This window comes from Cupriavidus sp. 01L45, assembly GCF_056399885.1.
This window is the reverse complement of the sequence record NZ_JBFTSG010000054.1, coordinates 1-56,808: the sequence shown is the minus strand read 5'-3', so window position 1 is coordinate 56,808 and position 56,808 is coordinate 1. Positions and strand designations below refer to the sequence as shown.

The following is a 56,808-nucleotide window of genomic DNA, read 5'->3' as shown; positions in this document are numbered from 1 at the left end:
GATGCCATGGCAAGCTGCGTGGAGACTGCGCCAGCCTGAGCGGTTGCCATCGTGTCATCGGCCTGTGGCGATGCAGGAATCGGGCGGAGACTGCGAGTCTCCGCCCCTTTTTACGATTAGGCTTTTACTTTCAGGCTGCCACGGGCTGCGGCTGGACGTGCAAGGCGCGGGCGACGGTCGTCACCCTGCGGCCCTGGAACCGAGCAACCGCCAGGTGATCGTCGTCGGGCTTCACGGCGTCACGGTGCGAGACGTGAGTCGCGCCGTACGGGGTGCCGGCCTTGAACATCGCCGCGTCGGCATAGCCCAGCGGCACGATGATCAGGCCCAGGTGCGCCATGGGCGCGTAGGTCGCCAGCAGCGTGGCTTCATTGCCGCCGTGGCGCGAGGACGTCGAGCCGAAGACCGAGCCCACCTTGCCATTCAGTTTTCCCGCGAACCAGAGGCCGCCGAGCCCGTCGATATACGCCTTGAGTTCGGCCGAGATCGACCCGAACCGCGTCGGCGTGCCGAACACGATGGCGTCAGCCCACTCAGCATCGGCTTCGGTCGGCGCCTCGTATTTCGCGTTCATCTCCGTGGCGTTCTCGAGCCAGCCCGGCGCCTGTCGCATGACGTCGGGGCCGACAACCTCCCGCACACGCCGCATGCGGACTTCTGCGCCAGCCTCGAGGGCCCCCTCGGCGACAGCCTTGGCCAGCATCTCGGTGGAACTGTTTCGTGAGTAGAAAACAATCAGTACTTTCGGTTTTTGCATGGTGATCCCCGGCAACGTCATACAGAGATGGGCTCGAGCCGGCCCAGCAGCTCGTCCTTGCGATCCGCCAGCCAGGGCGGGAGCTGAAATTCCTCGCCAAAATGGCCTGGCTCTTCATCGATCGCGAAGCCGATGTCGGTGGTGGTCGCCTCGAACATCACGCCGCCGGGCATCTTGAAGTACATCGAGCGGAAGTAGTTGCGGTGCACCGATTCGGACGTATCGATGTAACCCAGGGCAAACATTCTCTCCTTCAGGATCGCCTGCTGCTCCACGTTGTCCACCGCGAAGGCCACATGGTGGACCGTGCCTTCGCCGTAGATCGACGAACCCTGGTGCCGGTCCGGCTCATGCAGGAACTCGACGATCATGCCCGGGCCGCCGTTGTACGTCTCGAAGCGGTAGTAGGATCCCGCCTGGCCTGCGTACCGGAAACCGATCGCTTCGCTCATGAAGCGGATCGATTCGGCGACTTCCCGCAGCGACAGCGTGATGCTGTGGACGCCGCGGATGGCATGGGCTTCGGGGATATCGCTGGCCACGCAAGCCGGACGCGAATCGAGATCCGTTTCGACGAGATCGAACTCGATGCCGCACGGATGTTGGAACCGCTGGCGGCGCTCTCCGAAGCGCTCGACGATCTCGCTGTCATATGGCACATCCATGGCATCGAAGCGGCGGCGCCAGAATTCGAGCGAGCCCTTGGGAACCGAGTAGTTGATGACCCGCACCTGGCCCGATCCCGGACGCGCCATGACGCCCCGCTGCCGGAACGGGAACGACGTCACAAGGGTCCCTGGATCGCCATTCGCGTTGCCATAGTAAAGGTGGTAGATGGGATCCTCGCCGTCGAGAAGCACGGTCTTCTTCACGAGGCTCTGCCCGAGCAGCTTGACGTAGAAGTCCACATCCTCCTGTGCGTGCCTCACGCCGAGGGTCAGATGATGAAATCCCTTGAGCATTAACATTGTCCTCTCCAGTTTGAAATAGGCATGTAGAAACAGCGCATAGCCGCTCCTGTGCAACAGCTTATGACGGCAGATACCGATTGGGCAGCCGTCACGGGTTGTACGCAGGGTTCTGCAAACTTGGACAATGCCGCCCTGTGAGGCGCGGTGCTCGAGGTGGCGCGGGATGCAATTCCCGACGCTGTCGGGACGCAGACGCGGCAGGGCACCAAGGTTTGCCCGAGTGTCGGTGTGCGCCAGCGTTGGAGTACGATCGGGCGTCACCCGCTTACCCCCGCAAAAGTCGCCGGCACCGGAATGGCCGGCGAGTCCCCATGCCATGCTCGATCTGAAGGATCTAGTGAGCCCGTCAAGATCCCTCCTAGCTTGCTTGAGTAGCGTCGCGGTCGCACGGTTGCATGAAGCTGGTGGCCTTCTGCGCAGCCTAGCTGAACAGCACGCCATTGTTGGCGAGGATGCCAATCTTGTAGCCCCACAGATAAGCGTAGCCGCATACCAGCGTGGTGCCGTAGTCGGGCTTGTATTCATGGAACAAACTTCCGTCGACCAGGCGCGCGATCACCTCACGCATGTCGAACTGCTTCTTGATGTCGTCGGGAATGATCCCTTATAGCTCCTCTGATTTCGCGTGCCAGCGCGATGCGGTTTCTGAGTCAACGGCGTAGTCGGCCGTACCCGAGATGCGCGTGTGCACATCCGCGCCGCCCAGTTCGGCCGCGCTGATGTATTCGCCGGTGGCGGCCTTTACCAGCGGCGGGCCATCCAGTGCGATCTTGAGCGCGCGGATGGATTTTTTTGCGCCGAGCAGATAGACAGCACCACCCTTGATGGTGCTGTCGTTGGCCAGCACCATGACTTCGCGGCCGTTGACCACGCCGATGCCGGAGACCACGCCGGTGCCCTTGATGTGCGCGTCATACTTGGCATGATTGGCAGCGAGCGGTGACAACTCCAGGAACGGGGTGCCGGGATCCAGCAGCAAGTCCAAGCGCTCGCGCACCAGCAGCTTGCCCTGGTCGCGTAGGCGCTTGATGTCGCGCTCCGGCCGGTGATGGCGGACGTCCTGCATCATCCCCAGGAATTCCGCGCGCACGCGCAGGTTGTGCGCACGGTTGGCCTGGAAACTCTCTGAACGCGTGTTGATACGGGATTCGATGCGGCGCATGCTTACTCCTTCCCTGCTTCGAGCCGCACCAGCAACGCGTCCGGTCGAACAAGTCACCCTTTGCACAGGGAATTTCCGCGACCATGCCATCGCCGGCCGCTTCCAGCGGTGAGTTGCATTTTCATACTCTCGATCACGATCATGGTTTGCCCCGCGCTCACGCGCTCGCCGACGGCTTTGCGTTCCGGGAACTGGGCCGCGTCATCCGCACGCTGTTCTTGCTGAAGTACCTGAACGAGCCGGAGCTCCGGCGTACCATTCATGCCACGACGAACAAGAGTGAGCAGTTCAATGACTTCGCGCAGTGGTTGATGTTTGGTGGCGACGGGATCATCGCCGAAAATCTGCGGCACGAACAGCGCAAGGTGATCAAGTACAACCAACTGGTCGCCAACATGGTCATCCTCCACAACGTTCAGTGCCTCCATGCTCACCGCGGCCTACCATATGCTCCACGATGGCGTTGAGTACGCCGCCTTGGTTCCGTTACTTCGACCGCCATCATGTCGACAAGACCACCCGTCGCCTGCTCAAACGCCTCGCCGATCTCGGCTGTCAAGTGGATCCGATGCCTCATGCTGTTTAGCGCTTCTTACTAGTGAGATTCACTCGTTGAGCCAACCGCGCGCGGCGCTGCTGGCCTTCGGCGTGGCGGCGCTCGCGTATAACGTACTGAGCGTGATTGCGAGTGCGGTGAGAATCCGGCATGAACTGGATACCAGCGACATCGAGCTCTCACCGTATTACCTAGCCAGCGAAATCCGGGCAACTTTTGCTGGCATGATGATCGCGGTGCCGCCCGAGGTGTGGCAGGCGTATGACCTCCTCACCCCAGCTCAGGTCGGTCGCGAGTTGATCAAGATCGCGGCGCACGTTGATCCCCGCGCGATGCGCAAACATACGCGGGGACCGAAAGCACCGAAGAAGAAAGGCTATATGGCCGGATGCGTAGCACTGCGGCATGTTTCTACCGCCCGTGTCATCAAGACTGGACGTGTCGTTTAATCACCTTGAGAGGGGTGGCTCCAAGAGGGCGGCAACGCGGAAGAACCGCCGTTGTAGCCGCCACGACCGCCTTGCAGCGCACGGCCCCGGGCGCTCAGCGTTGCGCCATCAGCATGTAGTCTACCGTCAGGTTGGACAGCGCGCGCACGCCGTTGATCAGGGCCGGCTCATCCACATGGAACTCGGGTGAGTGGTTGGAGGCCGCCTTGCTCACATCCTGGCCCTTGGGCGTCACGCCGAGGTAGAAGAACAGCCCCGGCACCTTCTCCTGGTAGAACGAGAAGTCCTCCGATTCGCTCCGCTTGGGCGCGATCATCCAATTGCCTTCGCCAGCCACCCGCTGCAAAGTGGCCGCCATCTTCTCGGTGAGGGCCGGCTGGTTGATGGTGGCGTTGTACAGCTCCACCACGCGGAAGTTGGCCTCGGCGCCAGCGCTGGTTGCCATGGCCTCGGTGGTGCGCTTCATGCGGGCATGGATGTCTTTCTTCATGCCTTCGTCATAGGTGCGGATGGTGCCCATCATCTCGACCTTCTCCGGCACGATATTCATGCGGTTGCCGCCGTGGATGGTACCCACGGTGATCACCGACGGCTCCAGCATGGCATCGACCTGGCGGCTCTGGATGGTCTGCAGGCCCATCACGATCTGCGACGCCACCACGATCGGGTCGATTCCGCCCCACGGACGCCCACCGTGCGCCTGACGGCCCTTGACGTCGATCCAGAACTGGTCGGCCGCCGCCATCGACGCACCGCTGCGCCAGCCGAGCTTGCCGGATTCCATGCCGCTGGTAACGTGCAGGCCGAAGATGGCATCGACCTTCGGGTTATCCAGCACGCCTTCGGACACCATTTGCTTGGCGCCCCACATATTGGAGCCGTTGGGTTCGAAGTCTGCCGGACTTTCCTCGGCCGGCTGGAAGATGAATTTGACCGTGCCCGGGAGCTGATCCTTCATGCCGGCGAGCACCTCGGCTGCCGCCATCAGTATCGCCACGTGGGTGTCATGGCCGCAGGCGTGCATCACGTCGACTTCCTTGCCCAAGTACAGACCCTTGGCCTTGGACGCGAACGACACATCGCCCCGTTCCTTGATCGGCAGTGCATCCATGTCGGCGCGCAGCGCCACCACCGGGCCAGGCTTGCCGCCCTTGAGCACGCCCACCACACCGGTCTTGGCTACGCCCGTCTCCACTTCCATGCCCAGCTTGCGCAGGTGGTCGGCGACAAGCTCCGCGGTGCGGGTCTCGTAGTTGCCGAGTTCCGGATGCTGGTGGATGTCGCGGCGCCAGGCGATGAGCTGGGTTTCGACGGCCTTGGCGCGCGTTTCGATCTGTACGTGCAGGGTGTCGGCGCTGGCAGGGGCCGGCGCGGTCTGCGCCAGCGCGGCGTTGCAGAGCAGGCCGGCGGCGAGTGCGACGCTGGCGAGAGCAATGAGGGTGGTGGAACGGGATGCGGTGTGACGGACAGCCATGCGGGATCTCCTTCGTTGTTGTTGGGTTGATGCAGGCAGTGTTGCGGGATGCAGGTGCAGTCTGCCGCGAGAAAAGCTGCTGGCTTTCTTCCCTCCTTGCTGCGTTTTCATGCGAATACCTCCATATCGTTATCTGAGCCTTTTCTGTCGTGTGCCGTCCATTCCTCCTCCTGTGCACTACCTTGGCCAATCCGAATCAGCGCCCTCGACAGGCCCGCGCCGGCGGGAAGTGGCACCCGGGTCCCGCAAAATGATGATCGTCATATCGCGAAGCGAAGAAACAGCGATATCGCAAGAAGATGCCGCCATGTCCATGCCGCAGTTCCATGACGATCCCTCTATCTCGACCACTAATGTATCCGCTGTCTACATGCTAGACAGGGTAACCGGCAGGGTCAAGGAAGATCACGCCACCCTCCCCTCGATGCTATCCCTAAGGGCAAGATTGGGAGTGCGGGATACGCGTCACTGCGCGTTGACATCCAGAAAGAATTGGATGCCATGATAATCATAATGCTATATATTGCAGAGGCAAATAGGCTCTTGAACTCTTCCCACCCTGACCATGCGTTATTCACACGACCAAAAAGCCGAAACCCACAAGCACATCGTCAAGGCGGCTTCGACGCAATTCCGCAAGCACGGTGTCAATGGCATCGGCGTGGCGCAGTTGATGAAGAGCGCCGGTATGACGCACGGCGGCTTCTACGCTCACTTCGAGTCGAAGGACGCCTTGATTGCCGAGGCAATCGATGCCGCCTTCGACCAGACCATGGGGTTGCTCGATCAGGCAGCGCGAGCCGCGCCGCCCCCTGAGCGCAAGGGCGCCATCGTTCGCGCCTATGTAAACAAGAAGCACCGCGACAACCCTGGATCGGGTTGCGCGATCGCGGCGCTCGGCACGGATGTTTCCCGCCTTGACGCCAAGACGCGGCTGCGCTTCGAGGCGCGGGTCGCGTCGCTGATCGAACTGGTCGCGGGGGGGGATGATGAGGCTTCGCGCAAGGATGCGATCGTCACGCTCGCTTCGATGGTTGGCGGCCTCGTGCTGGCCCGCGCCGTCCGCTCGGAAGCGCTGTCCGCGGAGATCGTGGACGCTCTCCAGTCATCGCTGTAGCGCAGCGGCCTGCGGCCAAGCCAAGGCGAAATGCGTCGCGTCCGTTGCACGCGCCGCGGCGAGTCAGGGGACTGGGATGGGTTGGCGCTAATATGGAGGCCTGACGACACCGCGAACCGCACTGATGACCACTTCCACGACCCGCCCAACCCGCCCGGCTCGCCCGGCTCGCCAAAGCTATCACCATGGCAATCTGCGGGAAGAAATGATCCGCTGCGGCAGGGAGATCCTGGCCGACAAGGGCGTCCACGGACTGACGCTGCGCTCCGCGGCCAAGCTCGCGGGGGTTTCCCACGGCGCGCCGCGCAACCAGTTTGCCGACAAGGAGGGCCTGCTGGCCGCCATCGCCGCCGAAGGATTCCGTGAACTGGTTGCCGTGCGCCGGGCCCGGCTGTCGCCTGAGATGACTGCCGAGGCGCGGCTGCTCACCGTCATGGACGGCTACATCGAGTTCGCCGTCAGGAATCCGGCCCTCTTCTACCTGATGTTCGGGCCGCAGATCGAAGATAAGGAAAAGTATCCCGAGCTGCTCGAARCAGGCAATGCGTCTTACCAGCTCTTGTCCGGCGCGGTCCAGGACTACTTCCGGGAGAACCACCTGGCTGAGCAGTTCGATGACATGATGGTGCGCTCCGCATGGTCGGCCATGCACGGCGTCAGCATGTTCTTCAGTGCCAAGCCGACCGGACCGAGCCCACGTCCGAAAGTCGCGCTCGCGCAATGGCGGCAGAGCGTCCAGCAGTTCGTGCTGACCGGTCTGCTGGCGGCAGGGAAGAAGAAGGCGGCGGCAGTCGCTTCGGATACGGCCGCAAGCAAGCCAAGGGCAAGGCCACGCAGCGCCGTGCAGTCGTAGCCCTCCCGGCGTTGCAACACTTCAGCCCCGTGGTTCGAGGGCTTCGAGAAGCGCCCGCTTCAGCATGACCCTGCCCAGCTGAAGCCGGTATGGGCCATCCGCAAAGTTGTCTTCCAGCGGGGTCACGTTGGCGAATGCCGCCTCGACGATGGCGTCGGCCTTATCCCTAATGTCGGTGAAGTTGCCTTCCAGCAATGTCTCCGCCGCCGTTGCGCGGAATGCCGTGTCGGCGACGCCGGTGATACCGATCCGCCCCCAGGCGTAGCTATCGTTGACCACGCCGATCGCGACCGCTGCAGCGGCCACCGCGTAACCTGACGAAGGATGCCTGAACTTGCGGTATGCGACCCGCGTTGCGGCCGGCAATAACACATGGATACGCGTCAGGACTTCGTCTGGCTGCACGACCGAAGACATGAAGTCGACAAAGAACTCATGCGCGGGGATGCGCCTCGTGCCTTGTGCGCCCGCTATCTCCATCTCGGCTCCGGCCGCAAGCACTACAGCCGGCCAGTCGGCCGAAGGGTCGGCGTGCACGAGCGCTCCGCCGATCGTCCCGCGGTTCCTGACCGTCGGATCGGCAATCACGCTCGCGGCGAGCGGAAACAGCGGTGCCAGCTGCTTAAGTTCCGAGCTCGCTTCCAGTTCGGCGTGCGTCGTCGCGCTGCCGATCGAGATGCCATCCTGATGTACCGCGATGCCACGGAGTTCAGGCAGGCGGCCGATATCGACCAGTAAGGCCGGCCTGGCCAGTCTCAGTTTCATCATCGGCAGCAGCGTATGGCCGCCGGCAAGGATCTTGGCGTCGGGGTTCTGCGCCAGCACGGAGATCGCCTGTTGCACACTGCCCACCCTGAGGTACTCGACTTCGTAGGGAATCATGTCGCACTCCGGCTCGTCTCGTGAATCGCACGCCAGATCTTTGGCGGCGTTAGGGGCATATCGAGATGGGATATGCCGAATGGCTTCAATGCATCGCATACCGCCGCGACGATCGCGGGCGGCGCCCCTACGCAACCGGCCTCACCGATCCCCTTCGCGCCCAGCGGGTTGGACGGCGCCGGAGAAACGTGGAAACCGGTGCGCATGCGAGGTATCTGCTCGATGCGCGGGAATCCATAGTCGAGCAGCGAACCCGAAAGCAGTTGCCCGGCCTCGTCATATTTGGCCTCTTCGAACAAGGCCTGGCCGATGCCTTGCGCGATCCCGCCGTGCATCTGGCCGTGGCAGAGCATGGGATTGATCATGACGCCAACGTCATCCACCGCCACATAGTCGAGAATCGTCACCGTGCCGGTCTCCGCATCGACCTCCACGACAACTGCATGGCAACCGTTCGGCGCTCCCAGGGCGGCCGGCTCATAGAAAACGCGTTCATCCAGGCCGGCTTCAACGTCCCTCGGCAGCTTGTGCGCAAGATATGCCATTCTTGCGACCCGCGCAAAGGGAATAACGGTGGGGTTGGCTGCGCTTGTGAACTGGCCATCCGCATAGTGAACCTCCTCTTCAGGAACCTCCAGCATGAGACCGGCAATCCGGCGTGCTTTTGCCAGGATTTTGCTCGCCGCCATATAGGCAGCGCTTCCCCCTACGGGCATTGACCGCGAATTGAAGGTGCCATGGCCCGCCAGCACGCGGTCGGTGTCGCCCTGAACGACATCGATATCGTCCATCGGCAGTTGCAGGACCTCCGCGACGATCTGCGCAAAGCTCGTGGCGTGGCCGTGGCCTTGCGGCATCGATCCGCTGAAAAGCGTGACCTTGCCATCGGAATRCACGCGGACATGCGCGCTCTCCCAGCCGCCCCGGTCGAAGCCGACCTTCTCCAGCATCGGCGAAATGCCCATTCCTACGAGCTCGAGATAGCAGATCACCCCGATGCCGATGTATTTACCCTGCTTACGCAGCGTCGCTTGCTCTTCCCGCCAACGCTGGTAGCCGATCAGCTTGGTCGCCTTGGTCAGGCAGGCCTCGTAGTCGCCGGAGTCCCATTTGCCGCGCGCGCCGTCGTGTGGCTGGTAAGGGAACTGATCCGCCCGCACCAGGTTGCGGCGTCGCAGTTCGACCGGATCGATGTCGAGTTCCCCGGCCACCGCATCCATCAGCCGCTCGATGATATAGGCGGCTTCCGGCCGTCCGGCGCCCCGATAAGCGTCGACCGGCGTGGTGTTGGTCGTCACCAGATGGACCTCCGTGTCGACCGACGATATCTGGTAGTTTCCCGTGATGTAGTTGGCCGTGTTGATGGTAGGGATGCCGGTCGCCATATTGGAGAGATAGGCGCCGAGATTGGCGAACGATCGCAACCTGATTCCCAGCACCTTGCCGTCCCTGGTGACAGGTGCTTCCACGTATTCCGTATGCGCACGGCCGTGCGTGGTCGCAACATGGTTCTCGCTGCGCGTCTCGGTCCAGCTGACCGGAAGGCCGAAGTGCCGGGATGCGAACGCCACCAGCACCTCTTCCGCATAGAAGTGCATTTTCGCGCCGAAGCCGCCGCCGATATCCGGCGCCACCAGCCGGATCCGGTGTTCCGGCCACCTGAGCGTTTCCGCCAGCCAACGCCGCGACATATGCGGGACCTGCGTGGGGACGATAAACGTCAGGCGCTCTTCAATGGGATCGAAGTTCGCACAAAGGGCCCGAGGCTCAAGGGGACTGGGTATCAGCCGCTGGTTGACCAGCCGGATCGACACGACCCGGTCAGCTTGCTTCACCGCCTCCTCGTAGTTGCCACCCTTTTGCCGGAAGACGCCAATGCGATTGCCGGGGACATTGTCGTGGAGCTGGGGCGCCGACGCAGTCAGCGCAGCTTCCGCGTCGACGACTGTCGGAAGCTCCTCGTAGTCGACCGTGACAAGCTCGGCGGCATCCGCCGCGATCTCGCGCGTCTGTGCCACCACCAACGCCACGGCCTCTCCGGCGTATCGCACGCGGTCGGCGGCAAGGGGAGGATGCGGCGGCACCTTCGAGTTGCCCACGACCCAGTTCGGCCGGATGTCGCCGACCTTGCCCCGGAGGTCGGCGTAGGTCAGTACGCCGATCACGCCAGGCAGTGCCCGCGCGTCCGCCGTATCGATGCCGCGTACGTTGGCGTGAGCAAAGGGCGACCTGACGAAGGCCGCGAAGACCATTCCCGGGAACTGATGGTCATCGGTGAACTTGCCCCGACCGCTCATCAACCGCTTGTCTTCACGGCGCCTGACGGACTTGCCGATGTACTTGGTCGCACTACCGTTCTGTGCTTCGCTCATCTCAATCCTCCTCACGGGAAGCGGACTGCAGCCTCGTCGCGGCGAGCAGCACTGCGTCGACAATGTTTTGGTACCCGGTGCAGCGGCACAGGTTGCCGTGCAGCGCTTCCCTGACTTCGTGTTCGGAAGGCGCTGCCTGATGTGCAAGGAGCGCGCGTGCCGCAAGCAGCATTCCCGGGGTACAGAATCCACACTGGAGACCATGCAGCTCGTTGAAGGCTTCCTTCAGGACGGTCGTCGTGTGATCGTTGTCCATCCCTTCGATAGTATGGAGCTCGCAGCCATCGGTCTGGGCAGCAAGTACGGTGCACGACTTCACGGTCGTTCCGTCGATCAGCACCGTGCAGGCGCCGCACTGCGAGGTGTCACAACCGATGTGGACGCCGGTCAGGCGTTTCTGGTCCCGCAGCAAATGCACCAGGAGCCGCCTCGGCTCGATCTCTGTTGTGCCGCTCACGCCATTGATAGTGTTCTCTATTTTCACTGTCGCCTCTGTGTCTCCGTTTGCCCCGCCGGCATCAGCGCCGGGCTTCACAGTCATAGTATTATGATTATCATACTATGGAAGAAAAAAAAGAGCTGATCTTCCCTGGCCGGCCGAGCCTAGTCAGGGGACGACGCAAGGGAGCTGCCCCCACCTTCCTCAAGACTCACCAGCTTTTCAAAGCGGGAAAAGAACTCCGCTAGGAACTTGTTCGCCACGGCGCCGACCAGGCGGGATCCGATCTGTGCCAGTTTCCCTCCCATCTGCGCTGCGGCAACGTAATGCAGGGCCGTGCCGCCTTCGACGACTTCCAGCCGGACGTCGGCGCCCAGCTTGCCGAAGCCCGCGATGCCACCACTGCCGCTGCCCTCGATGTGATAACCAATGCCCTCCCTGTGGTCGGAGAAGCGGGCCGTGCCCTTGAAACGCGCCTTGATCGGCCCGACAGCGGCGACGATTACCGCGTCATAGCCGCCGTCATCGCCCTGCAGGTATTGCTCGCATCCCGGCAAGCATTGCTGGAACGTAGCCGGATCATTCAACCGCTTCCAGACCTCTTCCCTGGACGCCTTGATGACTGTTTCACCAGTGAATTCCAATTTCTACCCCTCCGTTTTGTATCGCCCCTTTCGGCCCAACGTCAATATAGTCAGTGTCTATATCCTAGAGAGCGTGTTGGGGACCGTCAAGAGATGGGGAGGCAGGTAAACCCGAACAATGCTCACGAATTCTTGACGTTGCCAAGTTCGCCCGCCTACGATGTAGACAGTGGATACACTGAGCGGGCGCAAAGAGAATTTTGGACAAAGCGGCGCGGCAAGGTACCTGAAACGTTCATCGCTGCCGTCTGTTCGTTCGTTCCAATGAATGATGCACCGTTTAATGTATCCACCGTCTATATTTGACCTGGCAGACTGAGGGTGTCTGCATCCATCCACACCAAAGGAGAATCCATGTCTCGCGCAGTAATCGTTTCGTATGCCCGCACCCCGATCGGCAAAGCCAGCCGAGGCGCATTCAACATGACCCATGGGGCGACCATGGCAGGCCACGTCATCCACCATGCCGTCGAGCGCGCGGGAATCGACGGCGGGGAAGTCGAAGACATCATCTTTGGCTGCGGCCAACCCATCGCCGCCACCGGTGGCAACGTTGCCCGCGCAGGCGGCATCCGCGCTGGACTGCCCGTGTCCGTGAGCGGCACCACGCTGACTCGCTTCTGTGCGTCCGGCCTGCAGGCGGTCGCCTTTGCCGCGCAGCGCGTCTTGATCGACAAGGTGCCGGTGATGGTGGCGGGCGGCGTCGAGTCCATCAGCCTGTCGCAGCCGGTCACGCTCAAGGTCGCCCAGCAAGAGGCCTGGCTCGCACAGAATCGCCCCGATGTCTATCTACACATGATCGATACCGCGGAGATCCTAGCCAAGCGCTATGGCATGTCGCGAGAGCGCGCCGACGAGTTCTCGGTGCGTAGCCAGCAGTTGACCGTCGAAGCACAGAAGGCAGGCCGTTTCGCTGAAGAGATTGTTTCCCTCGCATCAATCAAGTCAGTGACAAACAAGGAGACCGGCGAGACCTCCATGGTGGATTTCCTGCTCGAGGCTGACGAAGGTGCCCGCGCCGACACCACGCTGGAAAAGCTGCGCGTGCTGCCCGCCGTGAAGGGCGAGGGTTACCAGGTCACGGCCGGAAATTCCAGCCAGTTGTCGGACGGCGCCGCGGCGCTGGTCGTGATGTCTGAGCGCGAAGCGGAACGGCGCGGCCTCGAACCCCTGGGGTATTTCGTGAGCCTGGCCACCGCGGGCGTCGAGCCGGACGAAATGGGTGTCGGCCCGGTCCGTGCGGTCCCGCGCCTGCTGGAGCGCAACGAGCTCTCCATCGACGACATCGACCTGTGGGAACTCAACGAGGCGTTCGGTTGCCAGGCGCTGTATTGCATCGACCAACTGGGCTTGCCGCTGGAGCGCGTCAACGTCAACGGCGGCGCCATCGCCATCGGTCATCCGTATGGCATGACTGGCGCACGCCAGGTCGGCCATATCCTGCTCGAAGGGCGTCGCCGCAAGGCCAAGTATGGCGTCGTGACCATGTGCGCAGCCGGCGGCATGGGCGCAGCCGGGCTCTTCGAGTTCATTCACTGAACGAACCCCAAAAAACAGGAGACACCAGATGAGCAATATCACCGAGTACGAAACCGTCTTCGTGGACCGGGACGGCCCCTGTGCCGTCGTCACCATGAATCGGCTGGAGAAGTACAACGCCCTCAACACAACACTTCGCACTGACCTATACGCGGCGCTGTCCTCGCTGATGGCCGACCGGACCGTTCGCGGCATCGTCCTCTGGGGCGGTACCAAGGCGTTCGTCGCCGGGGGCGACATTCCCGAGATGCTCGCACGCCGCCCGATCGAGGCCTTCGTCCCGACCAGCGGTGCGCCCGACCTGTGGGCGCTGATTCACCACAGCACCATCCCCGTGATCGCAGCCATTGCAGGACCGTGCTTTGGGGGCGGCCTGGAGCTGGCCATGGCGTGCGACCTGCGCGTGGCCGCGGACAATGCCCTGCTCGGCCAGACCGAAACGAACGTAGGCCTGATTCCGGGGCGTGGCGGCACCCAACGGCTGACCCGGCTGGTCGGGGCAACACGCGCCAAGGAAATGATCTTTACCGGCGAAATCATCAAGGCGGACGAGGCTTACCGCATCGGACTCGTCAACAAGGTGGTGCCCGCCAGCCAGGTGCTGGAGGAAGCGAAGACCTATGTGCAACGCATCGCCGAGAAATCGCCGCACTCCATTGCCATGGCCAAGCTGATGATCAACAACGGCCAGGACGCGAATCTCGAAACGGCGCTGATGCTGGAGCAGCTTGCCTTTGCCACGCTGTTCAGCACTGACGATATGCACGAAGGCGGCGAGGCGTTCCTGAACAAGCGCCGTCCAGTCTACCAGGGAACCTGACCATGACCCAGTTCAACACACGAATGCAGGCCAGCCCTGGTCAGGTCGATCCCTACCAGCCGCGTCTGCAAGTGACGTCGCTCGCCGATATCAGGCATTTCGAGCAGACGCCCCTTGCCGACCGTCAGCTGCCTCACAGCACCTACGAGTTGCTGCGCCTGGCGCGCGACCGTGCGCCGGAAGCTCCCGCCCTGCACTACTTCGCCTCCGGAGACGAGCTGGGCAAGGCAATCTCCATTACCCATGCGCAGCTGTTCGGGCGCATCACGCAGACCGCCAACCTGCTGCACTCGCTGGGCCTGGGCCCCGATGATGTCATCGGGGTGCTGATGCCGGTGACACCGGAGTCGCAGCACGCGCTCTGGGGCAGCGAGGCGACGGGCATTGCCTGCCCGGTCAACTGGATGCTGGAGCCGGAGATTATCGCGGCACTGCTGCGCAATGCTGGCGCTAAGGCGGTGATCGCCTATGGTCCCGACGCGGATATTGAGGCCTGGAACAAGGCCATGTTGGTGCGGCGCGATCTGCCCGACGTACGGCACTGGATCAAGGCCGGCGGGGGCACGGCGAGCGAGGAAGGGATTGTCGATCTCGACACCGAGATCTCCCGCTTCCAGGGCGATGCGCTCGACAGCAAGCGGGTCTTCTCGCCGCAGGATACCGCCTCGATGTTCCATACCGGTGGCACCACCGGCACGCCCAAGCTTGCGCTCCACACCCATGGCAACGAGGTGGCGATGGCCTGGGTAAGCGCGATGCAGATCGACGTCCAGCCAGACGACGTGCGCGTCTGCGGCGTGCCGATGTTCCATGTTACGGGCGTGCTCACCAATTGCCTGATGCCGCTCGCCCGTGGCGCATCGGTCGTGCTGCTGACGTCCAGCGGTTGGCGCGATCCTTCCGTCATCCGCAATCTCTGGCAGATCGTCGATCACTTCGGGGTCACCGCGCTGGGCATGGTGCCGAGCGTGGTGAACATGGCCCTGAACATTCCGATCGGCGACGCTGACATCAGCTCTCTCAAGGCGGCGAGCTGCGGTACGGCGCCGCTGTCGGTGGCCGTCGCCGAGGCGTTCGAGCAGAAGACCGGGGCGATGATCTTCGAAGGCTATGGTCTGACCGAAGGCACAGCGCTGAGCGCAACCAACCCGCGCTATGGCGAGCGGCGCATCGGCTCCATCGGCCTTCCCATGGCCTACCAGGAGATGAGGGTCGTCAAGGCTGCCGGTGGACGGATCCAGCGCGAGTGCGAACCGGGCGAGCCTGGCATTGTGGTGGTGCGCGGACCCAACATCTTCGCCGGCTACCTGAACCCGGAGCAGAACCAGAGCATCTGGTTCGAGGGCGGCTGGTTCAATACCGGTGACCTGGGCTATGTGGACGAGGATGGCTACTTCTGGCTGACCGGCCGGGCCAAGGACCTGATCATCCGCGGCGGCAACAATATCGATCCGCGCATGATCGAAGAAGCGTTGTATCGGCACCCCGAGGTATTCGATGCCGCCGCCGTCGGCCTGCCGGACGCGCATGCCGGCGAACTGCCGGTCGCGTATATCGCGCTCAAGCCGGGCAGCACCTTCCCGATCGGCCGCATCAAGCACTACGCCTATGAGGTGATCCCGGAGCGCGYCGCCGTGCCCAAGCAGTTCTACGTGGTCGATGCCGTCCCAAAGACTGCTGTCGGCAAGATCCAGAAGAACACACTGCGCACTGACGCGGTACTGCGAGCGCAGCGGCAGATGCTTGCCGAGGTCAAGGCGGACACACCAGTTCCGCTTGTCGATATCCGCATCGAGGATCGCGGGGACCAGGGCATCTTGTCCACGCTGGTGCTGCCCGCCACCCTGGGCCACGAAGAAAGGGAGGTCGCGGTAGCCACCATCGGCAAAGCGTTCACGACGCTGACGATCAAGTACGCGGTGGTGTACGAGTAGCCCATTCCTATAAAACAGGGCCTCGCCAGAGGCAGTGCGAGTGGCATGCCGGCAGCGCCTCGTGCCCGGCATGCCGGCTCGCCGAATCCATCAAGGAGACAACTATGACAATCCAGCTTTCGCGCCGGCGCCTGCTGCAGGCTGCCTGCGGCGCCGCGCCGGCGCTGCTTGCCCCATCCTGGCTGCGAGCGCAAGCGCCCTTTCCGAGCAAGCCGATTGTCGTCAAGGTCGCATTTCCCGCTGGAGGTCCGGCGGACGAATCGATTCGCGCAGCAGCCGTCGTGATGAAGCGGAGCCTGGGCCAGAGCGTCATTGCCGACAACCTTCCGGGCGCAAGCGGCTCGATCTGCGCGATGAACGTACTGCGCAGCGCCAGCGATGGCTACACGTTGCTGGGCACGACCGGCATTGACTTCCTGGTCGCGCCGCTCACCATTGCGTCGGCTAGGTATTCGCCGGAGAAGTTCAGGCTGGCGGGCTTAAGCGGGATCTCGGATTTCATCCTGGTCTCGAATCCCTCGTTGTCGTTCAAGAACGTCGACGAGGTCATTGTCTACGCGAAGAACCCGAAGAACCGTCCCCTGTCGCTGGCACACTGGGGCCCCGGCTCGGCGCCCCACCTGGTCGGCGCCGACTTCCAGGCCCGCACCGGCGTGCGCTTCCTGGAGGTGCCATACAAAGGCGCGGCGCCGGTCAGCAGCGACATCGCCGGTTCACAGGTAGACCTGACCTTCATTCCCATGGGGGGTCCGACTTACGGCATGATCAAGGCCGGCCGCTTCAAGCCGATCGGGGTCGCCAGCAAGGCCCGGCATCCGTCATTGCCCGATGTGCCCGCGCTGGCTGAAAACAAGGCCCTGGCCGATTTCGAATACAGCCAGTGGGCAGGCGTGCTGGCCGCGCCGGAGACAACAGACGCTGTGACGGCACGCGTGGTGGAGGCCATGAATGCTTGGGTGGCGAGCCCCGAGAACCGTACCCGCCGCACTGTCAACCTTCAGCGCGCGATTGAGCCAATGACCATGGCCCAGGCGCAAGCCTTCCTGAACAGCGAACACGCCAAACTGACCCGCATTGCCAAAAGCCTGAAGCTTGCGGGGCAATAAGGCCTAGTTGGGGCCTGGTTGGGGCCTGGTGGAGGCCCCGGTAGCAATGCGGTCAGCCAGCGGTGGCACGGCTACGCCGCATCGCCGCGGCGCAGGCTGGCAAAATCGGCGGGCCGCTTCCCAAGAAATGCAGCAATGCCTTCGGCGGCTTCGGCGCCGCCCTGGGCCACGGCCATCGCGATCCGTTCGGCTTCCAGCTGATCGTCGAGCGTGCGCTCATGGGCATGCCGGCACAGCGTCTTGATCGATGCCATGGCCTGCTGTGGCCCTTGCGCAAGCCTGTCCGCCAGCGCGATCGCCGCCGCGCCGGCCTGTCCCGCTTCAACCAGTTGGTTGACGACCCCGAAGTGCTGCAGTTGCTCCGCCGTGATGCGATCGCCGGTCAACGCCAGCTGCGTCAGCACCTGCCGCGACAGGCTTTGCGCCAGCAGGCCCGTAATGCCGCCATCCGGCGTCAGCCCCACCTTCACATAGGCAATCGAGAAGGCTGCGCTGGCGGATGCCACAAGCAGGTCGCAGGCCAATGCCAGCGAGAAGCCCGCACCCGCCGCGCCGCCTTCGACCGCTGCCACGATCGGCTTGGGAAAGTCGCGCAGCTTGCACACCACGTCGTGCAAGTGCCCCAGGCGCTCGATGCGCTCCTCATAGGTCAGTTCCCGCCGCTTGCTGATCAGTTCCAGGTCGCCGCCTGCACAGAAGTAGTTGTCGGCGCCAGTTAGTACGATCGCGCCAATCTCCGGATTTTCCGCAGCAGCGGCCAGCGCGGCGCGGATGTTGTCATAGAGATCGGCCGCGATGGCGTTGCGCTTGCCGGGATTGTTGATGGTGAGCACCAGCACGCGGCCTTCCGTGCGCTGCAGCAAAGAGGAAAATGTGGTCATGTCGTGAAGTCTGTCAGTGGAGAGAGGCCCGATCAGCCGGCAGTCTGTTGCGCAGCGCACTGACTCTCATAGACCTGCAGGTGGCAATAGGCGTGCGGCTCAACGGGAGTTCGCGCCCGCGATCGGCTGCACGAGCGATCAGATCGCCGACGATGGCCTCGGCTTTGATGCGTGCGGCGCCCTGGGCAATATCCCGCATCATCGAGGCCTCCCAGGTCGATGAACTGTCCAGCGGGCGGGTCGTACCAGAATGGTGACGTCCGCGCCCGCCTCGATCAGTCGCGCGCCGTAGTAGCCTCCCATGGCGCCGGCACCGAGTACCAATATCTTCATGGCGCCCCCGTCTACGCGTTACCGGCGGGACGGCACTGCACGACCAGATTGACGACGCCGGCCTGCACTGGTTCGTCATGCTGGTTGAAGGTTGTGATGCGCACCTTCACGATGCCTTGATCGGCACGCGACTTGGACGTCCGCACCTCCAGGATCTCGCTCTCGACATGCAACGCATCTCCAGGCCGCACCGGTTTGGGCCAACGCAGCTCCTCGAAGCCCGCCCCGATGATGCCGCCCGCGGGCCGGAGCTCGCCGTCGACCAGCAACCGCATGGTCAGCGCCGCCGTGTGCCAGCCACTCGCGGCCAAGCCGCGGAACAGCGTGTCGCGGGCGGCCGCTTCGTCAAGATGGAAAGGCTGCGGGTCGAACTCGGCAGCGAAGGATTTGATCCTGTCCAGCTCGACGGGCAGCCGCCCTGAACCGTATTTCTGGCCCGGCGCCAGATCCTCGATGTATTGGATGTTCATATTTGCTCCTCCAGATTTCTTTACTCTGCTTTCACGGACCAGCGCGCACCCGTTGCGAGGCGCCCAAAGGCGGATCGGGCCAGCGCCTCGAGCCCCAGCGCAATCCCTTGTCCGCCGCCGATGCACAGCGTGACGATGCCGCGCCGGATGTCATCCGCGCGCATGGCATGCAGCAGGCGCGTCGTCCCTTGGCCTGTGCCAGCGCGAGATTCCGCTGCAACGTTCGGCCCAGCGATCCTGCGCCTCGCGGCTGAGCGCATAGCGAGCGGCAAGATCCTCGGTATGCCAGCCCGAGTAATCGCCGGAGAATGCGTCGTGCAGTCCGTCGTACAGCATGCTGTCATGCAGCACTGAATCGCCCATGGGAGCCGTTGTAGGCGCCAACAGCGATCCGCACGGGCTGGCACAGCACGACATCTCTTGCATTCATCGCATTCTCCCTGGCAAAAACTTAGCATCCTGCGGGTCCCTCTCGCGCGGCCAACGCTGGCGGCCAGGCCGAGTTTGGTCACTTTCGCCGCCCGCGCGACTCGTTCTTGCGGACGCCGTCAAGTTACTTTCAACATGAAAGTATATACCGCCCAGACGCACTTGCAAGTTGCAATTTTCCCTTCTGTTCTTTCGTGTTCCTCTGGCGGGCAAGGCCCGCAACCTGCCATGCAACGTGGCTGCTTCGACGGCATGTTCCTGCTGCAGGCGGCCAAGGGCATCCGCCTGCCGTTCGCCGACGGCAAGACTCTCCGATCGCCGCCGCCGACGTGGGGGCTGCCGCCGCTGCTGTGCTGGCCAACCCAGAGCCGCATATCGGCAAGATCTACGAATTGACCGGCCCCCAGTCGCTGACGATGGCCGAGCTCGCGCAGGAGTTCCGCGTTGCTCTGGATCGCCGCCCGCGCTTGAGGACTAGCTGGCACACGACGCGCTTTCCTCTCTTGCCACGCCGTTCCGGGCTTCAATGGCTCTGATGCTGTTTGCAAAGGCTTTTCCCAAAACATGTCTGCCGATGCTTCCGAGCACGAGCCCCAGCACCCGTCCTTTGATGTTCTTGCCTTCCCGCACCACGACTGCGTCCAGCGCGGTCGTCCCGTCAGGCAGACGCGTGAACGTATAGGTATGGCCTGACCGGCCTCCCCATACGTTGGAGTCGATTGTCGTCATGACGACGCGATCGGGATTGGACCAGTTGTAATGCAGGCGTTCCCAGATGCCGCCCGAGCCCTCCGTGACGTCTGCCTCAGAGGGGCCTCGGTGATGCACCTTCAGGTATTCGTCGGTGCTGTTGCCAAAGAGCCTCGAGCGACCAGGCCCGAAGTCCGTAAGCCCGGCGACGAACCGCTCGGGCGTCGAAGTGGTCTTGTAGTGCAAGTGAATCGTCGGCATGGAAAGTTTCTTTGTTGGCTAGTGCTGGTCGTCCAAAGGAATACTTGGCGTGAAAACGGCCGCTTTACACCGAGATTCCCGCACGCAAGGGCCGGAAACCCGCGCGCAACTCCTCGGAGAAAGCCTTTGGCTGTTCCCATGCCGCGAAATGACCGCCCTTTTCGAGGCGGTTGTAGTGAATGAGCTTTGAATAGGCTCGCTCGGCCCAGCTTCGTGGCGCCGCATAGATTTCGTCTGGGAAGACGCTTACGGCGACCGGGATGGTGACGTGCTTGACATCGAAGAACGCCAGCTTGTTTTCCCAATAGAGTCGCGCTGAAGAGATGGCGGTTTTCGTCAGCCAGTACAGCGTAATGTTGTCGAGGATGTCGTCACGCGTGAGACCCTCAGCTTGACCATCGAACACCCGTGCAATGAGCGACAGACTGGCAGCATCGTGGTCAAGGATCCAGCCAGCCAGGCCGATTGGAGAGTCTTCGATGCCATAGAGCGTTTGCGGGCGGTTCGCCATCTCGATCGCGTACCCGAGGCCATGCTTGAAGAAGGTGTCCAACTGCCCGTATGCATGCTGCTCGTCCGCGGACAGGCCGGTGGGCGCGGGCTCACCATACTTGAGCGCCCTTGATACATCGGGGGGCACGGTCGCGGGCATATTGACGTGAATGCCGAGCAGCTCCGGCGGGGCGATCAGCGCCAACTGCTCCGACACGGCGTCGCCCCAGTCGCCGCCCTGCGCCACGAATTCCTTGTAGCCGAGGCGGCGCATCAGCACTGTCCATGCGTGTGCGATGCGCACCGGGTCCCAGCCGGTCGTCGTCGGCTTTCCGGAGAACCCGTAGCCGGGGATCGACGGAATCACGACGTCGAACGCATCGGCTGCCTGGCCGCCATGGGCGGTCGGATCCGTAAGCGGGCCGATTACCTTCAACTGCTCGATCACCGATCCGGGCCAACCGTGGGTGATGATGACGGGCAGCGCGTTGGCGTGTTTCGACCGTACGTGGATGAAGTGGATGTCTACGCCATCGATGGTGGTCATGAATTGCGGCAAGGCATTCAGCCGGGCTTCAACTTTGCGCCAGTCGTGCTGGGTCGCCCAGTAGCGGGCGAGTTGCTGCATGGTCGCCAATCTAACGCCCTGCGATTCATCCGTGACGGTTTCGCGCGTGGGCCAGCGTGTTGCGGCGATTCGTCGGCGCAGACCCACCAGCGCCTCTTGCGGAACGGATACGCGGTATGGGCGGATGGCATCTGTGGCACCGACCGTCCCAGCGGACGCCTGTGCGGCCGATGCCTCGCTGGCAAGCACGGCCAGGCCGATGCCATAGCCTGCTGCCGCGGCGGAGACGCCAAGAAAATCGCGACGGGTCAGCCGTTTCGCTTCCGGGACGGGGTTATCAAACGTTTTCATTCAGAATCCATCATCTCGTGTCAAATTTCCGTCGCTCCCGGGCGCCCCTATGCGGCAGAGCCGGGTTTTCAGCTAGGGACTGATTGCGCCGTTGACCCCTTCTGGCCTCGCGCTTGCCATGTCGTACATGACGTATATGGTCGTAATTCATGCCATGACGTGGAATGCGCAGAGCATGTCCTGGACGGGCAGCCAACACTCCTGTGTTTGCGTTGGCTTCACCACCGCGGCGCGATGCCTGCCAACTGGGCGACCCCTCGGCCAAAGGAGAAGTTTTCATTCGGCACCGGAATCAGTGCAATGAAGATGTCGTCCGGAGAGATCTCCGCGGCGTCACCGAGTTGGCGGCAGATTTCCGCCATCAGTGCAGCCTTGTCGCTAGCCGGCCGGTGCGCGCCGAGTTGGACCTCGATGATCATCGCGTCGGCCGAGCGCTCCATCTCCATAAAGGTTGGATCGATGAACAATTCGTCGTCGCCGTGCTCGCTGACCACAATGAACCGATCTCCAGCGGGAATGCCCAGCGCGACGACCAGCGAACGATTCAGTGCATTGCCAATTGCGATCTTCTGCTCGCGTGAAAACCGGCCTTTCGGGATGTGTGCGTGAAATACAGGCATGGGATATCTCCAGTGCTCAAGGGGATGATCGATGTATTGCGCCATCGTTCGGCCGGCAGCCCCGAGGCGAATCACGCACGTGCGCGATGGGCGTGCGCGATTCGCCTGGGCGACGCCAGGCGGGGCTGGTCGTCGACCGAACTGTGCGTGCCGTCAGAGGTTCATCCTGAACCAGTTGACGGCCTCGCGCGAGGCGCTCGGAAGCTCCGCAAGGTAGGGATCGAAGTGGCCGCCCTTGAGCATGACCATCCGCTTCGGTTCCGGTGCCAGTTCGTACGCCTTGAGCGCCAGGTCGGTGACGGCGATGTGGTCGCGTTCGGCGACCAGCATCAGCAGCGGGGTCGGGGATACGCGATCGATGAAGTCTCCTGGCGAATACATGCGTGCCCAGCACGTTGAGCGCAGCGTGATCCTGTTTTCCCAGACACCGTCCGGCACCGGGCGAAGGTAGAAGCTCACGGCATCCGCTGCCCTGTAGGCGGCCGGCCTGGTGGAATCGTTGCTGACGATCTGCTGCATCGCCGGCGGTTCGCCATTGAGTTGTGCCCGCTCGTCGGCCGCGAACCTGGCCTCGAGATCGGCGACGGCCTCCGGCGGAATCCGCCGCAGACCCGCGGCATGGCCGTCGATGGTGGGCGCTTGCGCCACCACCACCTTCAGACGCCGGTCCGTCGCGCCCAGCACGATGGCATGCCCGCCGGCAAAGCTCGTGCCCCAGATGCCGATGCGGTTCTCGTCGACTTCCGGCCGCGCTTGCAGATAGGAGATTGCGCGGCGCCAATCAGCGATCTGTTGCCAGGGATTGATGTCTTGCCTTGGCGCGCCGCCACTGTCTCCAAAGTTGCGGTGATCGTGTAGCAGTACGACAAAGCCGGCCTTTGCGAAGGCCTCGGCAAACGACTCGATGCCATGGTATTTCGTACCCGCGAAGCCGTGCGCCATGGTGATGGCCGGCAGCGGCGCGGTGTGGTGCTCCGGCACAAACAGCCATGCCGACAGGTCGATACCACCCTCGACGGGGAAACGTACGTCTTGCTTCTGAAACATCAATGCGCTCCTGCTTGTCATTCGCCAAGTTCGCCCAGCATCCGGGCGAGGTCCAGTTCCGCCTCGCGGGTCTGGAAGCCGCGCGCCATGGCGGCTTCCATTCGGCGTTGCGCTGGCAGGGACCGCACGTTCTCCCCGAAGAGATCAGAATCGCGGCGAAAATCTTCGACGGAAGCCAGCGCGATGGCATTGACGCGCTCCTTGACCATCACGTGCCCGGCCGCCGGAAAACGTGCAATGCGCCGCGCCAGCGATGCGACGAAGTCGCCGAGCGACTCGGCGGGCAGCGCCCGGTTGATCCATCCATACCGTTCCGCAGTGTCCGCATCGTAGTCCAACGCGCTCAGCATCACTTCGAGCGCCCGGCCGCGGCCCATCAGGCGGGTGAGGGATTGGGCCGCACCGCCGCCAGGAATCAATCCGAACGCGGCTTCCATCTGGCTGAACACCGCGGTTTCCCGCGCAGCAAAGCGCATGTCGCACGCCAGCACGAATTCGCTGCCCGCGCCGCGCACACGCCCTTCGATCTGTGCGATGGAGACAAGCCGACTGGAGCTGAGGTGGCGGAACAGCAACGCGATCGATGGCTCACCGGTCAGCTTTGCGGCTTCCTCGCGATACTCCTTAACCTTCGTCACATCGACGTGGGAGATGAAATAGCCGGGGTCGGCACTGCTGAATACGAGCACCTTGGTGCCGTCATCGGCTTCGGCGTCCCGGATCAGGGTGACCAGGTCGCGTACGAGCCCGGGTCCGAGCAGATTCATGGGCGGCGCGGATATTTCCACGAACAGAACCGCTCCGTCGCGGTTCACCTTCAGCGTATCGAACGTCATGGTTGGCTCCTGATGGGCAAGACCGGTAACAGTCCATGGAACATGTGGTCGCGCGCCCGATACGTTGACGCAAAGGATGCAAAGGCGCGGCCGGATAGACAGAGAATCTAGGCCTCTCCGGGTCCATTGAGTAGCCGGTAGAATTGGGAATTACCCTTTCATCGGTGGAAGGCCATGGATCGACTCGAGGCGATGGTCATTTTGTTGGCGGCGATAGACACCGGAAGCCTTTCCGCCGCAAGTCGAAAACTTCGCATTCCTTTGGCGACCGTGAGCCGACGCGTGTCGGAGTTGGAGGCACACCTGAATGTGCGGTTACTCGTGCGCGGTACCCGCAAGCTGACACCGACGGAAGCCGGGCGCGCCTATGTGACGTCATGCCGGCGCGTTCTGGAGGAGATCGCGGAAATCGAACGTACGGCGTCGGGCGAATATCATGCGCCGCAGGGCGAACTCGTGATCAGCGTGCCTCCGGTGATGGGCCGCATTCACGTCATGCCGATAATCGTTGACTTTCTGCGTGCGTTTCCGCAAGTCCGCATGCGGGTGCAATTGACGGACCGGATCGTCAATCTGCTGGACGAGCGGGTGGATCTGGTGCTGCGAATTGGAGAGCAACCGAGCAGCAGCTTGATCGGCACGCGTATCGGCCTGCTTCGGGAAGTGGTATGCGCTAGCCCCGCCTACCTGAAGCAGCGTGGGGCACCCGGAAGGCCTGAAGATCTTCTGTCTCACGACTGCGTGACATACGAAGGGTATGCGGTTGGCAGCAACTGGGAATTTCTCTCGAAAGGCCGGCCACTGAAGATCGAGGTGCCGTCCCGGCTTGTGGTGAACTCGGTGGAGGCTGCCGTCGTTGCCGCGGTGGAGGCCGCCGGCATTGCACGGGTAGCGTCGTACCAGATTGAAGAACTGGTGAAATCCGGCAGCCTCGAGATGCTGCTGGAAGCCTTCGAGCCGTTACCGGCGCCGGTCAATCTGATATACGCGGGCCAGGGCCAGATACCGCTCAAGCTTCGGGCATTCATCGATTTTGCGGTGCCGAGATTGAAGGAACGGCTTGGCCTGGCGCGGGCTGCGGGTCCACGGACGCCACAGCCGCGCCGCAGGCGTGCGTCGACGCCGTGAAGACCATCACACCTCCGCCCGGTCACTGTGACGTTCGAAGACGTGAGGACCATGACACGGGAACGGTATCGGGCGTCTCATCGCCGGCGTTCTCCAAAATCCGTCTGGCGTTTTCTGAGCGAACGGGTGACCGTGCGCCCATTGCATCTCTTCCCCTCAACGTGACAAAGCCCCTCAAGCCGATGCACGCGCACCAACATTGCTGGCAGCGCAAGCGCTTGCCAGAGCGCTTCTTGAGCGGGTTGTCGCCAAACGGATGTCCCTGAACTCGGCGATGGAGCCGATCTCCTTGCCTACCCAGTTGCGCAGTTCAGTAGCGAAGAATCATTTCATGCGCCGCCCCCACACGCTTAGCACGTCGTGGATACAGCCCATTGTGGTGAAGCCAACGGCACACTGATTGGCGGTGCGTACTGCGCCCGAAACCTGACTCGTCCGTCGCTGCCGCGTCCTACCTAGCGGCTTCGGTGCTGTCATCGCAACAACCGACTATGTGCGAGCGCTCGCCGAACTGAGCCGTGCTTATGTACCTCGTATCTTGGTGACGCACGACATTGACGAATTCGATGCCGCTCCGCTTTGCCAATCTTGCGACGAAAGGCAATGGGGCGTCTAATGCCCGAAGGAAGTCTGGGAGGCCCCATGGCGCGCTGCACAATTTGCGGGTTCGAGAATGCCGTTGGAGCCAATTTTTGCGAGCAGTGCGGCGCCCGGCTGACAAGCGTCTGCCGGCACTGTGGGCACACACTAAGTCCGACGGCACGCTTCTGCACCGCATGCGGAATGCCCGTCAGCGACGCAACACAAGCATCGTCTTCCGCCCCCGTTCATTACACACCGCTCCACCTGGCCGAGCGCATCCGAGCCGAACAAGCCGCTCTGGAAGCGCGCGGAGCGACTGCCGGTGAGCGCAAGACTATCACCGTTCTGTTTGCCGATATGGCCGGCTCGACCGCTTTGATCCACGACCGTGACCCGGAGGAGGCCCACCTCCTTATCACCCCCGTCATCGAGATGATGATGGAGGCCGTGCATTATTACGAGGGCTATGTGGCCAAGTCGCTGGGCGATGGGATCCTGGCACTATTCGGCGCGCCTATTGCCCATGAGGACCATCCCCAGCGGGCGTTGTACGCGGCGCTGCGCATGCAGGACACGATGAGGAAGCACAGCGACCGGCTTCGGCTGGAACAAGGCCTCTCGCTGCAGATCCGCGTAGGCATACACACGGGCGAAGTGGTCGTGCGTTCGATTCGCAAGGACGACCTGCACGCCGACTATGACCCGGTGGGGCACACGATCCACATCGCCTCCCGGATGGAGACGATGGCCGCGCCCTCATCTATTTTCGTCAGCGAATCTACCTACAAGCTCGCGGAGGGATACTTCGAGTTCAAGGCGCTCGGCGCCACCCAGGTCAAGGGCATCCCCGAGCCGCTGCAAGTCTACGAGGTGCTGGCTCTCGGTGCGCTACGCACGCGCTTGCAAGTAGCGGCGCACCGCGGATTGGCACGCTTCGTGGGCCGAGAGACCGAACTGGAGACGCTACGCCGGGCGCTGGAGCAGTCCACGGCTGGATATGGGCAGATCGTCGCCGTGGCGGGTGAGGCAGGGATCGGCAAGTCGCGGCTCTTCCACGAGTTCAAGGCACGGTCCCAGCATGGCCGCCTGGTGCTGGAGACTTTCTCGGTATCGCACGGCAAAGCCTTTGCCTATTTGCCGCTCATCGAACTCTTGAGGAACTATTTTCAGATCATCGACCAAGCCGACGAGCGGCGGTGCCGCGAAAAGGTAACGGGCAAGGTGCTCACGCTGGAGCGCAGCCTGGAAGAACTCCTGCCCTATCTGCTTCACTTGCTTGGTATCAGCGAACCCGGCTCGGTGCTGGCTGACATGGGCCCTAGCCTAAGGCGTGAGCGCACATTCGAGGCAATTTCACGTTTGTTGGTGCACGAAAGCCGCAATCAACCGGTCGACGTCCTGTTCGAAGATTTACAATGGCTGGATAGCGAGACTGAAGCGTTTCTCGCCTACCTCATCGAACGGACGGCGGACGTCCGGATCCTCGTTCTCTTGAACTACCGGCCCGAGTATCGGTTCGCTTGGGGGCACAAGGACAATTGCACTGAGGTGCGGCTCGCCCCCTTGGGCCTGTCCGACGCGCAAGGCTTGCTCAGCGTCCTGTTGGGCGATGACCCCGTACTCGGGTCACTCAAACAGCTAATTCTGGAAAAGACCGAGGGCAATCCCTTCTTCATAGAGGAGGTCGTCCAGACGCTGGCCGAGGAAAAAGCGCTGCTCGGCGAACGCGGCCATTACAGCATCGAAAAGACACCCGCCACGCTGCATATTCCGACCACGGTACAAGGCGTGCTCGCGGCGCGCATGGATCGGCTGCCGATCGCAGAAAAGGAACTGCTGCAAACGCTGGCAATCCTCGGCAAGGAGTTTCCTTTGAGCCTGGTCCGGCAAGTTTCGGGACAAAGGGAAGAGCGCCTGTATCCTTTGCTGGCCAGCTTGCAAGCGGGAGAGTTCATCTACGGGCGCCCAGCCTTTCCAGAGGTGGGGTATGCGTTCAAACACGCCCTCACCCAGGAAGTCGCAAGCAACTCCCTGCTTTCCGAAGAGCGCAGTGCGCTACATGAACGCACAGGTAGAGCCATCGAGGCCCTTTTCCATCAGCAATTGAAAGACCATTTCAGCGAGCTGGCACACCATTACAGCTTGGGCGGCAATGCTCCCAAGGCGGTGGAGTACTTGCACTGCGCCGGGCAACAGGCTGTCGAGCGTTCCGCTAATCTAGATGCCATCCGTCACATTGGTGCGGCTTTGGATCTGCTCCATAACCTGCCCGACACCCCAGAACGCGCGCGCCAGGAACTGACATTGCGCGTCACCTTTGGCCAAGCCTTGATTGCTGCCAGAGGTTATGCAGCAGCTGAGGTGGAGACAAACTATACTCGGGCGCTAGCTTTGTGTGAAAAATGCGGAGAAGCCCCGCAGCTCTTTCAGGTGAAGTTGGGATTGCGCATGTTCTTCTTGCTTCGCGCACAGCATCAGACGGCGTATGAACTGGGTGAGGGACTACTCAGCCTGGCTGAGAACACGCAAGAGCCGGTGTTACTCGGACAAGCGCATATCGCACTGGGAGGAGCCTCACTCTTTCTTGGCAAGTTTCCCATGGCCCGAGCTCACTTGGAGCAGGGGCTGGCGCACTATAAGACTGAACAGCATCCCACCCACGCCGGACTTTATGGACAGGATCCCGGCGTTCGTGGACTGAGCTTTTTGGCATGGACCCTTTGGTATCTGGGCTTTCCAGTTCAGGCCAGCGAACGAAGTCAGGAGGCGCTGGCGCTGGCCCGGAAGCTTTGTCATCCTTTTAGCCTGGCGCTCGGCCTCGTCTATGCAGCCGAGCTGCATCAGTACCGGCATGAGGTGCAACTGACGCGAGAGTGTGCTGAAGCCGCTATCGCCCTTTCGGCCGAACAGGGCTTTCCGTTCTGGCTCGCATGGGGAGCAGTCCTGCGGGGATGGGCGCTAGCCGAGCAAGGAAACAGTGACGAGGGCATCGCTCAGATGCGCCAAGGGCTGGCCGATTACCAAACGACGGGTGCCGAGTTCGGCCTGCCTTATATCCTTGCCTTGTTGGCTCAAACCTATGGGAAGGCGGGGAAATTCCAGACGGGGTTGGACGCGTTGGCCGCCGCGCTGGCCATGACGAGCAACACTGGGGAGCGCTATTATGAATCGGAGTTGCATCGGCTCAAGGGCGAACTGCTTCTCCAACGCTCGAACGCGCAGCCCCACGTGTTAACGGATCGTGAGGCAGCGGAGGCATGTTTTCATCACGCGATCGATATCGCTCGCCAGCAAAATGCGAAATCGCTTGAACTACGTGCCGCGCTAAGCCTCGCGCGGCTATGGCAACGCGAGGGGAAGATGGAACTTGCACGACAGACACTGGCCGGGCTGCATGAGTCCTTCACCGAAGGATTCGACACTGATGATTGGCCGCAGGTCAACGACCTGCTGAATGCCCTGTTCAGCGGTTGATTCGAAGACCCCCGCCCTCCATGTCGCGCACACAAATATCTGCTTCGTGCTGAAAGTGCTCCCAGCGATCCTGGACTTGATGTTGCGGTGATCCTGCTCGATCAAGTTGTTCAAGTACTTCGACGATCGCAACATCGCGTGCCCGGGGCAGCAACTCGTCCGTCTTCATTTCGCGCACCGCGCGGTGAGATGCCGCGTAGCCGTCCAGCGTGATTGTCTTCGGAGCGAGCCCTTGACTCTTGATCGCCTTCGCGAAGAAGGCCTTGGCTGCAGCGACATCGCGCTTGGCGCTGAGCCGGAAGTCGACCGTCTTTCCCGCTCGATCAACTGCACGGTAAAGATAGATACTATGGAAGGGCTGGCCCAAGTAAGCCCATTTGCCACGGCTTTTCACATACGTCTCGTCGACTCGCCATGAACGACCCGCGGATCTCCCAAACCGATCCCAGCGCTTCACGAACTCCGGCGTGAAGCGTTTGACCCAGCGCGTGATCGTCGTGTGCGAAAGCGACAGGCCGCGCTCGGTCATTATTCCAACGAGGTCTCGAAGGCTGAGCTTCTAACGCAGGTCAAAAACCCGAGCGTAACCCACCGGCCCCTCCGATTTGCACCGGAGCCGCATTTAGGAGACATTCGAAGTTCGGCCTCGCAGCATAGAACAGACATTCGCGGATGATATCCCGACCATGGTCCACCATGGCCCCGCCCAACCCGGTGAAATGCGGGTCTATATGTTATCGAAAAGGCCAATATGGTTGCGATCCGGCGCTTGGCGCGCTGCCTGACCAATGATCCCTGCCGGAAACCGGCGACGGGGCCTCATCGCGATCCTACGCGACGACCACAGCAGTGTGACAACGTCGTCACAGCGCACTCAAGACAATGTTGCATTGCGGAAATTGTAATGATGTGCCATTGCCATCAGGAAACCTAGGGTTTATACTCACCCTCGTCTCCTCCTTGTCTCCTCGACATGGATTCAACCCGCCTCCTTTGGCGGGTTTTTTTCGCCCGCGTGTTTTTTAGTGATTTATGAACCACTTTCAAGGCAATCGCCGCTGTAACGGCAAACCCCCAGTACTTTCGTAAGTGGGGTTTCAAGGGAGAGCCTGACGATTACCTACTTGCACACGGGCCATCCGCTACAGACGTCTCCGGCTGTCTGCTGCGAACGAAGGAATACCCCAGCCTCCGCGAGAGTTTGTGGGGGACGCGCTCGGTGGCCGCCGTCCTACTTCGCCGGGAACTGCGGGGGGTACTCATCGAAATCATTCGCCTGTACGTCGAACAGCAACAGATGCCGCACTAACCGGCCAAAGGGAGGCTACGCCGCCCGCGCCCATCCTTCACCGGCCTAAAGGCAAAGGCTTGTCGCACGCCGGATCAACCCAAGAACACCCTCAGAGCCGGGGCGGCATCAAACCGCGCACAGTACCAAGGGTGGGCGGGGTTGGAAATGCCACAAGCCCCTCGTTGCTTAGTCGTTACTCGTAAGAGAAGAAGCTGCCCAGCTTGCCCATGCGTTCGAGCGCCAGGCCGGCACCCCGCGCCACGCAGGTCAGCGGGTCTTCAGCCACCACCACGGGCAGGCCCGTTTCCTCGGCCAGCAGGCGATCGAGGTTGCGCAACAGCGCGCCGCCGCCGGTCAGCATCATGCCGCGCTCGGCGATGTCGGCGCCGAGTTCCGGTGGGGTCTGTTCGAGCGCGATCTTGACTGCCGACACGATCTGATTCAGCGGATCAGTTAGCGCTTCCAGGATTTCATTGGACGATATCGTGAATGGACGCGGGATACCTTCGGACAGGTTGCGGCCTTTGACTTCCATCTCGCGGATCTCGGAGTCTGGGAAGGCCGAGCCGATTTCCTTCTTGATGGCCTCGGCGGTCTGCTCGCCGATCAGCATGCCGTAGTTGCGGCGGATGTAGTTGACGATGGCTTCGTCAAATCTGTCGCCGCCCACGCGTATCGAGCCCTTGTAGACCATGCCGCCCAGCGAGACGACGCCCACCTCGGTCGTACCGCCACCGACATCCACTACCATCGAGCCGGACGGCTCCGACACTGGAAGGCCGGCGCCGAGTGCGGCGGCCATCGGCTCTTCAATCAGGTAGACCTGGCTGGCGCCAGCGGCCTGCGCGGATTCTTGAATTGCGCGCCGCTCGACCTGGGTCGAGCCGCACGGCACGGAGATGATGATACGCGGCGACGGCCGAAGCAGTTTGGTGTCGTGCACCGTCTTGATGAACTGCTTGAGCATCTGCTCGGTGACGGTGAAGTCGGCGATCACGCCGTCTTTCATCGGGCGGATGGCCTCGATGTTACCCGGCACCTTGCCCAGCATCTGCTTGGCATCCTTGCCGACAGCCTGGATGGTTTTCTTGGGATTGATACCCCCCTGCTGGCGAATTGCGACTACGGAGGGTTCATCAAGGACGATGCCCCTGTCGCGCATGTAGATCAGGGTGTTGGCCGTGCCGAGGTCGATCGCGAGATCGTTGGAGAAGTAGCTGCGGAGAAATCCAAACATCAGGAATCTTTCTTCTGGTAGTTCGCAAGTACGCGAAACGGCGGGCGCAAGAAGTGGCGCCAACCATGATTTTCATAGCGACGCATGGTATGGAGGCTTCACGCGTCACGTGGTGCTGGCTTCGGTGTCATTGCCAGCGCGCTGTCAGTCGATAAGAGCGATCGAACTCAGGTGGCCCGCCAAGGGGTGTCTGGCTTGCTGGCGGAATCGGCCATCACACGAGTCGTCGAGTAGACCACTTATTGAACTGCGCAAAAGCAGCATCGGAATCACAAAAGCCTCACGAAGTCTGATCGGAGATACTGTGGCCCGATACCTGCGAGTGACGTGAACCACTCGCGTCGCGCTTGAGCGGCAGGCAGGAATATCAGCGGAAGCGAATGATACCGTATGACTCTCTCCGATTCCCGCGTCAAACCGCGCGGACTTCGGGAACGGCAATCCTTGCCAGAGGCGACGTGATCGAGCAACAGCCATTCAGGCCGCATTTTCCTGGCTTGCCCGAACGCAGAGCGGCCGGATCTGGCGCTCCCCAAACCCAGGCGCTGCAGCGCGCCAGTGCTGGCGACCCGGCGGGTCCGGCTGTCAGTGCTGAAGCCAAGGGTGGTGTTGTCGTCCATTGCCAGCGAACCGGTATCCAGCGTCTGGTTGTGACCGAGATTCAGCCGTCCCTGTTGCAGCGCCGTGCCGCCCGTGCAGGTGTTGGCACCGTATGGCTGCTCCTTGCCGTGTGGTGTCTGCCGGACTTAAGATGATTTCGTATGGGGTTGGCGGCATTGGAGGCGCCCTGGTAGTACTCGCGCTTTTTCAACTATATGAAGGGCACCAGGCGCGCAGGCCCCAACGCGGCCCGGTACCAGTATTCCTACAATCCGCAKGAGCGCTCATGCTTTCAGATCTTCTGATGCACTTGCCGAGATCCAAGGCGACCGTCGTGTTACTGGCGGTGGTATCGGCCGCGGCAGTTGCAGCACCGCAGACGAGCAGTCGGTCGCAGAGTCTTAGTACCCAACGCGGCATCAGCGACGGACAGAGCGGTGGCACCGAGTTGCAAACCGGGCCGCTTTTGCATCAGCCCATTGTCGGGGCGCAGCCGATTGCGACACCCCAGGAACTGCCTCCCAATGGATCGACGCCATACCCGTACATTATTGCCCCGTATATCCAGGTCCCCGGCGCTATCCCCACTCCTCATCCGCAGCCACGTCCCCGACCGATGCCGCATTAGAATTTGTGACGAATACCGACGACCGCGCCAAACTGATTGTCCGAGCCACTTACCGTGCCGAAGCCGGTGCCTTGGATCGCGCCGGAACCGCCTGCGGTCAGGCCCAGGTTCGAACCATCCTTGTTCTTGGTGTAACCAAGGTTCAGGTAGGCATCGGTGCGCTTGGACAGGTTGTAGTCAACCGATGCCACGAAGCTCCACGGATCGGCCTTGGTGCCGCGGAAGTCCTGGTAGTAGGCTGCGCCGGTCAGCGATAGTGCAGGTAGTAACTGATAGCCCACGCCCAGCCAGTACAGGTTCGAGACATTGTTAGCGCCGAGGTTGCCCGGCAGCGTGGCACCGTCGAGCGCCATGGCCCAACGATAACCAGCGTACATTTTGGCCGGGCCGAAGGCATACGATCCAGCCACGCTGGCGCGGCGGATCTTGGCGCCCGTCAGGGCACCAGTCGCGGCCAGGCCGAGGTTGGTTTCGTCGTATATACCCCCGACGGCGAACGGACCGACAGCGTAGGTCAGGCCAGCGCTGTACTCCTGGCCAATCTTGGGGCTGCCCGGCACTTCACCAAAAGAGCCGCCACCGGTGTTCGAGCCAAAGCTATACAGGGCTCTGGCGGTCAGGCCACCGAAGGTGCCGGCGTACTTGACGGAGTTGTCAGCGCGGCTGGTGAACCCTGCGTCCTGGCCGATGATCGAGTAGTTCGTGGAGATCCCCATTGGGTCGAATTGCAGGCCGAAGTCATAGAGCGGGGTCTGTTGACGGCCCAGGGTCAGGGTGCCCCACTGGCTTTGCAGGCCGACGTAAGCGTTACGACCGAACAGGCGGCCGCTTTGGGCCGAGGTGCCTGTATCGAGGTTAAAGCCGCTTTCCAGTACGAAGATGCCCTTCAGGCCACCGCCGAGATCCTCCACACCACGCAGGCCCCAACGGCTGCCCGACAGGTTGCCCGAGGTCAGGCGGGTCACGCTGCTGCCGCCCCCGGGTTGGTTATTTTGATATTCGAGACCAATGTCAAGGATCCCGTACAGCGTCACACTCGACTGTGCATACGCACCACCAGCGGCCAATGCAGCGACGGTGGCAATCCATTTCATCTTCATAACTCTTTCCTTGTTAGCTGATGATTGGAAACTTTGGGCTACCCCGACTGCAGGCCAACGCAATCCGTTCACGTCGATTTTGTATTATGTACCAGCGTTCGGCTAACGAAACTTGCGAACGGTGGCTTAACGAACCTTCGAACAGTTCTTTGGAACGGGCCGGTACGCATGCCAAAGTCCCTCCCGCATCACGCAATGCCACAGAACTCGCGTCGGTACTGTTCTGGCGTGGTGCCCGCCTCTCGCTGGAACATCGCGATAAAGGCCGAGGCGGTGCTGTAGCCGAGATCGAAGGCGATTTCCTGCACGCCGCGGCCCGTTTCCAAGGCATCGATGGCGCGCAGAAAGCGCAGGCGCTGACGCCAGTCGCCGAACGACATGCCGAGTTCGTGCTGGCACCGGCGGGCTAGCGTCCGTTCGGTCATGTGCACGCTGGCGGCCCAGTCGGCCAGCGTGCGGTGGTCGCCGGGATCCGCCTGCAACGCTTCAAGCACGGCAATCAAGGCAGGCGTGGCTGCCGCCGGCAGATAGCAACGCTGCACCGATGCCTGCGCGAGCTGATCGACCACCACGTGCGCGAGCCGCAGGTCGGCCGGCGTGCGCGGTACATGCATGTCGCGCGCGGCGAAGTCAGCCAGTACGCTCCTGATGATTGGGCTGATGCGCACGGTGCAGGCTTCGGCCGGCAGTTGCGCGCACAAGCCTGGTTCTATGTAGATCGAGCGGTAGACGATCGCGTGCCGCAAGGTGCAGCTATGCACCACCGCCGGCGGGATCCACACCGCATACTGCGGCGGCGAAAGCAGCCGCAGCCCGTCGGTTTCCATCTGCATCGTGCCGTGCGCCGCGTAGTTCAGGTGGCCCCAGCTATGGCTATGCGCCGCGGCCTGCGTGTCAGCTCCGAATTCGTCGTAGCGGAAATAGAAAGGACCGTCCATCCCTTCGACGTCCTGGATTGGCAAGTAGCGCCGTTTGTCGGGCATGGTTCGTCGGGTTCGTGTGGTTTGTGGCGAGAAGAGTCCGGAAACCCGGATTGGATGTCATAATTCAGCTATATGCCTTAACGCGGACGCATGCATGATAGCCCTGCACTCGTACTAAGGAAAACCTTCATGTGGCAATACGCGTTTCCGCTACTGGCCGTCGTGATCTGGTCCGGTAATACCGTCGTCAGCAAGATGGCGGCCGGCGCCATCGCACCGGCCGAAATCAGTTTCTACCGCTGGCTGCTGGCCGCCCTGCTTTTCACGCCGCTGGCGTTGCGCCCGGTGCTGCGCAACTGGCCGGCGATCCGGCCGCGATGCGGGCGGATCGCGGTACTGGGCCTGCTCGGCATGGTGGCCTATCAGTGCCTGGCTTATTACGCGGCCTACATGACCACGGCCACGCACATGGGCATCATCGGCTCGCTCACGCCGATGATGGTGCTGGCGTTGTCGATCCTGCTGCTGGGACAGCGCCTGACGGCCGGTGCCGTGGCGGGATCCCTGCTGTCGATCGCCGGCGTGCTGGTGGTGGTTTCATCCGGCGACCTCCGCGGCCTGATGGCCAGCGGCGCCAACCTGGGGGACGGACTGATGCTGCTGGCGATGCTGGCCTACGCGGTCTACGTCATCCTGCTTAAGCGCTGGAATATGAAGGACGTGCCAGCGTTGCAACTGCTCTACCTGCAAATCGTCGTAGCCGTTGTCGCCCTATTGCCGCTCTACCTGCTCACGCCCAGGATGGGCCTCTCGGCGGCCAACCTCCCGCTGGTTGGATTCGCCGGATTGATGGCGTCGATGGTCGCACCGCTGGTGTGGATGCACACGGTCGCCAGCATTGGCCCAAGCCGCGCGAGCATGTTCTTCAACCTGATCCCCTTGCTCACCGCGCTGATCGCGGCGGTGGTGATCGGGGAGTCGCTGGCGGCGTATCACGCGCTCGGCGGGGCGCTGACGGTTGCGGGCGTGCTGCTGGCCGAGTTGTGGAAGGCGCCGCCGCGGCTGCAAGCTGCGGCGCCGTGAGAGACCGCCGCACCCTCAGGCGCGCCCTGCTGCCCGCACCGAGCCGTAGCGCGCGGTCAGCCGGTCTACGGAGTGACGGAAATCGCGGATCGTTTCGTCAATGATCTGCTGAACCGGCACGACCGAATCGATTCGTCCGCATACTTGCCCCGTCAGCGGCACTGCCGCCTCCATGTCGCCGCCAAAGTAGAGCTGCTGAACGCCGGCGAATTCACTCTTGATGTTCTCCGGCAATTCCAGCTCGATCCGGGAGGTGCGCGCCGTGCGCAGCGCCCGGAGCGCCGGGCCCTTGCCGCCGCGATTGAGAAAGACGGTATCTGTCTCCTGCGCGCCGACGATGGCATTCTTCCAGTTGTCATGAACGGGCGACTCGGCCGATGTCAGCATGCGCGTGCCCATCTGTATGCCTTCCGCGCCCATCGCGAATGCCGCCGCCATCGTGGCGCCGTCGCAGAAGCCACCCGCGGCTACCACCGGGACATCGACCTTCGAGCAGACAAGCGGCAGCAACACCATGGAGGTCACGTCGCGCTGGTTCTTGAACCCACCGCCCTCGCTGCCCTCCACAATCAGGCCGTCCACGCCGGCCGCCACCGCCTTGAGGGCGCCGGCCAGGGTTGGCACCACATGAAAAACCGTGAGGCCGGCTTCCTTCAGCTCCGCGCAATAGCGTGTCGGGTCGCCAGCCGATGTTGTCACGAACCGGATCCCCTGGTCGACGACGAAACGTACGATATCGGGATCTCGCACATAAGTCAGCGCGATGTTGACCCCGAATGGCTTGTCGGTCAGTTCTCGCATCTTGCGAATCTCGCCGCGAATCGTATCCAGTTCTCCGGATGATGTCTCGATGATTCCCATCCCACCCGCGTTGGAGACCGCCGCCGCCAGTTGCGCCCTGGCGATCCACCCCATTGGGGCCTGGATTATCGGATGCTGGACGCCCAGCATCTCGGTCACGCGATTCGTTATCGTCATGGCTTTGTCTCCGCTCTACTCTGGTAATACTGCACGGACGCGCTGCGCCCTCTTCACGCCGGAAAAACTTGTGGCGCGATAGCGCGTTCCGCATTCGGGAATGAAACCTGGCCGTAGAGATTAGGGGCACGCCGATACACCGTCCAATGATTGTTTTGAATAGGTATTCATGCACTCCGGACATGGTGTCTCCATAATTCTCCGCCTGCGGCCAGCGCCGGCAATGCCCCGAGCCGTTGACCAGCCGCAAGATCATTCAGATCATGCACCGAAAATGTTCACATCAGCGGCCAGTGTTCCGTGGCAAGCTGGGCAGACCACACTGTTGCCACCTGCCCAGGCTTGAGGAGCCCTGAATGGAATCTATCGACCGCCAGTCTTCGTCGCAACGCTTCCTGACCCGTCTCGGCGCGGTATTGGTCGTGCTGGCCGTTGCCGCATGTGCCGGCCCCGGAACGCCCGCCGCCGGATCGGCAAGCCCTGCGCCGGCCGGCACAGCAAGCGCGACAAGCGCCGCGGACCCGCTGCCCTCCTGGCAGGACGGCGCGGCCAGGCAGACCATCCTTAAGTTCGTGGCCAGCGTCACCCGCGAAGGCTCGCCCACTTATGTGCCGCCGGCCGAACGGATCGCCACGTTTGACAACGACGGCACGCTATGGAGCGAGCAGCCGCTGTATTTCCAGTTCCTGTTCCTGATCGAACAAGTCAAGTTGGCGGCACCGAAGCATCCTGAGTGGAAGAACAACCCGGCCTTCAAGGCGCTGGTGGCGAACGACCAGGCAGCGCTGGCCAAGCACCAGAAAGAACTGCTGGCGCTGATCGCGGTCGCAAATAGCGGCATGACCGTGGAGGCCTACGACGAGACCATCCGCGCCTGGCTGGTCACGGCAAAGCATCCCAGGTTCCAGCGTCTCTTCACCGATCTTGTCTATCAGCCGCAGCTTGAGTTATTGGCCTACCTGCGCGCCAATGGCTTCAAGACATTCATCGTCTCCGGCGGCACGATCGAGTTCATGCGCCCCTGGTCCGAGAAGGTGTATGGAATCCCGCCCGAGCAAGTGATCGGTTCCAGCCAGGTCGTGACGTATCAGCTGCAAAATGGCAAACCTGCCCTGGTGCGCCAGCCAAAGCTCGATTTCATCGACGACGGCCCCGGCAAGCCGGTGGGCATCTACCGGGGGATCGGCCGCCGGCCGATCCTGGCATTCGGCAACTCCGACGGCGACCTGCAGATGCTGCAGTACGTGGTGGCCGGCAGCGGCGCCCGCCTGGCGTTGCTCGTGCATCACGACGATGCCGAGCGGGAGTTCGCCTACGACCGCCAGTCGAAGGTCGGCAAGCTKGACAAGGCCTGGGACGAGGCCGTCGCCAAGGGCTGGACGGTCGTGAGCATGAAGCGGGACTGGAAGCAGGTGTATCCGGCGGCGCCGCGATAGGCTCTCCCAACTACAACGGCTGGCGTGAAACGGCGCGGTTGTCCATGGCCGCCCGTACAGCATGGCAATGGCGCACGAGATTCGGTTGCGATAAGACAAATAGCTTGAGAGGCGTATCTATGTCATAGAAGACGATGTTCGCCACAAAGCCGTAGACGCCAGCGTCGATACTGTTCGGATCAGGACCGAAAAGAAAACCCCGATCACCGGTCATGTTGGCCACCACCTGCAGGTCGGCGATGCCACGGGCGTAGACCTCCTTGGGGGAGAAGCGGCCGATTCCCTGATAGTGGTATCGATCGAAGTTGTATTTCCTTGCGGCCTCGAGGTCGTCCGCCGCGATCTCCGGATGCGTCCTGAGGAGCGCGTCCCGAAAGGCTGTCCAGAAGCGCGGATCGCGCCACCGCGAGTAAGACATGACCCAGTAGAGATCATCCAGCGCGCGCCGGACAAGAAGATCCAGGTCGCGCTGAAAGGGGGTCAGCGCATCGTCGATGGGCAAGCGATACTTGCGCTTTAAATGGGACACGATGGCATCGCTGTCGCCTATCGACTGCCCGCCATCGTCGACATACGGGAGCTGGCCGCGCGGCGCCGCTTTCGCATCCAGGGTGTGGCGATGCTCGAAAGGCAGGCCGCACAGTTTCAGGAATGCGAATACCTTCAGGCCGTATGGATTGTTGTCTTCAAGGCCAAACAGATCCGGATAGGAAAAAAGTGTGATCATGCCGGCCTCCCCTGCAGATGGCCCGGGCTCTCTACACCAGCCAGGCTCTGATGATTCCGCATGCCGCGCGGGGGACGCCGGGAAGCGGATTGCCCGCCTCCCAGGCTAGCCGCAGCGTTTCAATGCTCTGCTTCGGACTGGACCGCGCCGATGGAGGCCATGACAACGCGACGCGCGTCGAACTCCTCGGCAATCTTCTGATCCTGCGCGAACTGCGCTTCCACGTCGACATTGGCAAACTCGATAGCGCCCATGTCGGCAAATGCACTTTGCACGCGCGGGCTCCACAGGCCGATATCCTTGACTGTGGGGACGATGCGGCTGAACAGCCGCTGGCGGAATTGCCGCATGGTTTCGGACTCCCGCACTGCTTTGGCGCACTCCTCCTCCGGCAGCCCGAGGCGGCCCCAGACTTCCTTCTGGTCGAAGCGGTCGCGCATCATGTAGCAAGCCTCGATCACAAAGTCCTCGCGCTCCTTGCGCTCGGCCTCCGTCACCTGCGGATAGAAACCGCGCAGCGCAGTGCGGCCGAATGCAACGTGGCGCGCCTCGTCCTGCATCACGTAGGCGTTGATCGATGCGGCCAGCGGATTCTTGGAGAAGTCGCGAATGCGCTGGAACGCGGCCAGCGCAAGCCCCTCCACCAGCACCTGCATGCCCAGATAGCAGAAGTCCCAGCGCGAATCGGTCAGGATGCTCTCAAGCAAGGATTTGAGTCCCGGCGTGATGGGATAGAGGATGCCGACCTTCTCGTGCAGCAGGCGCGAATAGGCCTCCACGTGACGTGCTTCGTCCACGGTCTGCGTGGCGGCATAGAACTTGGCATCCATGTCCGGGACCATCTGCACGATCCGCGCCGAAACCATCAGGGCGCCCTGCTCGCCATGCAGGAACTGCGACAGCGAATGCGCCTGCTGGTGGCGGCGCACTTCGATGCGGTCGTGCTTGCCCATCTTTTCCCAGAGCGGCGTGCCGTAGATCGGGATCATCCGGTCATCGAGTTCCTGCGGGTTCTCGGGATCGAGTTCCTGCGACCAGTCGATCCGGTCGGTGGCGTTCCATTGCTGCTTCTTGCTGGTTTCATAGAGCTGCAGCAGTTTGGAATTCTCGTTGTCGTATTCCCAGTTGAACTCGGTGGCAACCTGGCTGCCGATCGACCAGCCCGTCTGTACCACCGGCAGCGTGTAACGATGAACGGATGACATGCAATCTCCTTTGGCGCTCATGGGTTTCGACCGGTCTCCATGCCTGCTTAGCCGGAGTTGGGACCTGTCTTGAATTTGCGTTGGCTTCCGGCTATAAACAGAATCATAATTCTCTTTCTTGTTAATTCAAGGACCCGGCACAGGGTCCGGAGAAGCCGGGAGACATTGATGCAGTTCCACAATCTGACTGTCGCGCAGGTCACTCGGGAGACCGAAGATGCTTGCTCCTACACGCTTTCGATCCCCGACGCGCTGCAGCAATCTTTCGCCTACCGTGCCGGGCAGCACCTCACCTTCCGGGTAAACGTGGATGGGGAAATACTGCTGCGGAGCTACTCGCTTTCCAGCTCGCCTGAAGCGGGAGGCCTGCCGGTTGTCACGGTCAAGCGCATCCCCGATGGCCGCGTGTCGGGATGGTTTCATGGCCATGTCCGGGCCGGAACCCGGCTGGAGGTGAGCGCGCCGGCTGGCCGCTTCGTCTGCGAGAACATGGACGCCCCGCTCGTCTTCTGCGCGGCGGGCAGCGGCATTACGCCGGTCCTCTCGATGATCCGGTCGGCGCTGGCATCCACGCGCCGCAGGATGACGCTCTTCTACGCCAACCGAGATACGCGCAGCACGATCTTCGCGGCGGAGATTGCCGCCCTGGCGCGGGGCAATCCGGATCGCCTCGCTGTGCATATGCACTGCGACGATGCCGATGGCTTTCCCGAGCGCGGCAAGATTGCCGCCCTGCTCTCGTCCGTTGCGCAATGCCAGCTCTATCTGTGCGGGCCGGGGCCATTCATGCAGACCGTACTGGAAGCGGCCGAGGCGGCCGGGATGGCGCGCGGGCGCGTGCATCTGGAGCGATTCGACGCTCCCATGCCGGAGCCTGAGGCTGGCTCGGCGATCCGTGCGGCATTGCCGGCGGCAACCAGCGCGGTGGCTTGCGATGCCAAGGTAATCCTCGGCGGCGCACTGCATGTCGTGCGTGTCGCCAGCGGCCAGTCACTGCTGCAAGCCGCGCTCGCCTGCGGCGTGGATGCGCCCTATGCTTGCGAGGAGGGCTATTGCGGATCGTGCGCGGCCAAGTGCATCGATGGCGCGGTGGTTCATGAGCGCAACGATGTCTTCGGCGCCGACGAGCTTGCTGCCGGCTGGATCCTGACTTGCCAGGCGCGTCCGCGCCAGGAGCGGCCGGTCGCAATCACCTATGACGTATGACAGCAGAAACCACCATCCCGGCGGACACTGCGGCGACCACGTTGCGCGCCGGGCTGAAACAACCCCGTCAGGAACGCAGCGAAGCCACCCTCAAGGCCATGCTGGCGGCCGGCCGGACGCTGATCAACGAGGCCGGCAGCCTGACCGGGTTTTCCCTCGCCGATCTCGTGCGCGCCGCTTCCACCTCGATCGGGGCCTTCTATGCCCGGTTTCCGGACAAGGAGACCTTCTGCGCGCTGGTGCTGGAAGACACACTGGCTGAATTGCGAGCCGAGCTGGACTATTCGCTGGCCACGGACCCGACCTGGAACGCAGGGCCCGCTGCCGCGATCTGCGGCCGTATCGTTGGTTTCTATGTCGGCCTGTTCCGCAGGCATCGCGGCCTGTTTGCGGCCTACATGCGGCATAGCCCTGCGCAGAATCCCCTGTGGCAACCTATCCGCGAGGCCAACCGGCGGATCCTGGACGCCATGGTGCCGCGCCTGGCCAGCCAGGTTGCCGCCGGGCGCTTTACCGGACCCGACGGCGAGACCCGGATCGCGGTGCAACTCGTGATCAGCGCGCTGACCAGCATCGTGCTGCATGCGCCCAGCGGCCTGGCCCTGGACGATCCGCGGCTGGAGCAACGGCTCACGGCGATGCTGTATTGCTATCTATCCTCGCCTGCGGCCGGCGACGCATAGGCGCGCTAACCCTCCGGCAACAGCAGGTAGCGCCTCATCATCCTGACGAGATGGGTTTCCAGCTTGCGTCCTTCGAGATGCAACGGGCCCGGATCGTTGAGCAATATATTGGCCAGCGTGCCCACCAGGAATTGAATGGCGACCCGTACCTCGAAGGTGGCATGGGCCGGCCGCGGCGAATCAAGCTGGCTGGCCAGCAACGGCACAAGCAAGTCCTGCACGCGCCGGTTGGCTTGCCGCATGGGATTGTCCCCGCTGCCTGTGGCCGAGTAATGCCGCAGGAATCCCTTGAAGAGGCCACGGTTCTGCCGGAACCGGCCGACGTAGATGCGCACGATGCGCTCGACGATGGCGGATGCCGGGCCAGTTTGCCAGACCGGATCCTCCGCGATCGATTGCCGGGTGATCGCTTCGGCTTCGGCCAGCGCGGCCTCGAGCATGAATGCGAGGAAAGCCTCCTTGTCCTTGAAGCGCGCGTAGAAGGCACCAATCGATGTGTTTGCCGCGCCGACCACGTCGTTCAGCGAAATCTCATCCAGATTGCCGCGCTGCTCGGCAAGCGCACGGCCGGCCTTGACCATCTTGTCGAGGTTTTGCTCGCTGCGCGACTGGCGCGGGGGGCGCATGGCGGGTGGCTGCTCCGTGCCTGCCGCGAGTGCCTTCGCCGAACGGCGCGCGGGCGCCCCCTTGCGAGCGGACGTGCTTGCCCGGCCTGGCGGCCGGGTCGCGGGCTTGCGGATCGTTGGCATGACGGCGGAACTCTCGATGAGCGACAAAGAGCCGCATTATGCGACATGTGCCACCCGGCTCTTGAGAATCCCATGACGGGTGCCGTGATCCCGGCAAGGTCCCCGCGCGAGTCCTATTCCACTTTCGCCCAGCCGGCATCCGGTACGAATGTCCCCATCGCTTTGGCCCGCGACGCCGTGCCGGCGCCAAGGTCCCGCGCATAGACCGTACCGCTGCTGTCGAGCGCGAATGTGTGCGCGCCAGTCTTTCCATACGCCACCGGCCAGGCAAGGAACACATACTTTGCGTCGCTGCCCTTGCCCGGCGGGACGATACGGTAATGGTAGCCATGGAACGCTTCCGCGGCGGGCGTATCCGCCCCCATCACCAGGGCATCAGGCCCGAGCGGACTCTTGTCGCCCTCGGAGTCCGCTGGCCAATACAGCCCGTCGGTCTTACCGGCCCGGCTTACCAGGCGCTTGGCATAGGCGCCGTTACCGACCTCCGTGGCGTATTGCTGCTGGGCTTCGGCCAGTTGGCGAAGCATGGCAATGGTTTCCAGCTCGTTGCGGCCGAGACGCCGGGCGCGGAGTTCCTGCTGGCCGGCACGCAGGTCAAACTTCCAGCCATCGCCGGATTTGACCATGGGAATCGGAAACGACCAGCCACTCTCGCCCACGACGAGACTGGCCCGGTTGTCGCCGGTCTTCTCGATCTGATGTTGCCTGGCCCAGGCGGCCAGGAAAGCATAGATGTCATCGCGATGCACGCCACCCTCCGGTATCAAGAACGGATATTGCGGGCCCAACACCTGCTTGAGCGCATCATTGTCACTACTCGAGATGGCATCGACCAAGGCATTCGCCGCCGCCTCCGGCGTGGGATATGCATGCTGGGCAAAGACCGGGGCGGCGATCGCGAGCGCTGCCGCGGCCACCAGGACGCGCAGCCCACGCGCGGTTCGGGCACCTACGAAGTTGCGTATCATGCTTATCTCCGACCATGGCCGCCAAATCCACCACCACCGCCAGGGTGGCCCCCTCCCCCTCCACCACCGCGCTGGGGTGCCGCCGCCCTGGGCTGGCCCGGATCGCGGGCCGCGGCCCTGGGTGCGGCCTGTTGCCGCGCGCCGCCGCTATCCCTGGCCGCGCGCTGCGATTGCTGCCTCACCTTGTCGCCATTGCCCGCATCGCGCAACGCGCTGTCTCGATTGGCATCGCGCGAGCGGTTGCGTGCATCGGCGTGGTCGGCCCGTTGCCGGTCGGCGCCGGCTGGGTTGCRYTGCTCGCCGGCCGCGCCGCGCGCTGCCGCGCGGTTTTCTCCCGCACCACCATGGCCGGGGATGGATTGCCCGGTACGGCTCTCCATCGACTGGGCTGCGCGGTCGCGGGCCGCATCCCGGGAGCCCGGCGCGGGTGCGGCTCTTTGCGCGCCCTGTTGCCGGCTGGAAAGCCCGGCCTGGCGCTGCTGGTCGTAGCGGCTGCTCACGTTCGGGTTGTTGTACGGGACATTGCCGCGGTGCGCCGGATTGTGTTGCCAGTTGGTATTGGCGCTATTGACGTTGAGCCGGTTGTTGACATTGACGTTGTTATAGCGATTGACGTTGATATTCACGTCATGGTTGTTCCAGTTGAATCCGCCCCACATCGAGTTTACCGCCGCAACGCCAAGACCAAACCCGATCCCGGCGACCATGGCCGAGGCAAACGTTGAGCCGGGAGGCGGGGGGTAATAGGCGGGTGGATAGGCCGGATAGGGCCATGCGCCATAAACCACGGTGGGGTTATAGGCAGGTACGTACACCACCTGCGGATTCGCCGGCTCAATCTGCACCACCGTGGTGCCGCCGGTGGTCTGCGTCACCACCTTCTGCTGCTCGGTCGTCTTCAGGCTGCCCGCCTTTTGCGCTTGCACACGCAAGCGCTGCACGGAATCCATCACGTCATTGGGCTGGTCGAGAAAGGCGTTGCCGATCGACTGCACCCACTGTGGCTGCCTGCCCATCAGGTCCAGCACCGAAGGGAATGCCGCCAGCGATTGCACGCTGGGATCCCAGGGCTCCCCGGCCACGGCTTTGGTGGCCGCATCCCCGGAGAGGCTGGGGTTTGATTTCGACCATGCCGCTGCCGCCGCCACGTCTTCCGGGTAGGTCGCCGCCATCAGCACCTGGGAAAGCAAGGCGTCAGGGTAAAGGGCAATCGGCGCCATGAGCTGGTCCAGTTGTCCGTGATCGAGCTTGGACTGCGCCAGCGAAGCGCCGGCCGGGATCAGCAGAAGCAGCCCAAGCCACCAGGTGGCCAACACTCTCAAGCGACGCATTTTTGCCTCTCCACGAAAAGACAGGCATCGGCTCAATCAACACGCTGGCGCCCAGCGGCTTTCCTGGATGCCCGGCCAGTCTGCACAATATGCGACGGCTAACAGGCGTGGCAATTCAAAATCTCTTTGGTCCACCTTAAACAAAATAGGAAAACAGATGGACAGAAATGCAGAGCATTCCGCGGATGCAAGTGGCATCGAAACAATTCATGTAGGCGCAAAAGGAAATTGAACGTACCTGAGCCGTTATACCGTCATCATTGACGTCTACGTTATATCTTGGGGGGGAACGAGCCCAGGCTCCCCATGGCCATCGGCGTTGGCCGTGCCGTCTCGATCCGGGCCATTGCGCAAGAGTTGGAACGAAGGTGTTGAGATGAAGCACTATCCGCTCGAATCGCGTTTCGCCATGCAACGGCGTAGCCGATCCTGGCCCCTCGGCGCGGCTTTCCGCAGCCGGATCGCCATTGGCGCGTTGATGCTTGCGCCTGCGCTGGCTGGCGCCCAGGGCGCCCCCGACTTTAGTTTCCTGAACGCCAGCGTGCAGAAGCGCGCCAACGGCGTGCTGTCGCTAATGTCTTATTCCGTGGTGCCGGACCTGACTTCCAGTTCGTTGTCGATCAACAACGCCAGCTCCGGCAACCCCGGCATCGTGATGTCGCAGCTAGGCGGCGGCGCGACCATGAGCAAGTCATTTCCAATCTACCTCGAGGGCGCTATCGCCTATAGCCGGTACGATCCCCAGTTCGTTGCGTCCAATGGAACAGAATCGAGATCCGTGCCGGCCAAGTGGAACACGGTCTCCGCCACCGGCGGGATTGGTTGGGATTTCCCCCTGACGGAGAACAAGGAACTGGTGTTCCGGCCCATCTTCAACTTCTCCCTGGGTTATGTAGCCAGCGATCTCTCGGTGGCCAAGTTTGTCACGGAGCGCATCACCGACCGGCAGATCAACTTCCTGGACCACGGCACCCTGAACGCCTACGGGCTAGGCGGCTCGGTCATGCTGGACTGGGAGCACTACCGGGAAACCCACGAGATCGACCTCGAGTTGCGATACACCAATATCCATCTCCAGAGCTTCGGCGGCAGTTCGGAAGCCGTGCAGGGATCGGCCTCTGCCCAGACCGCCAACCTGTACGCGCGCTGGCGCGCGCCCACGGGGCTGCGCGCCCTGGACCGGCCCGTGCGCTATGTACTGGAACTTTCGCACTCGCGCTATCTTGGCAGCCAGTCCGAAATCCTCGGATTCACCAACCTGACGACCCTGGGCACGGGCCTGGAACTCGATACCAGCGCGCATGAAGTGTTCGTGACGCGCATACGCGCCGTGGTGCGCTACGTATTCGGCAACAACGTATCGGGCGTCTCGCTGGGGCTGGCCGCCAGCTTCTAGCGCCGCGGCAGTCAGGCGACGACCGGGACTCTCCCGCGTTGAAGTCCTAATATCGCGCGTCGAAAAATGTGAATTCCGCTTGGCTGGCCGCGGACTTACGCTAACTGGAAATGATCAGGATCAGGACCGCGCCTGCGCGCTGGAATGAGATCTGGACCTGCTGCGATCCATTGAGGGCCTGCCGTGGCAATGCGCGATTGGTTTAAGTTGTTGAACAGCCTGATCTGGGTGATCCTCGCCGCGGCCTGCGGGACGCTCCATGCGCAAAGCGCCCCGCAGGATTCCGGCGCCATTGAACGACCGGCGGTACCTACGGTAACCCTGCTGGACCGCCCCATCGCCTCGTTCCGCGCAACCCTGGCCGGCGTGCCGCCCGAGGCCCGGCGCGAGCGTGCCGAGGCCAACCTCGCCAGCCTGACACGTGCCGAACTCGCCCTGCCTGTCCAATGGGTATCCAACAGACTGGACGGCGAAGACGGCGTGGCCTTTCGCATCGGCAACCGGCTTGTGTTTTCGTACGTCGAACATGACCGCGAGCCGCGGCGATACCACGGCCTTTGATGCCGACGTACGCCAGATCGCCGAGCGCCTGCAACAGGCCATGACCGCGCGGCGCGACCAGATGCGCTGGCCGGTGCTGATACGGGGCGTAGCGCTGACATTGCTGGCCAGCGCGCTTCTTGGGCTGCTGAGCTGGGCGATTGCGCGCCTGCGCGCCTAGGCCTATGCCTCCATGCAGCGGATCATAGAGGCACACCTGCTCAGCCGCACCTCCCGTGGCTTCGACTGGACGGGATCGGCTTATCAGCTGGCACGGCAACTGGTTCAGCTGATCGCACTCTTCCTTTTCATGCTGCTGCTCTACCTGTGGCTGATCTTCGTGCTGGAGCAGTTCCCTGCGTCGCAGCCGATGGGAACCCGACTGGGTGCGATGCTGTTTGGCTTGCTCACCCGCATTGCGCTGAGCGGCATCCAGGCGTTGCCGGGCATCATCACCGCGATTGTGATCCTGCTGATCACGCGCGCCGTGCATGCCATGGTGAACAACATCTTCGAAGCTGCGCAGCGGGGCAGGCTGGAGCTAACCGGCATGCATCGCGAAACCGCGGGCGCCACGCGCCGTGTCGTGGTGCTGCTGGTGTGGGCACTGGGCTTCGTCTTCGCGTACCCTTACCTGCCTGGCTCGCAGAGCGACGTCTTCAAGGGCCTGAGCGTGCTGTTCGGCTTCATGATCACGCTGGGATCGGCGGGCATCGTCAATCAACTGATGAGCGGCATGGTGGTGGTCTACTCGCGCGCGCTCAAGCGCGGCGACTTCGTCACGCTGGGGGAAAACACCGGCACGGTGATGTCGCTCGATACGCTATCGGTCAAGCTGGTCAACGTGCGCAATGAAGAGATCACCATTCCCAATGCCGTCGTGGTGGCCTCTCCCATCGTCAACTATTCGCGCCATGCCACGGACCGTGGCGCCCTGGTTGCAACCACCGTCACCATCGGCTATGACACGCCATGGCGGCAGGTCCACGCCATGCTGCTGGCGGCGGCATCGCGCATGCGGCATGTCGCCATGGTGCCCACGCCGTTCGTGCTCCAGCGGGCGCTGTCCGACTATTACGTGGAGTACGAGCTGATGGTGGCCATCGACGATCCCGCTTTACGCCCGCAGGCGCTGTCGTCCCTGCACGCCGAGATCCAGGACGAATTCAACCGCAACGGGGTGCAGATCATGTCGCTGCACTTCATGGCCCAGCCAGCGGAGCCGGTAGTGGTCAAACCCGGGCAATGGCGAGGCCAGGATCAAGGCGGCCCGGCGTAGTCGCGGCACCCTTTTCGGCACGCTCGGACAGAGCCCCTGGTGCGTGCCACCGCCCTCGCCTCGCTGGCTATATGTTGACCTCACTGGCGACCCGGCTGATGCACGCGATGGCATGTTGCGCCATGGGCGACGGCGTGCGGTTGCGAAGGCTCACGACACCCATCTCGGAGTACAGCGCCGGCAGTCCCAGGATATGCAACGGGAGCAGCGCGCCGGCATCGATATCGGCCTGCACCGACGTCAGCGTCGCGGCCAGGACGGTGTCAGTGGACAAGGCCACGGACCGGAGGATGGTGAAGTCGTCGCACTCAAGCGCAAGCGGGGCTTCCTGGCCCGCCGGCAATCCAAGCACCCTTGCCAGTTCGGCCTTCACGATGCGCGGTACTTTCGTGGCCGCGACACCGTAGTGCCAGGCCTCGGTCAATGTGCACTGACGCGAGGCCAGCGGATGCGATGCACGAACGTAGAAGCCGCCGCGCTGGGCGCCCACCGGCCGGATCTCCAGAGCCGCATCTTCCGGCAAATCCCGCACGTCCGCGACAAAGAACTCGATATCCTCCGCGCGCAAGCGTTCCAGCAACTGCTTCCAGTTGCTCTCCTCGACGCGCAAGGCAACCCTGGGATAGAGGCGGCGCAATTCGGACAACGCCCGTGGCATGAGGGTGGCGGCCGGGAATGGTCCGGCCCCGAAGGCGGTATCGCCCAGCCGGCTGTCGCGATAAAGATCGACATCGCGCTGCAGGCAGCGCGCATCGAACAGCAGCCTGCGCGCCCGTTCGATCACGAACTCGCCCGCCGGAGTCGGCCTGACCTCGCCCACGTCACGGTCGAACAGGCGGATGCCGAGATCGCTTTCGATGGCCTGGATGCTGCGGCTGAAGGCCGGCTGGCTGAGGTGGACCCGCTCGGCCGCCCGCGCGAAATGCAGTGCATCGGCGAGCGCCAGGACATGGCTGAGACGGCGAAGGTCCATCATGTTGCGTTGCTCCTGACGCATTGGAACGTTGCATAGTATGCATTGGACGCATTACCCCGGCAAGCCTAAAGTCGTTCGGACCTGATGGCGCCAGAAGGCCTGGACCGTTCAGACCATAGAGCAAGATCGGAGACACCCCCCAATGAGTATGCAACTACAGAACATGCTGATCGCGGTCGTCATGCTCGGCTTTGCCGGCATGGAGTTTGTTACGCGCCGCTACCAGACGAGCGTCAACGCCACCCAGGACGACACCAGGCTGGAACTGGCCATGTTCCTGAGCCTGATCGCCATCACGCAGCCCCTGGTCCTGCTCGTCACGGGCGAGCTTTGCGCCTGGCTCATGCCGGAGCAGCGAGGGGCGTGGGCGAACCTGCCGTGGTGGGCCATGGCCGCGATCCTGCTGGTTTGCGACGACATGACCCAGTACTGGTGGCACCGCATATCGCATTCGCCGCTGCTGTGGCCCTTGCACCGCGCGCACCATACCGCGCAGTACATGAGCATCCGCGTGACGTACCGCAACAACTTCTTCTACTACCTGATGATGCCGGGGCTGTGGATTGCCGGTGTCCTGCTCTACCTGGGCTTTGCCAAGGTCTATGGTGCGTACCTTGTCATCAAGCTGACGGTGATCCTTGGGGCGCACAGCGCATGGCGCTGGGACGAGCCCTTGTACCGGATCCGCGCATTGCGCCCGCTGATGTGGATCCTGGAGCGGACCATCTCGACGCCTGCCACGCACTGGGCGCACCACGCGATCACCAACGACGATGGGATCGGGCATTACAAGGGCAACTTCGGCAATCTCCTGTTTTTCTGGGACATCCTCTTCGGCTCGGCGCACATCACGCGCAAATACCCAGCGGGGATTGGCTTGCAGGACGACCGGCTGTTCGGGCAGGAGCGCTGGTACATCCAGATGTTCTACCCACTGGTCCAGTCGCGTCGAGAGCATTCGGCGCTGCGCTTCGGGGGGCGCGCTTATGTGGAACCGGAAGCGGACGCCGATGCGGCCCCGCAAGGCACGGAACAGCGGAGGTCGGCATGAACGACCGCACGCTGACAGAGCAACTGGCTGAGCAAGCCATCGTTAGCGCCCGCATGGAGTCGGTGTTCGAGGCACAACGCCACGCCTTCCTGCAAAACCCCTGCCCCGATGCCGGGCAGCGGCGCCAGCACCTGCGCGCGCTCAAGAGGCAACTCCTGCGATACCAGGACGTGCTCGCCGAGGCGATCGACCGGGATTTCGGCGAGCGTTCCCTCGCGGAAACAAAGATGCTGGAAGTGCTGCCGACCACGCTGGAGATCAATCACGCGATCTCGCATGTGCGCCGCTGGATGCGTGCAAGCCGCCGCCGGCCGGAACTGCTTTTTGCCAGCAACAGCCTGCGCGTGACTTACCAGCCCAAGGGCGTCGTCGGCGTGATTGCCACCTGGAATTTCCCGGTCTACCTGTCGCTGGGGCCGCTGGTGGCGGCGCTGGCAGCGGGCAACCGCGTCATGATCAAGATGCCGGAGACCACGCCGGCAACCAACGCCACGCTCAGGCAGATGTTGGGCGAGGTCTTCGCCGAAGACCACGTGGCGCTGGTCGGCGGCGAACTCGCGGACCCAGGCGCCTTCACCGCCCTGCCATTCAACCATATCGTCTTCACCGGTTCGCCGGCGGTGGGCCGTATCGTCATGGGCCAGGCAGCGCGCAATCTCACACCGGTCACGCTGGAGCTGGGCGGCAAGTCGCCCGCGATCGTCCTGCGCGACTATCCGGTGCGCGAGGCCGCCCGGCGCATCGCGCATGGCAAGGGCATCAACTGCGGACAGGTCTGCGTGGCTCCCGACTACGCGCTGGTGCCACGCGAGCGCGTGGACGAATTCGTCAAGGCGGTGGTCCACAGCTTCGGCGAACTCTACGGCAAGCGTACCGCGCGGAACGCGGATTACACGGCGCTGGCCAGCGACCGCCACGCTGCGCGCATCAAGGACATGCTGGAGGATGCGCGCGCCAAGGGCGCGACGGTGATCCCCTGCGGCGAGATCGGCCCCGGACGCCGCTTGCCGCTGCATGTGGTGACGAACTGCACACCGGATATGACGCTGATGCGCGAAGAGATCTTCGGGCCCGTCCTTCCGGTGGTGCCCTACGACACGCACGAGCAGGCCATCGAAATGGTGCAGCGGCAAGCGCGCCCGCTGGCTTTGTATTGCTTCAGCCATGACGCGTCCGAGCGCGGCAAGCTGCTCGCGCGCACGCATTCGGGCGGTGTCACGATCAATGACTGGGCGTGRCATGTGGTCAACCACGACGCCCCCTTCGGGGGCGTGGGCCAGTCAGGCATGGGCAATTATCACGGTGAAGAGGGCTTTCGCGAGTTGTCGCATGCGCGCACGGTATTCAAGCGGCATCGCTTCTTTCCCATCGCGCTGTTTTATCCGCCCTACGGGAACCTGGCGCAGCGCCTGACATTGAAGCTGTTTGCGGGCCACGGCGATCCGGCGGTGAAGAAGCCGTTCTGAGCGACCCAGTGAGAAACCGGAGCGGCGGCCACGCGCAAGCGATTTGGCCGCCGCGTAACGCGAGGTCGCCGGCGTCCCTGCGAACCGCCTCCCAGACGGGTCTCCGGACGCCTGCAGGCACGCCATCTTCCTCACAGGAAAGTCTCAAGAATATCCGTCGACGACCGCGCTCCCAGCGCGCTGAAGTTGGCTTTCAGCCAGCTATCGGCGCGCTCGCGCCCCAGCGTGTAGAGCTCGCGCAAGAAGTGCCAGTCAGCGTTGAATTTGCTCGATACCCCAAGCCGGGCCATCTCGGTCTCGGCATCGATGTTATGGATGAACATGCGCCGGTATTGCGCCGGATCCAGCGCGCCTTCGTCGATCAGCCGGGAGACGAACTCAATCGCGCGCATTTCCCGCATCAGCGACGAGTTGAAACTCAGCGTATTGACGCGGTCGAGGATTTCGCGTGCCGTAGTCGGCACATCGGGAATGCGGATCGGATTAATGCGGATGATCAGTACATCGCGGCTGTCGGTCTCGTAGATCAGCGGGTAGATGGGCGGGTTGCCCATGTAGCCGCCGTCCCAGTAATACTCCCCTTCGATCTCCACAGCCTGGAACAAGCTGGGCAGGCAACTCGACGCCAGCACCGCCTGGATGCCGATCTCGTGATTGGTGAACACCCGCATGCGGCCGCTCAATACATTGGTGGCGCACAGGAAGAGCCTGGGGCTGCGGCAGTTGCGCAAGATATCGAAATCGATCATCTTGACCAGCATGTCGCGCAGCGGGTTCAGATTGGACGGATTGAGCTGGTACGGAGAAAAAAAACGGGTGATATGGTCAAACAGCAGCCACCCGGGCGACAGGTTCAACCGGTCGAGCCCCAGCATCCGGTCGAACCAGGTGGGTTGCAGAGGACTCATTCGCGCGCATTCGGCGACGCCGCGCCACAACGCTTCAAGCATTTGGCGCGCCCCCTCGCGCCCGCCGCTGACAATGCCGTAGGCAAGCACGGTGGCATTGACCGCGCCGGCGCTGGTACCGCTGATGCCGTCGACCTCGATGCGGCCGTCTTCCAGCAGGCGGTCGAGCACGCCCCAACTGAACGCCCCGTGGCTGCCGCCGCCCTGCAGCGCAATATTGATGCGGCGAACCGGGGAGGATGGCGTCTGGTTGCCGCTGCCCTCCTCCGTTGCCCGGCGGCCTGGCGCCGTTCGCGGGGTCGAACGCCGGGCTCCGCTCACTGTTGCTCTGGCACGCTGGGACATGGAGGTCTCCTCGATCGATGGCGTCTGCGGCTCAATGCGGCGCCGGCCGGCCAAGCCGCCACGTCAGGTTGCGACGGGCGCGGGCTTCGCAGCGGGCCTGGAATAATTCCGTGTAATAGATGCGGGGACGGGCCAGCAGCGCATCCAGCACAGCCCGTTCGCGGGCGTCATAGACCAGATCGTCGAGATCGGGACGCTCGGCCCGCAGGCGCGCCCCGTCCTGACGAAAGCGCGTGCGTCCGCCCCCGAGAACCGCGAGGTCGATATCGACGGCAAAGGCGCAATCCGGGTCGGCCGGCACTGCGGTGTGCGTGGTCGCCAGGATCATGTCGGCAATGCGCCCCGCCGCCGGGATGCCATCCCCCGCCCAGCGCAGGAACCACTCGGCGCTGCGCTGCTCGTTGTCCCTGGCGCCGGGAATGAAGATCACGTCATGGCACCACAGCGCCAGTTCCACGGCGTCGGGATCGGGGACCGCGCCACGCGCCCAATCGAGATCGCGCAGGCAGCGGCGGATGTGCCGCAGGGTGTGATAGTGGCGCGCCGGTTCGGCGTAATGCAGCACCAGGTCGGCATGGACGGCTTCGGCGTGGATGCCGCCACTGCGCGACCACAGCGCCAGGAAACGCGCTTGCATCTCGTCCATTTCACCTCCCTGACACCAAGGAGCCACCAACCGGGTCGCATCCGGGTCGCATCCGGGTCACGTGCCGGAACCCTCCGGCCAGCCCGAGTATGCGCTCCGTTAAGGCCGATTAGGCGGTGGCGGGCCGGCACCAGCGTACGCGGCCGCACTATTGCGAGAAATCCCGTCTATGCAGGTTGGGCAAGCCCGGTGACGGTGCCTAGAATGCCAAAGGTGGAAGCTCGCGATTTGCGGACAAACGCTTTGACGGCCAGCTGATCGACCGAACGGATTGAGATGCATATGGACCGAGAACCGAAACCTGAGGCGTCCGATGGCTCGGTGATGTTCGCGGACGTCAGTGGCAGCACAAGGCTATATGAATTGGCCGGCGATACGGTTGCCTTCGGTGCCATCGGCCGCTGTATCTCTGTCATGAAGTCCTGCTCCGGCGCATCCCAGGGCCGGGTCGTCAAGACGATCGGAGACGAGGTCATGGTGCTGTTTCCCTCGGCCGAACAGGCGATGCAGGCGGCACTCGACATGCAAGTGGCTGTTTCTCAACTTCCTCCCATCGCCAGTGTTCCCATGTCGGTCCATATCGGCTTTCACCATGGACCGGTCTTGTCAGACGAATCGGGCGACGTATTTGGTGACACCGTGAATCTCGCGGCTCGCCTGACGAAGCTCGCGTCACGCGGCCAGATCATCACCAGCAAGGATGCGGTGGAACACCTGTCTGCAAGGCTGCGCCAGATGACGCGCTACCTGTATCCGATCCAGGTGCGCGGCAAGGAACCGCCAGTCGAGTTGTTCGAAGCAATATGGGAGCAGAACGCCGACATGACCGTCATGGCCAACGCAAGTCCGCGCTCGCTGCGCTCCGCGCTGCTCACGCTAAGGTACCGGGAGACGCTGCTCGAAATGAACGCCGCATCCCTGCCGGTGACCATCGGCCGTGATAGTGGCATGAGCATTGTCGTTTCGGACCGGCAAGCGTCGAGATTCCAGGCCACGGTCGAGTCTCGCGCGGGCAGATATGTGCTGATCGACAGCAGCTCGAATGGCACGCACGTCACCATCGATGGCGAAGATGAGTTCGTTCTGCGCCGCGACGAAGTCACGCTCAGGGGCCATGGCTGGATTACGTTTGGCCAGTCGATGGAATATGCGGGTGAGCGGGTCGAGTTCTTTTTGTACGTCGAAGGGCGTGGATGAGAATGCAAGGCCAACGGCATGCATCCTGTCGGTGATGCCGCTTTGGGGGCAGATCAGCTCTACTGCGCCTTCTTTCGTTTGGTCCGGTAGCGCATCTTGCCGTTCTCCAGGTCTCCGGACGTCGTCACCAGCCATTTCCCGTCTGCCGACAAGCTCTCGTCCCATTCGGCAACCAGTGTCAGCTTCCCGTCGATATAGCGAAAAGTCTGAGCGGAGTGACTGCAGCAACTACCACGCTGTGCCGACATCACCGTATGGCGACTGGCGTCAATGGATATCTGCGGCAAATTGGACAACTCCTCGTTATGGACGAATTGCCGCGCAACCGGATCGAACAGAAAGAAGTGCGTGGTGTTGTTTGGACCTGCGCCACCCGACATGCCGAAGATGCTTATGTCCGGGTGGCCATCGAAATTGGCGTCGACGACTTGCAGGAATTCCTTGTCGGCGGTTTGTCCCTCTGAATCGAAGTCGCGAAGGACCTGCAGGCGCCGACCGGTTCTTCGGTCCAGCACCTCGATGGCCACCGGCACTGCAGCCTCTGGCGCGTCATTATCAGGACGAAAGGCGACGCGAAAGCGAAAGTCCTTTGTGCTGGCCTTCTGCTCAACCCACTTCAGTTCGAACAAATCATCCCGGTCGATCCAGCCATGGAAAGCCGATCCGTCCCGATGGACATGCTCGACTTCGTACCAATCCCGTCTGCTGGCAAGAACGGCGACAAAGCTCCCGGCGTCCAGGCTGGCAACTGGCGACGCACGATCTGCCTGCGCGAAGACTGGCACCGCCTTTTCGAGGTAGAGGATGTCGCCATAGGTGCGCGGCGTCACCAGTTTGAAGCGATCGGCATAGTATGTCGTTTCATAGTGGTGGATTGCCCGGCCGTAAGCCGCCGGTTCGCAGACGCCGAGCGCGCAAGCACCGACTTCGTCTGGGGTGGGTCGACGATTGGGCGGAACTGCCTCGCTGCGCTTGAATGCTCTCCTGGGCTGCCAGGCGACCGTAAATGCTGAATCGCTCCCCCTTAGCATGGCTTCGCCGGTGCCGATATTGGTTCGGCAAAATGGCTGGGACTTTGAGTAGTCGTTCCAAGCCGGAAACGCATAGGCGACGCAAAGCCTGTTGGCACCATTGATGTCGGTGCGGTAATTCTGATCGACAAGGAAGATCAGCTTGTTTCGATGGGAATCGGACTCATACGAAACCACGGCATATGTCGCATCCGCTGCTGCGGGAATGGCATGTTCGAAGTGCTCGACATCCTCTTCGCCGGGCCTTCCTTGCAACCTTTGTGCCGCACTCAGGTTGGAACCGGCTTCGAGTCGATAGATACCTGGCACCAGGAAATCGGAGGCAAAGACGGGACTCATCTTTGCCGCGGCCAGGACGAAGACGAGGCAGGCGATTCTCATAGCAAGCGTCAAGCAGGTTGGATTGGGGACTGGTCGCAACGTCCAGGCCAGCGGTTCATCATAATCGCCGCCGCAAAAGCAAAACCCCCCAGTACTTTCGTACTGGGGGGTTTCAAGGGAGAGCCTGGCGATTACCTACTTTCACACGGGTATCCGCACTATCATCGGCGTGGAGTCGTTTCACGGTCCTGTTCGGGATGGGAAGGGGTG

General features: G+C 62.7%; 49 protein-coding genes, 1 rRNA gene and 6 pseudogenes (1 of these 56 only partly in view). 23 read left to right on the top strand and 33 right to left on the bottom strand.

Features of this window, described 5'->3' with window-relative positions; all coding sequences use genetic code 11:
- Positions 1–39 carry the end of a hypothetical protein gene (locus AC1DT6_RS30475; protein WP_441629672.1) on the top strand. 354 nt of this gene lie to the left of the window's left edge, so 39 of the gene's 393 nt are visible here — the last part of the coding sequence; its start codon lies off the left edge, out of view; the stop codon is at positions 37–39.
- A 91-nt stretch (positions 40–130) separates the two neighbouring features.
- Here the strand turns inward: AC1DT6_RS30475 and wrbA are convergent, their stop codons facing one another.
- From wrbA to AC1DT6_RS30455, 4 genes and pseudogenes are all read right to left on the bottom strand, one after another.
- Entirely contained in the window at positions 131–757 is a 627-nt protein-coding gene (gene wrbA / locus AC1DT6_RS30470) for an NAD(P)H:quinone oxidoreductase (protein WP_441629671.1), read from the bottom strand.
- A gap of 17 nt (positions 758–774) precedes the next feature.
- Complete coding sequence (locus tag AC1DT6_RS30465) at positions 775–1,725, bottom strand: ring-cleaving dioxygenase (RefSeq protein WP_441629681.1); 951 nt, start codon at positions 1,723–1,725, stop codon at positions 775–777.
- A gap of 427 nt (positions 1,726–2,152) precedes the next feature.
- Positions 2,153–2,497 (bottom strand): annotated as a pseudogene (locus AC1DT6_RS30460) (carboxyl transferase domain-containing protein); the annotation flags it as partial.
- Between the two features lie 15 nt (positions 2,498–2,512).
- A pseudogene (locus tag AC1DT6_RS30455) lies at positions 2,513–2,794 on the bottom strand (carboxyl transferase domain-containing protein); the annotation flags it as partial.
- Between the two features lie 272 nt (positions 2,795–3,066).
- Between AC1DT6_RS30455 and AC1DT6_RS30450 the strand changes: the two are divergent.
- Both AC1DT6_RS30450 and AC1DT6_RS30445 read left to right on the top strand, forming a co-directional pair.
- Positions 3,067–3,309, top strand: a pseudogene (locus tag AC1DT6_RS30450) (Tn3 family transposase); the annotation flags it as partial.
- Positions 3,310–3,502: 193 nt separating this feature from the next.
- Complete coding sequence (locus tag AC1DT6_RS30445; protein ID WP_441629670.1) at positions 3,503–3,895, top strand: hypothetical protein; 393 nt, start codon at positions 3,503–3,505, stop codon at positions 3,893–3,895.
- A 94-nt stretch (positions 3,896–3,989) separates the two neighbouring features.
- Here AC1DT6_RS30445 and AC1DT6_RS30440 read toward each other — a convergent pair whose 3' ends face one another.
- Positions 3,990–5,369, bottom strand: coding sequence for an amidohydrolase (locus tag AC1DT6_RS30440; protein ID WP_477103858.1), 1,380 nt, complete (start codon positions 5,367–5,369; stop codon positions 3,990–3,992).
- 565 nt (positions 5,370–5,934) lie between these two features.
- On the opposite strand from AC1DT6_RS30440, the gene AC1DT6_RS30435 reads away from it, so the two are divergent.
- Together AC1DT6_RS30435 and AC1DT6_RS30430 are read left to right on the top strand one after the other, a co-directional pair.
- Complete coding sequence (locus AC1DT6_RS30435; protein WP_441629668.1) at positions 5,935–6,486, top strand: TetR/AcrR family transcriptional regulator; 552 nt, start codon at positions 5,935–5,937, stop codon at positions 6,484–6,486.
- A gap of 124 nt (positions 6,487–6,610) precedes the next feature.
- Positions 6,611–7,339, top strand: coding sequence for a TetR/AcrR family transcriptional regulator (locus AC1DT6_RS30430; protein ID WP_477115174.1), 729 nt, complete (start codon positions 6,611–6,613; stop codon positions 7,337–7,339).
- Between the two features lie 21 nt (positions 7,340–7,360).
- On the opposite strand, the gene AC1DT6_RS30425 is transcribed toward AC1DT6_RS30430, so the two are convergent.
- The 4 genes from AC1DT6_RS30425 to AC1DT6_RS30410 all read right to left on the bottom strand — a co-directional run bounded on the left by AC1DT6_RS30425 (position 7,361) and on the right by AC1DT6_RS30410 (position 11,676).
- Positions 7,361–8,221: an FAD binding domain-containing protein gene (locus AC1DT6_RS30425; protein WP_441629666.1), complete on the bottom strand. Its 861-nt coding sequence runs from the start codon at positions 8,219–8,221 to the stop codon at positions 7,361–7,363.
- Complete coding sequence (locus AC1DT6_RS30420; protein ID WP_477115173.1) at positions 8,218–10,593, bottom strand: xanthine dehydrogenase family protein molybdopterin-binding subunit; 2,376 nt, start codon at positions 10,591–10,593, stop codon at positions 8,218–8,220. Before AC1DT6_RS30420 ends, AC1DT6_RS30425 begins: the two co-directional genes overlap by 4 nt.
- Before the next feature lies 1 nt (position 10,594).
- Positions 10,595–11,134, bottom strand: coding sequence for a 2Fe-2S iron-sulfur cluster-binding protein (locus AC1DT6_RS30415; protein ID WP_441629664.1), 540 nt, complete (start codon positions 11,132–11,134; stop codon positions 10,595–10,597).
- Between the two features lie 62 nt (positions 11,135–11,196).
- Entirely contained in the window at positions 11,197–11,676 is a 480-nt protein-coding gene (locus AC1DT6_RS30410) for an SRPBCC family protein (RefSeq protein ID WP_441629663.1), read from the bottom strand.
- Positions 11,677–12,030: 354 nt separating this feature from the next.
- Here AC1DT6_RS30410 and AC1DT6_RS30405 point away from each other — a divergent pair, with 354 nt between their 5' ends.
- The 4 genes from AC1DT6_RS30405 to AC1DT6_RS30390 all read left to right on the top strand — a co-directional run bounded on the left by AC1DT6_RS30405 (position 12,031) and on the right by AC1DT6_RS30390 (position 17,075).
- Complete coding sequence (locus AC1DT6_RS30405; protein ID WP_441629662.1) at positions 12,031–13,215, top strand: acetyl-CoA C-acyltransferase; 1,185 nt, start codon at positions 12,031–12,033, stop codon at positions 13,213–13,215.
- 28 nt (positions 13,216–13,243) lie between these two features.
- The gene (locus tag AC1DT6_RS30400; protein ID WP_441629661.1) at positions 13,244–14,035 is read left to right on the top strand and encodes an enoyl-CoA hydratase/isomerase family protein; all 792 of its coding nucleotides are present in this window, start codon (positions 13,244–13,246) and stop codon (positions 14,033–14,035) included.
- 2 nt (positions 14,036–14,037) lie between these two features.
- The gene (locus tag AC1DT6_RS30395) at positions 14,038–15,969 is read left to right on the top strand and encodes an acyl-CoA synthetase (RefSeq protein ID WP_477115172.1); all 1,932 of its coding nucleotides are present in this window, start codon (positions 14,038–14,040) and stop codon (positions 15,967–15,969) included.
- A 104-nt stretch (positions 15,970–16,073) separates the two neighbouring features.
- Positions 16,074–17,075 carry a Bug family tripartite tricarboxylate transporter substrate binding protein gene (locus tag AC1DT6_RS30390; protein ID WP_477111837.1) on the top strand — a complete coding sequence of 334 codons (1,002 nt, stop codon included), beginning with the start codon at positions 16,074–16,076 and terminating at the stop codon, positions 17,073–17,075.
- A gap of 71 nt (positions 17,076–17,146) precedes the next feature.
- Here AC1DT6_RS30390 and AC1DT6_RS30385 read toward each other — a convergent pair whose 3' ends face one another.
- The 4 genes and pseudogenes from AC1DT6_RS30385 to AC1DT6_RS30370 all read right to left on the bottom strand — a co-directional run.
- Positions 17,147–17,956 (bottom strand): oxepin-CoA hydrolase, alternative type, encoded by an 810-nt coding sequence (locus tag AC1DT6_RS30385; RefSeq protein WP_441629658.1) that lies wholly within the window; start codon positions 17,954–17,956, stop codon positions 17,147–17,149.
- A 231-nt stretch (positions 17,957–18,187) separates the two neighbouring features.
- Positions 18,188–18,289: pseudogene (locus AC1DT6_RS30380) on the bottom strand (2-dehydropantoate 2-reductase N-terminal domain-containing protein); the annotation flags it as partial.
- An 11-nt stretch (positions 18,290–18,300) separates the two neighbouring features.
- Positions 18,301–18,759, bottom strand: a complete 459-nt coding sequence (locus tag AC1DT6_RS30375) for a MaoC family dehydratase (protein ID WP_441629657.1) — start codon at positions 18,757–18,759, stop codon at positions 18,301–18,303.
- Positions 18,760–18,940: 181 nt separating this feature from the next.
- A pseudogene (locus tag AC1DT6_RS30370) lies at positions 18,941–19,122 on the bottom strand (thiolase family protein); the annotation flags it as partial.
- 294 nt (positions 19,123–19,416) lie between these two features.
- Between AC1DT6_RS30370 and AC1DT6_RS30365 the strand changes: the two are divergent.
- Entirely contained in the window at positions 19,417–19,584 is a 168-nt protein-coding gene (locus tag AC1DT6_RS30365; RefSeq protein ID WP_441629656.1) for a hypothetical protein, read from the top strand.
- 78 nt (positions 19,585–19,662) lie between these two features.
- Here the strand turns inward: AC1DT6_RS30365 and AC1DT6_RS30360 are convergent, their stop codons facing one another.
- From AC1DT6_RS30360 to AC1DT6_RS30340, 5 genes are all read right to left on the bottom strand, one after another.
- Positions 19,663–20,139 (bottom strand): hypothetical protein, encoded by a 477-nt coding sequence (locus AC1DT6_RS30360; RefSeq protein WP_441629655.1) that lies wholly within the window; start codon positions 20,137–20,139, stop codon positions 19,663–19,665.
- 64 nt (positions 20,140–20,203) lie between these two features.
- Entirely contained in the window at positions 20,204–21,550 is a 1,347-nt protein-coding gene (locus AC1DT6_RS30355; RefSeq protein ID WP_441629654.1) for an epoxide hydrolase family protein, read from the bottom strand.
- A gap of 218 nt (positions 21,551–21,768) precedes the next feature.
- Positions 21,769–22,170, bottom strand: coding sequence for a tautomerase family protein (locus tag AC1DT6_RS30350; protein WP_441629653.1), 402 nt, complete (start codon positions 22,168–22,170; stop codon positions 21,769–21,771).
- A gap of 153 nt (positions 22,171–22,323) precedes the next feature.
- Positions 22,324–23,217 carry an alpha/beta hydrolase gene (locus AC1DT6_RS30345; protein ID WP_441629652.1) on the bottom strand — a complete coding sequence of 298 codons (894 nt, stop codon included), beginning with the start codon at positions 23,215–23,217 and terminating at the stop codon, positions 22,324–22,326.
- Between the two features lie 17 nt (positions 23,218–23,234).
- Entirely contained in the window at positions 23,235–24,053 is an 819-nt protein-coding gene (locus tag AC1DT6_RS30340) for an enoyl-CoA hydratase/isomerase family protein (RefSeq protein WP_441629651.1), read from the bottom strand.
- Between the two features lie 174 nt (positions 24,054–24,227).
- Between AC1DT6_RS30340 and AC1DT6_RS30335 the strand changes: the two genes are divergently transcribed.
- Together AC1DT6_RS30335 and AC1DT6_RS30330 are read left to right on the top strand one after the other, a co-directional pair.
- On the top strand, positions 24,228–25,181 hold the full coding sequence (locus AC1DT6_RS30335) for a LysR family transcriptional regulator (RefSeq protein WP_441629650.1): 954 nt from the start codon (positions 24,228–24,230) through the stop codon (positions 25,179–25,181).
- Positions 25,182–25,823: 642 nt separating this feature from the next.
- Positions 25,824–29,237 (top strand): adenylate/guanylate cyclase domain-containing protein, encoded by a 3,414-nt coding sequence (locus AC1DT6_RS30330; protein ID WP_441629649.1) that lies wholly within the window; start codon positions 25,824–25,826, stop codon positions 29,235–29,237.
- 66 nt (positions 29,238–29,303) lie between these two features.
- Here the strand turns inward: AC1DT6_RS30330 and AC1DT6_RS30325 are convergent.
- From AC1DT6_RS30325 to AC1DT6_RS30310, 4 genes and pseudogenes are all read right to left on the bottom strand, one after another.
- Positions 29,304–29,796 (bottom strand): annotated as a pseudogene (locus tag AC1DT6_RS30325) (IS6 family transposase); the annotation flags it as partial.
- A gap of 925 nt (positions 29,797–30,721) precedes the next feature.
- Positions 30,722–31,765, bottom strand: a complete 1,044-nt coding sequence (locus AC1DT6_RS30320) for a rod shape-determining protein (protein WP_441629648.1) — start codon at positions 31,763–31,765, stop codon at positions 30,722–30,724.
- A 1,224-nt stretch (positions 31,766–32,989) separates the two neighbouring features.
- Positions 32,990–34,093: a porin gene (locus AC1DT6_RS30315; protein ID WP_441629647.1), complete on the bottom strand. Its 1,104-nt coding sequence runs from the start codon at positions 34,091–34,093 to the stop codon at positions 32,990–32,992.
- A gap of 188 nt (positions 34,094–34,281) precedes the next feature.
- On the bottom strand, positions 34,282–35,076 hold the full coding sequence (locus AC1DT6_RS30310; protein WP_441629646.1) for an AraC family transcriptional regulator: 795 nt from the start codon (positions 35,074–35,076) through the stop codon (positions 34,282–34,284).
- Between the two features lie 129 nt (positions 35,077–35,205).
- Between AC1DT6_RS30310 and AC1DT6_RS30305 the strand changes: the two genes are divergently transcribed.
- Positions 35,206–36,099: a DMT family transporter gene (locus AC1DT6_RS30305; RefSeq protein ID WP_441629645.1), complete on the top strand. Its 894-nt coding sequence runs from the start codon at positions 35,206–35,208 to the stop codon at positions 36,097–36,099.
- 15 nt (positions 36,100–36,114) lie between these two features.
- Here AC1DT6_RS30305 and AC1DT6_RS30300 read toward each other — a convergent pair whose 3' ends face one another.
- Positions 36,115–37,050, bottom strand: coding sequence for an NAD(P)H-dependent flavin oxidoreductase (locus AC1DT6_RS30300; RefSeq protein WP_441629680.1), 936 nt, complete (start codon positions 37,048–37,050; stop codon positions 36,115–36,117).
- A 383-nt stretch (positions 37,051–37,433) separates the two neighbouring features.
- On the opposite strand from AC1DT6_RS30300, the gene AC1DT6_RS30295 reads away from it, so the two are divergent.
- Positions 37,434–38,513, top strand: coding sequence for an HAD family hydrolase (locus tag AC1DT6_RS30295; RefSeq protein WP_477103849.1), 1,080 nt, complete (start codon positions 37,434–37,436; stop codon positions 38,511–38,513).
- A 10-nt stretch (positions 38,514–38,523) separates the two neighbouring features.
- On the opposite strand, the gene AC1DT6_RS30290 is transcribed toward AC1DT6_RS30295, so the two are convergent.
- Positions 38,524–39,240, bottom strand: coding sequence for a glutathione S-transferase C-terminal domain-containing protein (locus AC1DT6_RS30290; protein ID WP_441629643.1), 717 nt, complete (start codon positions 39,238–39,240; stop codon positions 38,524–38,526).
- 119 nt (positions 39,241–39,359) lie between these two features.
- The gene (locus tag AC1DT6_RS30285; protein WP_441629642.1) at positions 39,360–40,445 is read right to left on the bottom strand and encodes a ferritin-like domain-containing protein; all 1,086 of its coding nucleotides are present in this window, start codon (positions 40,443–40,445) and stop codon (positions 39,360–39,362) included.
- Between the two features lie 168 nt (positions 40,446–40,613).
- Here AC1DT6_RS30285 and AC1DT6_RS30280 point away from each other — a divergent pair, with 168 nt between their 5' ends.
- Complete coding sequence (locus tag AC1DT6_RS30280; RefSeq protein ID WP_441629641.1) at positions 40,614–41,651, top strand: 2Fe-2S iron-sulfur cluster-binding protein; 1,038 nt, start codon at positions 40,614–40,616, stop codon at positions 41,649–41,651.
- The gene (locus tag AC1DT6_RS30275) at positions 41,648–42,334 is read left to right on the top strand and encodes a TetR/AcrR family transcriptional regulator (RefSeq protein WP_441629640.1); all 687 of its coding nucleotides are present in this window, start codon (positions 41,648–41,650) and stop codon (positions 42,332–42,334) included. The genes AC1DT6_RS30280 and AC1DT6_RS30275 overlap by 4 nt, the downstream gene beginning before the upstream one ends.
- A gap of 5 nt (positions 42,335–42,339) precedes the next feature.
- Here AC1DT6_RS30275 and AC1DT6_RS30270 read toward each other — a convergent pair whose 3' ends face one another.
- The 3 genes from AC1DT6_RS30270 to AC1DT6_RS30260 all read right to left on the bottom strand — a co-directional run bounded on the left by AC1DT6_RS30270 (position 42,340) and on the right by AC1DT6_RS30260 (position 45,382).
- A complete protein-coding gene (locus AC1DT6_RS30270; RefSeq protein WP_477111836.1) occupies positions 42,340–42,960 on the bottom strand; it encodes a TetR/AcrR family transcriptional regulator in 621 nt (206 codons plus the stop codon).
- A gap of 236 nt (positions 42,961–43,196) precedes the next feature.
- Positions 43,197–44,051, bottom strand: a complete 855-nt coding sequence (locus AC1DT6_RS30265; protein ID WP_477103847.1) for a DUF2950 family protein — start codon at positions 44,049–44,051, stop codon at positions 43,197–43,199.
- 2 nt (positions 44,052–44,053) lie between these two features.
- Positions 44,054–45,382, bottom strand: a complete 1,329-nt coding sequence (locus AC1DT6_RS30260; RefSeq protein WP_477115171.1) for a DUF3300 domain-containing protein — start codon at positions 45,380–45,382, stop codon at positions 44,054–44,056.
- 409 nt (positions 45,383–45,791) lie between these two features.
- On the opposite strand from AC1DT6_RS30260, the gene AC1DT6_RS30255 reads away from it, so the two are divergent.
- The 4 genes from AC1DT6_RS30255 to AC1DT6_RS30240 all read left to right on the top strand — a co-directional run bounded on the left by AC1DT6_RS30255 (position 45,792) and on the right by AC1DT6_RS30240 (position 48,597).
- Complete coding sequence (locus AC1DT6_RS30255) at positions 45,792–46,778, top strand: hypothetical protein (RefSeq protein ID WP_441629679.1); 987 nt, start codon at positions 45,792–45,794, stop codon at positions 46,776–46,778.
- 210 nt (positions 46,779–46,988) lie between these two features.
- Positions 46,989–47,339, top strand: a complete 351-nt coding sequence (locus tag AC1DT6_RS30250) for a hypothetical protein (protein ID WP_441629636.1) — start codon at positions 46,989–46,991, stop codon at positions 47,337–47,339.
- A complete protein-coding gene (locus AC1DT6_RS30245; RefSeq protein ID WP_441629635.1) occupies positions 47,305–47,499 on the top strand; it encodes a hypothetical protein in 195 nt (64 codons plus the stop codon). Before AC1DT6_RS30250 ends, AC1DT6_RS30245 begins: the two co-directional genes overlap by 35 nt.
- A 12-nt stretch (positions 47,500–47,511) precedes the next feature.
- Positions 47,512–48,597 carry a mechanosensitive ion channel family protein gene (locus AC1DT6_RS30240; RefSeq protein ID WP_477111834.1) on the top strand — a complete coding sequence of 362 codons (1,086 nt, stop codon included), beginning with the start codon at positions 47,512–47,514 and terminating at the stop codon, positions 48,595–48,597.
- Positions 48,598–48,664: 67 nt separating this feature from the next.
- Here the strand turns inward: AC1DT6_RS30240 and AC1DT6_RS30235 are convergent, their stop codons facing one another.
- Complete coding sequence (locus AC1DT6_RS30235) at positions 48,665–49,573, bottom strand: LysR family transcriptional regulator (RefSeq protein ID WP_477111833.1); 909 nt, start codon at positions 49,571–49,573, stop codon at positions 48,665–48,667.
- A 142-nt stretch (positions 49,574–49,715) separates the two neighbouring features.
- Here AC1DT6_RS30235 and AC1DT6_RS30230 point away from each other — a divergent pair, with 142 nt between their 5' ends.
- Positions 49,716–50,624, top strand: a complete 909-nt coding sequence (locus AC1DT6_RS30230; protein WP_441629632.1) for a sterol desaturase family protein — start codon at positions 49,716–49,718, stop codon at positions 50,622–50,624.
- Entirely contained in the window at positions 50,621–52,090 is a 1,470-nt protein-coding gene (locus AC1DT6_RS30225; RefSeq protein ID WP_477115170.1) for a coniferyl aldehyde dehydrogenase, read from the top strand. The genes AC1DT6_RS30230 and AC1DT6_RS30225 overlap by 4 nt, the downstream gene beginning before the upstream one ends.
- 131 nt (positions 52,091–52,221) lie before the next feature.
- Here the strand turns inward: AC1DT6_RS30225 and AC1DT6_RS30220 are convergent, their stop codons facing one another.
- Together AC1DT6_RS30220 and AC1DT6_RS30215 are read right to left on the bottom strand one after the other, a co-directional pair.
- Positions 52,222–53,343 carry a patatin-like phospholipase family protein gene (locus tag AC1DT6_RS30220; RefSeq protein ID WP_441629630.1) on the bottom strand — a complete coding sequence of 374 codons (1,122 nt, stop codon included), beginning with the start codon at positions 53,341–53,343 and terminating at the stop codon, positions 52,222–52,224.
- Positions 53,344–53,374: 31 nt separating this feature from the next.
- Positions 53,375–53,989 carry an HD domain-containing protein gene (locus tag AC1DT6_RS30215; protein WP_441629629.1) on the bottom strand — a complete coding sequence of 205 codons (615 nt, stop codon included), beginning with the start codon at positions 53,987–53,989 and terminating at the stop codon, positions 53,375–53,377.
- 282 nt (positions 53,990–54,271) lie between these two features.
- Between AC1DT6_RS30215 and AC1DT6_RS30210 the strand changes: the two genes are divergently transcribed.
- Positions 54,272–55,186 (top strand): adenylate/guanylate cyclase domain-containing protein, encoded by a 915-nt coding sequence (locus AC1DT6_RS30210; protein ID WP_477103846.1) that lies wholly within the window; start codon positions 54,272–54,274, stop codon positions 55,184–55,186.
- A gap of 59 nt (positions 55,187–55,245) precedes the next feature.
- Here AC1DT6_RS30210 and AC1DT6_RS30205 read toward each other — a convergent pair whose 3' ends face one another.
- Both AC1DT6_RS30205 and rrf read right to left on the bottom strand, forming a co-directional pair.
- On the bottom strand, positions 55,246–56,598 hold the full coding sequence (locus AC1DT6_RS30205) for an XAC2610-related protein (protein WP_477111832.1): 1,353 nt from the start codon (positions 56,596–56,598) through the stop codon (positions 55,246–55,248).
- Positions 56,599–56,720: 122 nt separating this feature from the next.
- A 5S ribosomal RNA gene (gene rrf, locus AC1DT6_RS30200) occupies positions 56,721–56,808 on the bottom strand; the annotation flags it as partial.

Coding starts and splice junctions, on each gene's coding strand:
- wrbA (WP_441629671.1), bottom strand. CDS start 757: ATGCAAAAACCGAAAGTACTGATTGTTTTCTACTCACGAAACAGTTCC.
- AC1DT6_RS30465 (WP_441629681.1), bottom strand. CDS start 1,725: ATGTTAATGCTCAAGGGATTTCATCATCTGACCCTCGGCGTGAGGCAC.
- AC1DT6_RS30440 (WP_477103858.1), bottom strand. CDS start 5,369: ATGGCTGTCCGTCACACCGCATCCCGTTCCACCACCCTCATTGCTCTC.
- AC1DT6_RS30435 (WP_441629668.1), top strand. CDS start 5,935: ATGCGTTATTCACACGACCAAAAAGCCGAAACCCACAAGCACATCGTC.
- AC1DT6_RS30425 (WP_441629666.1), bottom strand. CDS start 8,221: ATGATTCCCTACGAAGTCGAGTACCTCAGGGTGGGCAGTGTGCAACAG.
- AC1DT6_RS30415 (WP_441629664.1), bottom strand. CDS start 11,134: ATGACTGTGAAGCCCGGCGCTGATGCCGGCGGGGCAAACGGAGACACA.
- AC1DT6_RS30405 (WP_441629662.1), top strand. CDS start 12,031: ATGTCTCGCGCAGTAATCGTTTCGTATGCCCGCACCCCGATCGGCAAA.
- AC1DT6_RS30400 (WP_441629661.1), top strand. CDS start 13,244: ATGAGCAATATCACCGAGTACGAAACCGTCTTCGTGGACCGGGACGGC.
- AC1DT6_RS30390 (WP_477111837.1), top strand. CDS start 16,074: ATGACAATCCAGCTTTCGCGCCGGCGCCTGCTGCAGGCTGCCTGCGGC.
- AC1DT6_RS30385 (WP_441629658.1), bottom strand. CDS start 17,956: ATGACCACATTTTCCTCTTTGCTGCAGCGCACGGAAGGCCGCGTGCTG.
- AC1DT6_RS30375 (WP_441629657.1), bottom strand. CDS start 18,759: ATGAACATCCAATACATCGAGGATCTGGCGCCGGGCCAGAAATACGGT.
- AC1DT6_RS30365 (WP_441629656.1), top strand. CDS start 19,417: ATGCAACGTGGCTGCTTCGACGGCATGTTCCTGCTGCAGGCGGCCAAG.
- AC1DT6_RS30360 (WP_441629655.1), bottom strand. CDS start 20,139: ATGCCGACGATTCACTTGCACTACAAGACCACTTCGACGCCCGAGCGG.
- AC1DT6_RS30355 (WP_441629654.1), bottom strand. CDS start 21,550: ATGAAAACGTTTGATAACCCCGTCCCGGAAGCGAAACGGCTGACCCGT.
- AC1DT6_RS30350 (WP_441629653.1), bottom strand. CDS start 22,170: ATGCCTGTATTTCACGCACACATCCCGAAAGGCCGGTTTTCACGCGAG.
- AC1DT6_RS30345 (WP_441629652.1), bottom strand. CDS start 23,217: ATGTTTCAGAAGCAAGACGTACGTTTCCCCGTCGAGGGTGGTATCGAC.
- AC1DT6_RS30340 (WP_441629651.1), bottom strand. CDS start 24,053: ATGACGTTCGATACGCTGAAGGTGAACCGCGACGGAGCGGTTCTGTTC.
- AC1DT6_RS30335 (WP_441629650.1), top strand. CDS start 24,228: ATGGATCGACTCGAGGCGATGGTCATTTTGTTGGCGGCGATAGACACC.
- AC1DT6_RS30330 (WP_441629649.1), top strand. CDS start 25,824: ATGGCGCGCTGCACAATTTGCGGGTTCGAGAATGCCGTTGGAGCCAAT.
- AC1DT6_RS30320 (WP_441629648.1), bottom strand. CDS start 31,765: ATGTTTGGATTTCTCCGCAGCTACTTCTCCAACGATCTCGCGATCGAC.
- AC1DT6_RS30315 (WP_441629647.1), bottom strand. CDS start 34,093: ATGAAGATGAAATGGATTGCCACCGTCGCTGCATTGGCCGCTGGTGGT.
- AC1DT6_RS30310 (WP_441629646.1), bottom strand. CDS start 35,076: ATGCCCGACAAACGGCGCTACTTGCCAATCCAGGACGTCGAAGGGATG.
- AC1DT6_RS30305 (WP_441629645.1), top strand. CDS start 35,206: ATGTGGCAATACGCGTTTCCGCTACTGGCCGTCGTGATCTGGTCCGGT.
- AC1DT6_RS30300 (WP_441629680.1), bottom strand. CDS start 37,050: ATGCTGGGCGTCCAGCATCCGATAATCCAGGCCCCAATGGGGTGGATC.
- AC1DT6_RS30290 (WP_441629643.1), bottom strand. CDS start 39,240: ATGATCACACTTTTTTCCTATCCGGATCTGTTTGGCCTTGAAGACAAC.
- AC1DT6_RS30285 (WP_441629642.1), bottom strand. CDS start 40,445: ATGTCATCCGTTCATCGTTACACGCTGCCGGTGGTACAGACGGGCTGG.
- AC1DT6_RS30280 (WP_441629641.1), top strand. CDS start 40,614: ATGCAGTTCCACAATCTGACTGTCGCGCAGGTCACTCGGGAGACCGAA.
- AC1DT6_RS30275 (WP_441629640.1), top strand. CDS start 41,648: ATGACAGCAGAAACCACCATCCCGGCGGACACTGCGGCGACCACGTTG.
- AC1DT6_RS30270 (WP_477111836.1), bottom strand. CDS start 42,960: ATGCGCCCCCCGCGCCAGTCGCGCAGCGAGCAAAACCTCGACAAGATG.
- AC1DT6_RS30265 (WP_477103847.1), bottom strand. CDS start 44,051: ATGATACGCAACTTCGTAGGTGCCCGAACCGCGCGTGGGCTGCGCGTC.
- AC1DT6_RS30255 (WP_441629679.1), top strand. CDS start 45,792: ATGCAACGGCGTAGCCGATCCTGGCCCCTCGGCGCGGCTTTCCGCAGC.
- AC1DT6_RS30245 (WP_441629635.1), top strand. CDS start 47,305: ATGACCGCGAGCCGCGGCGATACCACGGCCTTTGATGCCGACGTACGC.
- AC1DT6_RS30240 (WP_477111834.1), top strand. CDS start 47,512: ATGCAGCGGATCATAGAGGCACACCTGCTCAGCCGCACCTCCCGTGGC.
- AC1DT6_RS30235 (WP_477111833.1), bottom strand. CDS start 49,573: ATGATGGACCTTCGCCGTCTCAGCCATGTCCTGGCGCTCGCCGATGCA.
- AC1DT6_RS30230 (WP_441629632.1), top strand. CDS start 49,716: ATGAGTATGCAACTACAGAACATGCTGATCGCGGTCGTCATGCTCGGC.
- AC1DT6_RS30220 (WP_441629630.1), bottom strand. CDS start 53,343: ATGTCCCAGCGTGCCAGAGCAACAGTGAGCGGAGCCCGGCGTTCGACC.
- AC1DT6_RS30215 (WP_441629629.1), bottom strand. CDS start 53,989: ATGGACGAGATGCAAGCGCGTTTCCTGGCGCTGTGGTCGCGCAGTGGC.
- AC1DT6_RS30210 (WP_477103846.1), top strand. CDS start 54,272: ATGGACCGAGAACCGAAACCTGAGGCGTCCGATGGCTCGGTGATGTTC.
- AC1DT6_RS30205 (WP_477111832.1), bottom strand. CDS start 56,598: ATGAGAATCGCCTGCCTCGTCTTCGTCCTGGCCGCGGCAAAGATGAGT.